This is a genomic window from Sinosporangium album, from assembly GCF_900100605.1.
GTDB classification, from domain to species: Bacteria; Actinomycetota; Actinomycetes; order Streptosporangiales; family Streptosporangiaceae; genus Sinosporangium; species Sinosporangium album.
In genome coordinates, this window is sequence record NZ_FNCN01000024.1 from 1 (window position 1) to 55659 (window position 55659).

The following is a 55659-nucleotide window of genomic DNA, read 5'->3' on the forward strand; positions in this document are numbered from 1 at the left end:
TCAGGCCCCGCGTACGGCATCAGGCCCCGCGTACGGCATCAGGCCCCGCGTACGGCATCAGGCCCCGCGTACGGCATCAGGCCCCGCGTACGGCACGCCCGCCCGGGAGCGCGTCACAAACCGGCGGTCTCCGCCGAGCCCGCGCTGAGCCGTACCAGCATGCGCTCACACTCCGCCACCTTGCCGTGGGCCTCCGCCCGGCCCGAACCTCCCATCCAGTCCCGCTCCTCCACCTTCTGAAGCAGGCGGCGGAGCCTGTCGAGGTCCTGCCGCAACTCCTCGGCCCGCTCAGCCGTACGGTCGCCCTCCCCGGCCTCCGCCCGCCCCTGGAGCAGCGCCTCACACTCCTCGACCACCTCCGCATACTCCTTCGCCGAGTTCTCGCGGAAAGCGCTCACCAGGAAGTGCCGCTCCCGATCCTCAACGTGATCGAGCACGAACAGCATGCTCTCGCCCCCCATATGATCGATGCGCTCGCGAACCCGGTCGAGCAACTCGCGCACCCCCTCACGCTCCGGCAGCACGCACACCGCCTGCTGGACGTAAACCGCGCCCAGCCGCTTCAGCTCACGCCACACCGCGACCCTGCTCCGCGACGGGTGAGAGGGCACGCGGTAGATGAGCTGCAGGAATCGGCGATCGTATGGGGGCTCGTGGCCTTCCGTAGCCATGGTGACCAAGGCTATCCACCACCCCCGCGCTCGCGTGGCGACAAGCCGATCCCGCGTCATCCGATCACACACCGTCACCGAGCGCGGAGGAGGGCCCGGCGCGGCAACGTGGGGTGCTGCAAGGACATCCATGTAGCCATGGGATGATCATTACGACGGTAAATCCATGGCCGGTCCGGGACGGGGGCGCGCATTCATCGCGAAAGCCGTACATGATGGTGAGTGCTCGTGATCAGCGGTCGGGCCACCACAGCCGACCGTGTTCCAAACAAACGGAACAAGCGTGCGAGCGCCGTCTGACATGTAACGTCCATCACACAGAAGGACGTGACTTGGCAGACATCACCTAGCGATCGAACCGGGCGATGCCCCGATCACTTGCTAGGCTGCTGAACAACCGTTGGAACCGGGCGTCGTCTCACCCCGGCAGGTGAGACCGTGAAGAAGTGGGGTCACACCGTGAAGAAACTGCTCGTTCTGGCGCTGGTCGCTATCGGGGGGCTGCTGATCTGGCGCAAGGTGCAGGCCGACCGCGCCGAGCTCGACCTGTGGACCGAAGCGACCGGCAACGAGAACTGAACGCCCCGGCATCAATGGTCCATGATCACACAGAAGGTGTGACCGTCCCGACGGTCGCACCTATTCGCCTTGTGTGCCTGGACCTGGCAGTCACCACCATCGGCGACATCGCGCTCATCGAGCGCGCTTTCGCCGAGGCAATCGCCACCCAGGGCATAGTCCCCGGGACGGGTGCATACGCACGGGCCATGGTCCACGTGCACCGGTCCCGGGGGCGTTCCACGATCGACGTCTTTCGAGGCATCTTCCCCGCCAACGAAGCCCAAGCCCAAGCCGCCAACCTGACCTTCGAGCGCTCCTGCGAAGGCACCATCGAACGCGCCGGCCTCGCCCCACCCCCCGGCACCACCGAAGTCCTCGACAAACTCCGCGGCTCCGGCATACGCATCTGCCTCATCACCGGGCTCAGCAGGACAACCCTCAGCCGCGTCCTCGGCACCCTCGGCTGGGTCGACAAAGTCGACCTCGCCGTCTGCCCCGAAGACGCCGGCCGCGGCCGGCCCTGGCCCGACATGATCCTCCACTCCGTGCTGCGCCTCGGCATCGACGACGTCCGCCACGTCGCCGTCGTCGGCGAAACCGAAAGCGACATGATCGCCGGCCGCCGCGCCGGCGCCGGCATCACCGCCGGCATCCTCACCGGCGCCCACAGCAAAGAACGCCTCATCAGCGGCGGCGCCAGCCACATCCTCCCCGCCATCACCACCCTCCCCGACCTCATCCTCACCACCGACGCCCAACCCGCCGTCGGCACCCACTGACCCCACCCCGGTTCCCCGTCCCACTCACGGATGGGCGACCGCACCGAAGAGCGTTATATGCTGTCCTCGCGATGTGCAGTGGGCAAGAGAAACGGCACCAAAGCCTTCCCGCAGCTCACACCACACACGCAACGGGGCCTTAGCTCAGTTGGCAGAGCGCCTGCCTTGCATGCAGGAGGTCAGGAGTTCGATTCTCCTAGGCTCCACTCGGGTCGGGGCGACGTGTGTCCGCGGAAAGCGCGGACCGGGTCGCCCCTCGTCGTGTAGTGCGCGGCTTCGCCGCGCCGGCGGGGGCTTCGCCACCCGCACCCCCATCGCACGTGGTTGCTCGTGGGGCGGGGTTGGGGTGGAAGCGTGAGTGGCCAACCGGGTGGCCACGGTTCCCGGGGATCGCATCCATGGTGGGGTGGATCTGCTTGCGGTAGGCCGTCTCGGTGACCGTGGTGTTTCGGTGGCCGACGAGGCGACGACACCGCCGAGCGGTTGAAGGCATGGGACCGCGCGTTGGACGACCTGACCGGGGAAGGTCTGTTCGATCTGCGGATCAGCACCGTCCGGAGCAGCCTCGAGGAGGTTGCGCGGGAGATCGCCCAGGCTTACGCGGTCATGTCGGGCCATGTGCTGGTTCCTGCCGTGCAGACAGGTCAGGGAGACGCCCTCTGACCTCGGCCGGGACCACGGCCAGGCCCCACCAGGGCAGTCCCGGGACGCCGCCCCATCGATGATCCGTACGGCGCAGCCCGACCCTGTCCACTCCACACGCGTGTGAGCGCATGAAGGCGGCTTGGCTTCCGTTCCAGCCGTGGGGTAGGGCGGGGTTTCACGGCAGAGCCTTGAGGCCGTCGAGCAGGCTTTCCAGTACGGCGATGCTCACCGTGCCAGCGCGGGGGCGGGCGGTGACGAACCGGTCTTGGAGGTACGGCGGGGCAGGCCGCTTGTCGTCTCGCCAGGGCTCTCGTCGGTGGGAACCGCCTGGTCGGCAGCGGGCGGCGGAGCGAGCCGCGCCCAGGCTTGGGCGCGTGTCGTGATCTGGGCGGTGGTGGGCGGTTCGTAGTCGTGGCCGGTGAGGCCGCGCAGGACGACGCCGGGGTGAGCGGTGCTCGCGAAGCCGCACCCCAGGACGGCAGGGGGATGGTGCGGAGGGTGCCGCACGGTGAACACCATGGCGATGCGGACGGATTTGCCGTCGCCGGACGGGTAGGGCGGGGTCATGCGACTGCCCCCAAGCGCCGAAGGTCACCTCTCGTGGGCATGGCAAGGCGTTCAGCGGCCCGGACATCCGGGGGACGGGTGGGCGGTGGCACGGGGATAGGGGTGGGCGTGCCACCGCCCGGACGCGTCTGCCCGGCCCTCGCCGATGCCGGGGGACGCGTCAGGGAGAAAGCGTGAGGGGACAGAGACGAGGCGGCGGCAAGCAACCGCTTCCCCGTATCGCGGTGAGTTCGCGGCTTGTCCGCGAGGCTGAGCCGGACCGGTGGTGCCGCGGTGTGGCGCGTCTCGGTGTCTTCGCAGGCTGGCCCGGTTCGAATTGGGGCCGGATCGACGATGTGGGGGTACGCGGCGACACGGCGGGCGGGAACGCTCTTGGCCGGATGCGAGGCGTTGCGGGGTGCGTCCCCCATGAGATGCGCAGGGGTGTATCGCCCGTAGAGTCCTGTCCGCGGTTTCCTCACAGCCAGCGCATAGCGCCCAGGTCGCCGGTACAGCGTGCGGCCAGGCGTGGGCATGGTCAACGGGGCGTCCATGCTGTCGGCGGCGTCGCCGTACAACTCGGGCGCAGCCGCCGCCGGCGTCTCGACCGCGGGACCGTTGTCCTGTTCCGGGGAGCGGCGCGGCGCGGGGACGAGGGCGGGCTTGGGCGTGCCGTCGACCGCTGGGAGCCGGTACGGGCCGCTCTCACGCCGACGCTCCAGCCGTTCGGTGGCCAGCTCGGCGGAGGGCTGCACGTATTCGTGCTCGCCCATGGCGGTGCATCCGTGGGCGTAGGGGGGATGGCCGCACGAGGCGCACCCTTGTGGCATCGGCAGGGCCGGGTGTCCGGCGCAGCCGTCTAGGTCGGGAGGGGCGTTAAGGTTGGGCACGGGTCAGGACCTGCTTCCTGATCAAGGGCTCACTGGCGGTGTCGCATACCTTCAGTGGGCCCGACTTGTCTCGGTCGGTCGACGGGGCGGGATGAGGGAGCGGACGGGCGAAGTTCGACCCATGCCAGATGGCCCGAATCCGAATGCCGGGCGCCGAACGTGCTCGCGACCGCCGATATCGCCGCCCACTCGTTCCCGTCTTGGACAGGTCCACCGAAGTGGTGGACCTCGATGTAGATGGCGCCGTCGTCGGTCGGGGCGGCTTTGACGCTGATCTTTCCGGCGGGGGATGCGCTGCGTACGGCCATGGCCACCAGTCCTTCGACGGTGGCAGCGGCTACAGCGGCGAGGTCGGGTTGCCAGAGCCGGGCCATGGGGAGCAGCGAGGCCCTGGCGCTTTCGGGGCTTTCTGCGGTGATCGGGAGGATCTGCTCATACATTCCGCATCCTTGATGACACAGCTTGAGCTTTAGGGTCATCAGCTTGCAGGCTGATGACACCACCTGTCAACCTGTCCTACGTGGATCAGGAGCCCCTGTACCGACAGATAGCCGACAAGCTGCGTCGGCAGATCACCAGCGGGGAGTACGCCCCAGGCGCGCAACTGCCCTCAAGGCCCGAGCTCATGCGCGCGCACGGAGTGTCCGACGCCGTGGCCAAGCAGGCCATCGGCGTGCTGGTCGCCGAAGGGCTCGCCGTCGCAAAACCGGGCAGCGGCACCTACGTTCGTGAACGCCCCCAGCTCACGCGCCTGGTCCGCGCCTGGTACAGCGGAGTCCGCAAAGGCTCACCCTTCGCCGCCCAGATGGAGGCCGAGGGCAAACGCGGAAGCTGGGACTACGAATCCAGCACCGCCCACGCGCCGGCCCCAATCCGGACACGGCTCGACCTCCCCGAACCGGCCGACGAGAAGAACGACGTACTGCGCACCCGGTACGTGTTCAAGGCGGACGGCGTCCCGGTCATGCTGTCGACGAGTTGGGAACCGCTCGACATCACCCGCGGCACCGCCATCGTGTTGCCCGAGGAAGGCCCGCATGCCGGGCGCGGGGTACAGGAACGCATGCTCGCCATCGGGCGTGCCGTAGACGCCTGGATCGAAACCGTCGGCGCCCGCCCCTCCACCGCCGACGAGGCCGCAGCCTTGCAGGTGCCGGCCGGATCAGTGGTCCTCACCATCGAACGGACCTTCCAATCCGGAGACCGCTTCGTCGAGACGGCCGATATCGTGTTGATCGCTGATCGCTTCCAACTCGTCTACTCCGGCCGAGCCGGCGAGCACACCAGCCCTATCGGCGAGTGACCGATCCTCACACGCGTACATCGCTCAGGGGCGTACTCGAAAGTAGCCTGGCGGTTGCCCTGTGCCGGATGAGAACTTTCTTTACATCTTTAAAGGCGGCCCGCTGCGCGGCCCGCCGCGCGTCGGGCGGTCACGGGCCGCGCTGCGGCTCTTCGGCCGGTCGCGACCCGCACCGCCCACGCGCTGAGAGCACTCAAAGGGAAATCCTGACCAAACTCGTCACTAATACAGTGAGCGCTGCTGGGTTGTAACCTACCCTGGCCAGACAGGAAAACCAGACGATTTGCGTAGCACTATGTGTAACGAGCTTGCAGCCGCTCGCCGAGGTTGTAAGTCCTGTGGCTCTGGAAGATTCGACGGCTAGGTTCCTTTGTTCGTGCTACCCGGTTAAGTAGGTCCGCTGCGAGAAGTAATCTTCCGCTGCGAACGAAATCCGAAATCTTGCTCGGGTCGACCACATATGTTGCCTCGTGTTTGAGCTTGTTGTATGTCTGCCAGAAGTCGCTAGCCCATTTTTCGGGATCACCAACCCATTGGGAAAACGATCTCCCTATATGAGCAGCAAGAGCCTTGGTGAAGTGGTTATTCGCCCATGCCGCTGGTCGATTACATTTAATCCAGTACTCGATGCCAGCGGCGATATCGAGTAAAGATGCTTCGGAAGTCGCAGGGCCGAAGCGGTAGCGATTTACTACAGGCCCAACTGCGCGCGGGTATGTGTCACAGAGTTTCACCCAACGTGCGAGCCCTGCAATTCCCCCGACTGTGGCAAGAGTGAACAGTGGTCTATGGTTCATGGATCTAGGGCCTGCGACGCCCGCTAGTGGAACCATGAGCGCGCCATTCCAAAGTTCTGGGCGATCGCTATTGTTGGTGGCATTTGGCTTTAAGTGAAGTTCGGCCGAACCTGAGCTTGCAGCCACGAATCCTTCCCAGGCCAAATTCATCATATTCTGAATATGAAGCAAGGGGCGAAGGAGGTCCCAGATGTCACGCGGACGAACACTGGCACATGAGATAGATATAGGGGCGCTGAGTTGGCGAAGGTCCTCCGCCCCTCCCACGTTCCATGTTGTTGAGAGTAGCAGATCTCGGCCCTTGGACGTCCTGTGACTCATTGGAGGAGGCGACTTCAGTTTCACTGTCCAAGATTCGAATCGTCCGTTCTGGTCGGTCTCGTGACTCTCTTCCGTGGCGGTCAATCCAGCCCAAGTGCCAATTCCATGGAAATTCGCTGTGATGCTGAGTAACTTTGCACTCTGGAGCTCATCGATTGGAATGCTGCCAATAGCGGTTCGGGCACGGTACCGCTTTGAAGAGATTCTATAACCGCTCCGTAGGGTAGATCCGGACGACTGAGTCTCAAGAAAAAGTATTGACCTCTTTGGGAGTATGGCGACCAGTCCAGATGGACTGATCTCGTTCTCATTCTTAAGTTGAGTCGGCCATGGCCTCTCATCGATTGTCTCGATCACCAGCCATCCAGCATCTTGGCGAACGTATCCGCTCTCGGGATTTCTCCTGAGGTTTGGTTTCGATGTCCGAAAGGGCCAAAAGTGTCCGAGTCCACCCTGTAGATCTTCTTTGATTGAGGAACGCATCATCAGACTCCGTCCTTGGTCGAGATTGCCGTCGAGCTTACCTCGGTAAGCGGGCTAGACTAGCCCATGAGGTATATTTTCAGGTAGGGATTGGTAAGCGCTGAAATCCTGAGCCGGACGGGTCCGCTTTGCGTACAATAGATCGGGACTATGGTTCATGCGGGTAAGTCTCCACATGCGATTTGAGATTCATTCCACTATGCGCGAGGTATCGGCCTACCGCCCTATTGTCATGGGGTGGTCTGGCGCCGTGCGGCGTCGGGGGGCGTTCGACAAGCTGCGGTTTGTTCCTCACCACGGCTTTGCGGGAGTGTTGGCGCTCGACGATGCCAAGAACGGTCGGTACATTCACGTTTAGTTGATATCTGATCTGATCACTGCGGTGACTAGCGTCAGTCGCGGCCCGTGCCGCCCACATGCCTAACCATCACAGCAATCAGCCAGACTTACAGAAGACTCCTGACCAAGAATGGTCAGAAGGAATACGTGCATCGCTATAGGCGGTAACCAAAGCATGCCTCAAGCGGGGACTCCGACCATGAGGTGATGGGCCCGCTGGCATATTACGAGGTAAGGTGGTAGACGAATGCTCCATCGGGTCAGGTACTGTACCAAGCCTAGGGGAATTTCGATTGCGACCTGCGGTCGAATTCCATGGGCTTACAGGGACCGCTTGCTTGTTTTCCGCGAGATAGTTGAGCACGCATCGGCGACATCCTTGAGGCGCGCACTTCTTCAAGGAGTAGGCATTGGTGAAGCCGATATCGAGGAGAGCAATAGACAGCGCCGCCCTCCGGTGGCATCTGGGTGGGAAGCAGTAAAGGAGGCACTCTACCCGTGGCTTGTCGCTATAGATTTTGCGGATGTACGAGAAGAGGACCGTGATCCTGATGCAGAAATAGTTTTCATGGAGCCCGTATCGCTTCGCTTGATGAAAAGCGGAAAATTCCAAGTTCAAGTACTGCTTGGTCAGGTATTTTTTTCTTCTAAGCCAACCAGTCGGTCATACTTGCCCATCTTGCGCGAATGGGTCATTCGCAGGAACGCCAGGCTAGTATTTTTGGGCTTCGATGAGGTGGATGGGTTGGTAGCCCAAATAGATATACCTTCGTGTAAAGGCATGTCGGTGGGGAGTCTGCGGAAGCTCGGTCTGGACTTTCTGTCTGCTGTCCGGCTTCTGGAGACAGGACATCCAGATGCCGAGCTTCTTTTAGCTGCCTTAGCTGCGGGCGAGATAGACTCGCTCCACCAATACGAAAATTTGTGGGTGGAAGTGAAGGAGCGAGACTATCCGCAAAGCGCGAAGGGGAAAATCGAGTTCGGGCAGGACGTGACGAGGTTCGCTAACGCGGAGCGCGGCGGGATACTAATCCTTGGCGTTGGGGAAAAGAAGGACGGCAGGGGTTCAAGGATCAAGAAGATTCACCCAATCTGGAAAAGTGTCTCTGAGGATAAGCGCAGAAAGATTCTCGACTCGGTTGTCTATCCTCCCATTGAAGGATTGCGTGTCCGTAATCTAGAAATTGAAGATCGACGTGGAACTGGGACGATCGTGGTCATTGAGGTGCCTCCGCAAAGGGAACAGTTGAAGCCATTCCTTGTACATGGGGTTATCCTGGGAGGTGAGATTGAAGGTTCGTTTATTGGGATAGTTCGACGTCGTGGTGAGGATAGTATCGTCGTCAATATAGCTGAGATTCATTCCATGATCACGAGGGGGCGCGCGAGATAACACTTCCTATCCGCCGGCGGCAGGTGCCTGGGACGCATCCGGCCGGAGGATGAAGCCGTAACGATCGCTCACTTCGCTACTCGCCAATCGTGGTTGGGGCGATCGACGCCGAGGCCCTCCTTCGTCGGGCCCCGGCACCGGTGGTCTTGGTGTTGGTCACGAGGAGGGAAGGTGCTGATCCGCTCGCATGCGCTGAGTGACAAACTGAGTGACAACGGCCCCGGACGCAGGCGGACAATTATGGATCCGCTCGGACGGTATACGCAGGTCAAGCCAAGTGCACCTCATGCTCCGGGCCTCCCACGCCCTGCCTTGCATGCAGGAGGTCAGGAGTTCGATTCTCCTAGGCTCCACTCGGGTCGGGGCGACGTGTGTCCGCGGAAAGCGCGGACCGGGTCGCCCCTCGTCGTGTAGTGCGCGGCTTCGCCGCGCCGGCGGGGGCTTCGCCACCCGCACCCCCATCGCACGTGGTTGCTCGTGGGGCGGGGTTGGGGTGGAAGCGTGAGTGGCCAACCGGGTGGCCACGGTTCCCGGGGATCGCATCCATGGTGGGGTGGATCTGCTTGCGGTAGGCCGTCTCGGTGACCGTGGTGTTTCGGTGGCCGACGAGGGGCGGGATCTACTCGGTCGGCATGCCGGAGTCCGACAGCAGGGATATGAAGCTGTGGCGCATCTCCTTGGGCGTCCACTCCGAAGCAGTCAAGGAGCTTGTGGAGGTCGCGCCGCACGTTGCCGGCGCTCGGAGCCGTGCCGTTCTTGGTGGTGAAGACCAGCCCTTCGCCCAGTTCGACACTCACGTCGGCCCGGTCGATCCGGTCATGCTTCCAGAGCCTCCGCAGAGTGTCTACGGCGCGTTGCGCCGACTTGAGATTGCGGCGGGACTGAACGGTCTTCGTGTGCGTGGCTGCCACGTGTGGTGGGGCCTGGCCGTGGTCCCGGTCGAAGTCAGGGGGCGTCTCCCCGACCAGTCCGTACGGCAGGAGCCGGCGCATGGCCCGACATGACCGTGTGGGCCTGAGCGATCTCCCGCGCGACGCTGTCGACGCTGCGCCGGTCGGTACTGATCCGCAGATCGAACAGCCCTTTGCCGGTCAGGTCGTCCAACGCGCGGTCCCATGTCTCCACCCGCTCGGCGGTGTCGTCGTCCCCGCGTGCGCGGGATCGGCGTTCGCATACCTCACGCGGCACCCACAGCAGCACCCGCAACCATGAACCACGGGCGGTGAGCCGGTGAAGGTCGGCGACGCCGCCGATATGCACGATGGGCACCTGTCCGGCGTTGGCCATGCGGTCGAGGTCGGCGGTGTCGACGGCGTAGATGTTGCCGTAGCGGTGGGTCTCCACCGCGAGCCGCCCGGCCTCGCGTAGTTCGTCGAGCCGCTTGGTGCTGACCTGCTCGTATTCGTCGGTGCGGCCGTTTCCGGCCTTCAGCTTGCGAAGCAAGGTATAGCGCGGGTCCAACCGGTGAAGTGTTTCGGTGACCGTGCTTTTCCCGCTGGTGGGCGGGCCGTACAGAACGATCCCGACCGTCACGCGAGAATCCGCTTGAGCGAATCGCCGGCGTCGGTAGGGCCGGATGCCCGGCACAGCCGCCGTGGGGCGTTGGGGCATCAAGAAGGGCTCATCGTCGGCGTCGCATCCGTTCAGTTGGCCCGACTTCTCGGCGACCGGGGGCTCAGCCGAACCCCGCCATGGCGCCCGAATCCAAATGCCGGGCACCGAACCTGCCAACGAGGCAGGCTCACCCACTTCCCGACATGCCATAGAGAGCAGAGTAGACAGGCCTGTACATGCCTGTCTATGCCATGGCATTCCATGGTCATCATGGGTGTGCCTGACCAGGGCTTTCTATGGTTGGATCGTGATCGACTTCCAGCCCGACCGCTACAGATGGCAGCAGATCGCCGATGTACTGCGCACACGGATCACTGACGGGACCTACCCGCCCAAGCATCTGATCTCTGAAGTTCAGCTCATGCAAGAGTTCGGGGTCGCCCGTGGAACCATCCGGAAGTCGATGAAGTGCCTCAGGGATGAAGGACTGATCTACACCGTGCCTAACCTCGGGTCGTTCGTCGCGCCACCCGAACACGAGAAAGATCCCGAGCCGGAGGCGACCCGCGACTAACGCAGCAGTGCCGTACATGGCGGCACGGACTTGTCGTCAGCCCACCTAACCCGAAGCTTTTGCACTCAACCCACGACCGAGCCCAGGCGGCGATTAGCGCTCAGGTCGGGACGCGGGTGGCCCGCCGGAACGGAACGCATGTCCCGGCTTCTCGACCTTCCAAGTGCTCGTGACCTTCAGTGAGAGGAAGCGGGCCGTGTCGTTCATCGTCATTCCCCGCCGCCTCTGTGCGGTCAGCGACGAAGGTCCCCTTACACGCCACTGTGTACACCCACTGCTCATGGCGGAGCAACGCCAACGCCGTTCGTACGGTGTCGCGGGCAACCCCGTGTTCGGCTGTCAGACATGACTCACTCGGTAGTCGGTCGCCCGGTCTGAGTCGACCGGTCCGGATCTGCTCGCGCAGACCGGCGGCGACCTGCTCGCTCCTGCGCCACGGGCGGTGCCGGGGAATGGTCCTGGGACCGACATAGGAGCCTTCAGCCCGAACCGTGTAGACGGTCTCTTCCGCGCGCAGCAGCGCCATGGCCCGGCGTACGGTCACCCGGCACACGCCGTACCGTCCGCATAGCTCGGCTTCGGAAGGGACGGGCTGGCCGGGGGCGAGCCTGCCGGCCTGGATGTCTGCTTTGATCTGGTTGGCGATCTGCCGGTATGGGGGCATGGAACTACTCCCGTCGTAGAGATATGTCTTGTGCGTGGGTCCTGACGTGCTGAGCGGCAACGCCGATGGCCGCCGCGCTATCGAGGGACCAGCCAAAAGAAGGGGCGGATGCCATCGGGCGAAGGACTCACCCCAAGGAGAAGGTCGGAGCCTGGCTGGCGTTCAGAAATCGGAATCCTGCGGGTCACTGGTCGGGAACTCCGCACTCATCGGATATGTCCGCTCACCGAACGGGGCATCCCAGTACCGGACTTCGTCGGCCACGCCATGGAGCACCCGTAGGGCGAGGTCGTTAGCCGTATCTTCCGGTCGGGCCATCACCGAGCTGTGGCGCTGTCGGTAGGTCGGGATCCCGCTGGGGCCGCAGTCGTACACCGTCACCCGCGAGCTTTCGCCGTGCCTGCCGTACTGCTGGACCTCCACGATGAACGACGCGAAGAACGGTCTGTCCCCGCCCCGTGCGATCGCCACATTGGCCAGCTCGGACACCGCCGCCACCGCGTCGTCGACCCGCGGGTGGTCGAGCATCGCGCAGCGCACGAACTCCCGCGCCCGCCGTACCTGGTCGGGTCGGCAGGGGAACAGCCGCCGCCACACCATCCCTCCAGGAAGCAGCGCGTACACCGCCGCCACCAGCCGGGGATCGTCCGCACCGGTCGGCGGGACGAACAGCCGCCCCCGGGCATCTTTGAACACCGGCGCCGGGATCTCGCCGGCCCCCGACTCAACCGCACTCATCGTGCACCGCCACCGGACAGCGGCCCTGGTCGTGCATGGCGAGTTCGAACCACACGCCGGTGCCGTGCTCATCCGCGTAGCAGCCCCACCGGTCGGACAACTCTTCCACCAGCAGCAGCCCCCGCCCGTGCTCATGCTCCACGCCCCTGCTACCGACCTCCACCGGTACCGCGGGGCCATCGTCGATCACGTCCAGTCGGACCCGACCTCGCGTGAAGTCCAGGTTCAGCAGCACCGTCACCTCCCCGTCCCGGGAGCAGGAGTGCGCCACGGCGTTGGCCACCAGCTCGCTGGCCAGGAGCACCACCACCTCGGCGGTCTCGGCCGCCACCTTGTCCAGTTTCAGGAACCCGTGAACCCACCGCCGCACCGTGGCGAGCTGAGCGGGAGAACCCGGCACGTCGATGCGACGCGTACACCAGGACGGACGTCGGACCTTCGCCGGCCAGGGGGCGTCACCCCACCCGACCCCGACCACCCTCACGACGCCACCGTCGTGGCCGTTCGGAGTACGTCGAGAGGAGCCCGCAGGTTCGGGCCCACATCGACGGGGGCGATGTGCTGGTCTTGCTGTTCGATTCTTCTACGATTCCTCATTGAATGACCGCCTTATCGTGGCGATTGGGTACCTCGACCGCATTGTCCGGATCGCAGCGGAAATATAGATCGGGTTGTGCAATCCGCAGGGTCGCGCCTGTCTCTTTGGCGCGATGACCTTCCACAGAATGCCTCTGTGCCGATAAATTGAGGAGAGGAACCGAAAGCACAGCCATCGGACATTTTTTGTGGTGATGGGTGTGCAACGCAAGGTGACTTTACTCAGGGACGATTGGACGGACAGGCTATGCCGGCCCCCATCGAGCTCGACCCCACCACCAGCCCGCTCGCCTTCTTCGGCGCTGAACTGCGCAAATGCCGCGTCAGGGCCGGGCTTTCGCAAGAGCAGCTCGCCGAACGCATCGCGTTCAGCCCGAGCCTGGTCGGCTTCATCGAACGTGCGCAGCGGATGCCGAGCGAAGACTTCGTGGCCCGATGCGATGAGGCGTTAGGGCTGTCCGGTGAACTCCACCGGCTTTGGCCGCTCATCAGCAGGGAATCAAGCCCTCCCTGGTTTCGTGAGTGGCTGGAGGTCGAGGAGAAGGCACACACGCTGCGCGCGTGGGAACCACTCGTGGTGCCAGGACTTCTACAGACCGAGGACTACGCGCGGGCGGTAATCCGCGGGGAACCGGGACTTCCCGAAGAACAGGTGGAAAAGGCGGTCACTGCCCGACTGGAACGTCAGAAGATCCTCAGCCGGACGGACCCGCCCATGCTCTGGGTCATCCTCGACGAAGGCGTACTGCACCGCCCCGTCGGAGGCCGTGCCGTCATGCGCCAAGCAGTAGAACACCTCCACCAGGTGGCCGAGTCCCCACGTGTGGCAATCCAAGTGGTGCCCTTGGCCATCGGCGCCACGACCGGGATTACCGGTGGCTTTGTCATCGCCCAGCTCCCGGAAAGCACTGACGTTGTCTACTTTGAATCCGCGGGCCAACCGCAGGTCTCGGAACGAGCCACCGATGTCAAAGCCGGACATGCCAGATACGATGCGATACGAGCAGAGGCCCATCCGGTGCACGTATCCATGTCAATGATCAGAGAGGCAGTGAAGGCGTGGAACTGAACGACGAGTTGAAGTCCGCACCCTGGCGCAAGGCCACCAAGAGCGCCTCCAACCAGGGAAACTGCCTCGAAGTCGCACCGCTCTCCGACGGCCGCGTAGCCATCCGAGACACCGAAAGCCCCGACCAGCCACCGTTCGTCGTCCGAGCCAGCGTCTGGGACGCCTTCGTCGACGGGGCGAAGAAGGGTGAGTTCGACTTCTAGGCTGCTTGCGGCACAGCCCTGGTCGTCCCAGCCTTGCTCCTGGACGGATGTAACTACTTAGTGTAGTCACCCCTGTAGCCCTCGGCCGCCGAGTATCGGAGACGTTGCGATGCTATGCCACGGCGTACGTCATGGGCCCATTGACATGACGGGTAGTGCGTCAGCCATGTCTACGCCGGATGAGACCCCGCGGATCGTGACTGAAGCCGACACCACCAAGCCTGAAGGCATCATCCGGCCAGGACACGACTTGATGGCCAGTGGCGGATGAGAACTTTCTTTACGTCTTTAAAGGCGGCCCGCTCCGCGGCCCGCCGCGCGTCGGACGGTCACGGGCCGCGCTGTGGCTCTCCGGCCGGTCGCGGCCCGCACCGCCCACGCGCTGGCGAAGTCGGCTTGCTCTTGCAAGTGGCTAGGTCCGGAATTTGTGGGAGCCAGCACCACGTCGCTGCTGCGTGGTAGCTACGGACAAGGGCCACTGCGACGAGCACCGAGGCGCTCGGCGAGCCAGGCGATAACAACCTGCCCGACAGCAGCAAGCGACAATGGGGAGCCCCCTGCCACTCGTATCCATCAACGACTAAGCCGCACGATCCGCAAATGGACAAGAGCATAGCTAGCGCGTAATGCTGGACGGCATGCCGCGCAAAAAACCAATCCCATCCCCTGTAGTGCTACTGATCGCCGCACTTGCACTATGTGTTGGTGGCCTCACAGTCTGGACTGTGGTCAAGGTTGCTCTCTATGTGGGCGGCTGGCCAGCGCTTGCCGCTCTTGTGGTCATCATCCTGGCTCTCGGACTGGGAACTTTCATCTTTATCCGCACCCGAAAGCGCCAGTGAGAGCCCTGTCTCGCCAGCCTGATCGGATGGCAAGACAGAGCTCACGCAAGTGTTATTTAGTGGAGCGAAAGAAGGCAATGCGGTTTTGTCGGCATGCTTCCATCAATGACGAGTGCTATGAGTATGTGCCGGAGTATCCGGTAAGGTTCACCAAGGGGCATTCTGCAGAACCGATAAGGCATAGGGCGTTTGCGTAGTCTCGCCGGTGCACGTCGGTTACTATACCGCCGTTGTAGATATAGATGTGATGGTTAGGCATCTGGCGATGATTCCCGGAAAAGATTGACCAGTTACCACCTTGGGTGACCTTCATTGAAATAGCACCGTCGATTGCCCCGATGGAGCAGAACGGGTTGGCTGCGTGGTTTACCAATGCTCTGGGCCTCGCAGGATCTGCCTTGCATGCAGGAGGTCAGGAGTTCGATTCTCCTAGGCTCCACTCGGGTCGGGGCTACGTGTGTCCGCGGAAAGCGCGGACCGGGTCGCCCCTCGTCGTGTAGTGCGCGGCTTTGCCGCGCTGGCAGGGGTCGGCTTGTTCGGCGTAGCTCAGCAGGTGGGACTTGCCAGTGCCGGAGTCCCCGATCAGGTACAGGGGAAGGCCCTTTTTAACCCAGTCGCAGGTGGCGAGGGTGTCAAGGAGGCGACCGCCGATGGGACGGGCAGGCTGGTCGGGCTGCTCATCTGAAAGACGTGTGGCGGCTCGGACGTGGTGGTTGTGTGAGGGCGGAACTCGGGGTGCGCGCCCGGGGGGCTACGTCGAGGTCGTGGCTGGCCTGGAGGGTGTGGCGATGTCAGATGCCATGAGGCCGCGTAGCGCGAATTCCACGTGCCGGGTGACAGTGCTTCTGGTGTCGGGGAGGAGTTGCGCGACGCGGGTCAGACCCAGCAGTTGGTAGGCGATGTCGCTGGCGGTGACATGGGCGGCGAGGGTGTGATCGTGGCGTGCGCGGTCGACGGCGTCCTGGCCGATTCGGGTGAGGTGGGTGATGCACCGCTGCAGGTCCTCGTCGGCCGGTGAGCCGCTGGTGAGGACATCGATCATCGCCTTGTTGTCGGCGAGCTGCGCGATGGTGACGGTGAAGAACTCACGTAGAGCGTCAGCCGCGGTTCCGTCCCCGGGGAGGCCGGCATCAGCAAGGGCGGCAAGGTCAGTGCCGGTCACGGCGTGCACGAGATCATCTCGGGTGGGGAAGTGTCGGTAGAGGGTGCCGATTCCGACGCCGGATGCGGCTGCGATCCGGCGCATGTCCGCGCCCATGCCTTCCTCGCGCAAGACCTGTGCGGCGGCTGCGACGATCCGGGCGCGGTTGGCGACCGCGTCGCGTCGCTGTCTGCGCTCTCCTGCCATGAGGCCATGATACCAAGACGGAACCCGTGTTCCTCTTAGAGGTTAGAGTGAAACGGAACGTAGGTTCCGCAAATAGGGGTGGTCATGAGGACGATCGTCATCACTGGAGGCACGGACGGGATGGGAGCGGCGCTGGCGCGCCACTTCCTGTCAGCAGGTGACCGCGTGGCCGTCATCGGCCGCAGTCGCGCGAAGTTCGACGCGCTGCTCGCCGCAGTCGGCGACCCATCCGCGGTCGAGCGGGCCGAGTTCGTCGCTGCGGACCTGTCGCTCATGGCCGACAGTCGCCGCGTTGTCGCGCAGCTGACCGCTCGTTTCGAGCAGGTCAATGCTCTGGTGCTGGCCGCCTCGTATATTCGGCGGCACCGTCACGTCACCGCCGAGGGACACGAGGCGTCCTGGGCGCTGTTCTTCCTGTCCAAGCATCTCCTGGTCACCGGACTGGCTGAGCCGCTGCGAGCGTCCGGCCGCCCGGTTATCGCCAACACATCCGTGCCTGGGGCCAAGGCGGAGGCGCTCGACTTTGATGATCCCGAACTGACGCAGGGGTTCACCTTCGGAAAGTCCAACGCGCAGCAGCGACGCGCTAACGAGTTGCTCGGCATCCTTGCCACACGAGACATCCCCGACCTCAGCTACGTGACCTGGGGGCCGGCTGGGCTGGTGCGCTCGAGCTTCGCGGGGGAAGTCGGCGCTGGTATGAAGATCGCCGCCACGATCCTGGGTCCGCTGATCGGCCAACAGCCCGACGACGCTGTGCGCCCCCTCATCGACCTCATCGACAACCCCACACCTGGCCGAGCCGCCTACCGCGGACATAAGCCAGTTCCGCTTGTCGTCGGCCTCCACGATGAGCAGGACGCCACGCGCCTTGGTGAGGTCGCGGAGGCGGCCGAGGACGAAACGTAGGCGACGGGTGAGATGGCGGGGGTGCACGATCCGTGCTGGGTGTACGGCAGCGCCCAGGACTTGACCACCGCGGCGGTGGAGGCCGGCTTCAAGTTGGCGGGCATCAGGCCCTCGACGGTTTCCGGGTCGGCTGGGATCCAGCCGAAGCAGATCATGCGGCTGTTGGCGGGGAGCGGAGGGCCGCCAGTTCGGGCACACGTGCTTCCCGCTTATAACGGCTTACAGCCGGAACGTGTGTTGAGTCCTCTCAAAAAACAGTCACAACCAAAGGCTTCGCATTCACTCGCGAATACGCCAGTCGGCATGTTTGCCTCACAGTAGGCCATAAAGGGGATCTTTTAGGAGTTAAGTCTGCGAGTCTGATCCTGTTTATATGGGATATATGCGGGTATTAGCGATTAGCTTCTGGAACGTAGCAATGAGCACAGCACCTCCAATGTCGTGTCATCCGGCGATGCATTGCAAGGTAATTCCGGCCCGACCGAAATGCTTACTTCCGTCGTTGGTCCGGCCTCAGGGGTCGGATCTAACCCGCTGAGCCGCCATACCCGAAAGGTGATCCGCCGTGCCCCTTCTTGCCCCGATCGCCACTCTTGACCTGACGAGAGAAGAAGGCTACGAGCAGGACTATCGCAATTTCATCCGAGCGATCCGCATCGGCGTGACGAATAATGGCGCTCTTCGTTATGCGGACTACGGGGAGGGTGCGGCCCGCCGCATAGTCTATCGCATGGAAGAAAATATCAATCTCGCCGAAAGAGACGCCTATTTCAGTGTTCGGATGACAGTGGGCGGCGGCAGCATAGACCTCTATGTTCGACGGGACAATCTCTACAACGTTGGTTTCGCCCAAGTAGACGCCCAGGGTAACGCCCGCCGCTTCTATTATTTGGGAGACGACCGCGATAGGCAGAGGATGCAGGCATTGGACTGGGTTCCCGCAGGGAACCTGGCGGAGATCGGCGTCGGGGAGAACTATCAGGATCTGGAGCGCGCCGCCCACGTGGCAACGGATCGAACAGAGATCACAATGTCCCGGGAAAGCCTGGTGGGGCGGGTAAATAATTTACTCGAGACCTCTCCGTCCACCCAGGATATGGCTGGCGGCATGCTCCTGCTGACGGAGATGGTCTGTGAAGCGGCGCGCTTCTATTACATCTCCCAGGCGATCAGCACGGCGTGGAGTGAATACAGGGCTGTGGATCCGGACACCCGACGTCAGATGTATGAGCTGGAGAGAAGATGGCATGTCATCGGCCTCCATCTCCAAGCGCGCATGGAGAACCTGTTGCCTGTGGGCGATGGTCGGGCCCTTCCTCCGCTCAGGGTCGGCTCGATGACCTTTTCCAGTGTTCTTGAGGTCGCAGCGGCCCTCGCGATCATCTATCTGAAGGCCGTCTCCGGCACGAGCGCCTCGAGTGGCCGGAGTGCCCGGAGCGCCGATGCCGTCCTGGCCGCGACCGGCGACGGCCACATCCGTTACCCGTTGATCGATGCGGCGGTCAACACCCTTGAAGGCAGCCAAATCGCGATTTTCTTCCAGGCCAACGAGACCCTGGCCTATGACCTGGCGGCCGACGCATTCCTCGACGGCCCCTGGCCGATATCGGCTTCCTGGCCGGGGCTCAGCGGGACCGAGTTCGCCAATGGAGTGAGCGCGGCCACGGTCGTTCCCGACTCCCAGGACATCATCTGGTTGTTCCGCGGGTCGCAGTACGTCAGATACAGCGCCGCCCAAGACAGGATCCTGGTGGGCCCGAAAGAAATCTATGACGGCTGGCCGGGGCTGAAGGACACCTCATTCGTCGACTACATCGACGCCGCCGTCAAGGACCCGAGCGGCGCCAATGCCCTCTACCTCTTCCGCGGGCCCGAGGTCGTGCACTACAACCTCGACGACGACACGATCAGCGGCCCGAATCTGATCAAGAGCGCGCTGCCGGGACTGGAGGACACCGATTTCATCCACGGTGTCAGCGCCGCATTGGCCTGCCCCGGCTCGCCGAACGAGATGTGGCTTTTCCGTGACGACGAATATCTCCGCTATAACACTTACGAGTGCCGGATGGGGGTCCAGCCTAAGCCGATCGCCGAAGGCTGGTCAGGGTTCGGGAACAAGCTTTTTATCGACCGAATCGACGCGGCCCTCGCCCACCCGACTTCAGTCGGCGAGATCTGGTTCTTCCACGACGGCTACTATGTTCGTTTCAACACCCCGAACAACGTCATCAGCCACGTGACGACCCCGATAGCGGACGGGTGGCGGGGCCTCAAGCAGTACAAGGACTTTTCCCGACGCATCGATGCCGCGCTGAACAAGCCAGGGACGTCCCAAGCGTGGTTGTTCCACGGGCATTCGTATCTCACCTACGATATCGAGAACGACAGTGTCTATAGCGGCCCATACCTGATTGAGAATGGCTGGCCCGGACTCAAATCCGCGGGGTTCGACCACGTTGACGCCGCAGTGCTCGTGCCGGGTGAATCCGACCGAGCCTGGCTCTTCAAGGACGACCAATACCTCCGCTACAACCTCACCAGCAATCAGGTGATCCTGGGCCCGAAACCCATCGCGGACGGCTGGGCCGGACTCCGAGGCACCGGCTTCGACCTGCGGATCGACGCCGCCGTACGCTTCACCGGCCCTGAGAACCACCTCTGGCTCTTCTCCGGCAACTCCTACGTCCGCTACGACGTCGACAACGACAGCATCGTCGTCGGTCCAAAGGCAATCATCGACGGCTGGAATTTCGGCTTCCCGTTCGGCGATCCCCCATCGTGACCAACGACCGGTCGGGGGGCGGCGCCTGGTCCGGGGTCTAGTCCATCGCCGGGGCCGGAGGGAGCACGCGTGTCAGCGTGTTCCCTCCGCTCGCTTACGGAGCAGCACGGCGTTATCAGGCGCTTGAGATGTGCGCGAAGGACTTCCACCCGTTTGTGAACGTCAGGCTTCCCCAGTGCCAAGGCCACCTCCCGAACCCGCATGGGGAGCCCATCTGTCGTGAGATGCCCACGAATGGGCCGCCCGGCTACGTGACAAGCCTGAGAGGTCCACCTACCACCCTGACGAAAGTAAGGGGGCGAATCGGCCTTTCGGGAGCGTCGGGCATGAAGGCGTCCTTCTTACAGTGCTTCTCATGTTCAGAACCTCCCGCAATGCCACGGTCGGCCTCCTCGCCCTCACACTGGTCCTGCCCGCGTCGGCGGCGACGGCGGCCTCCATGTCAACCCCCGCTTCCGCGGCCTCCTCTGCGAGCACCTCCGACGTGCGCTTCGCGATCCCTCGCCCCACGGGGCAGTACGAGGTCGGACGCGACACCCTGCATCTCGTCGACGGTAAGCGCCGCGATCTGTGGATGCCCGCAGCGGGGCCACGTGAGCTGATGGTGTCGATGTATTACCCGGCTCGCGCCGGTGGGAAGGCCGCGCCGTACATGGGCGTAGAGGAGGCTCTTCTCCTGCTCAAAGCGCAGAAGCTTGACACCGTCTTCAAGGCCGAACAGCTCGCCGGCGTCCGCGTGAACGCACGCGTGGGCGCCCGCCCCGCGGGCGGCAAGCACCCCTTGGTGGTGCTCTCGCCAGGTTTCACGCTCAACCGCGCCACGCTGACCACGCTCGCTGAGGAATTGGCCTCGAAGGGTTACGTGGTTGCACTTGTGGATCACGCCTACGAGTCGTTCGGTACGGCTTTCGCCGGTGGCCGCACTCTGACCTGCGTCGCGTGCGAGACGGTGGAGAAAGCCCCCTCCGATGAGGAGGAGAAGAAGCTGTTGGGCAAGGCCGCCGCAAACAGAGCAGCCGATATCTCCTTCGTCATTGACCAGTTGACGCACTCCCCCAAGACCGCACCTGCCTGGAAGCGGTGGAAGATGATCGATCAACGCCGGATCGGTGCTGCCGGCCACTCGCTCGGCGGTAACGCCGCAGCGAGCGTGATGGCCACCGACCGCCGCGTTCGCGCCGGGGTGAACATGGACGGCACGTTCTTCGCCCCGGTCCCTACCTCCGGCCTCGGTAAACGGCCGTTCCTCATGCTCGGTACCAAAGCTCAGCACTCGCCCGGCTCGGCTGACGCCACCTGGCTACGAGACTGGCGGCGTCTGGACGGCTGGAAGCGCTGGCTGACTGTGGCCGACTCCGGTCACTTCACGTTTATCGACCTGCCCATCCTGGGCGAGCAGGCCGGGATCAAGGACCCGACCGCGCCGCTGTCGGGAAAGCGGTCGGGTGAGATCACCACGGGATATGTGGGTGCCTTCTTCGACCAGCATCTCCGCGGTGAGCACCGGCCGCTGCTGGACGGCCCGTCCCCCGACAATCCTGAAGTCGCCTTTCAGAACCCATAAGGGAGCTCCTGCCGTACGGCTCTGCGCTGGACGGACCGGCCGTCAGGACGTGTCACCGCGACCGTCCGTTCGGGGGTGGCGTCGGCGGCGTCATCGAGCCATCAGGACGATGCCACGCTATTCGGCCGGACCTCGATGTCGCCGTCTCCCTTGCGGTGAGATCGGCGGAGAGGCCGCCCCTGCCGGCGGGCCTGTCCCGGGCCACTGGGAATCGGGCTGGGGGCGGTCGGCGGTCATGTCACGGTGCGGCTTGGGGTGGAAGCCGCAGGAGGTCCGCCCGACCACGGGGGCGCGGGCCCGGTTTGTGGGGAAGAAGGGTGCCTGCGTAGCTGTGGACGTGGACGGGTGAGTATGTATTCTATATTCTACAGATGGTAGGAGCGGTTGGCGGAGACGTAAGGAGACCCGATGGAGATCGGCCTTTTCCACTCGATCCAGTGGCCTAAGGGGAGCGCGCAGCCTGATCGCTACAACCAGGCGTTGTATCAGGCGCAGTTCGTCGAGGAACTCGGATTTGATTCGGTGTGGTTCACCGAGCATCACTTCAGCAGGCATGGAATCGTCTCGAACAGCCTGGCTGTGCTGGCTAACCTGGCCGCGCGCACTGAGCGCATCAGGCTCGGCACGGCGGTGACGGTTCTGCCGCTCCACGATCCGGTACGGCTCGCGGAAACGGTGGCCACGGTCGACATTCTTAGCGGGGGACGGCTCGACCTGGGGATCGGCAGTGGTTACCAGGCCGGCGAATTCTCGGGATACGGACTCGATATCGCCGACAAGCACTCCCGCTTCGATGAGTCGCTTGAGGTGCTCAGGCGTATCTGGACCGAAGACCAGCCGTTCACGCACGAGGGCGAGCACTGGCGATACCTCGACTGCTACCCGCAGCCCCGGCCGATGCAGCAGCCGCATCCTCCGATCTGGCTGGCGACGGACGGCCCTCAGGGGATGGCCACGTGCGCGTCGAACGACTGGGGCGTGCTCCTGCCTCAGGGCGCGTCGTGGTCAAAGGTCGGTGAGAAGGTCGCGACCTACCAGGACGCGCTCACGCAGGCCGGGAAATCGGTTGACGACGGCAAGCTGTGGCTCGCTCGGGGTTTCTACACGGCCGCCACGACGGAGAAGGCACGCGCCGAAGCGACGGGTCCGTACATCGACTTCCTCACCCTGGCCGGCCAACTGGCAGGTCCGAAGGGGCTGCCCGGGGCCGGGGGCCGCACGTCCAGCCCGGACGAGCTCGACGCGAAGATCAACGACACGGCGATCTTTGGCAGTCCGGAGGACTGCATCGAGTCGTTCATCCGTGCCCGCGAGCTGGGCGTTCGGCGCATCATGCTCTTCGTCCACATGGGGCAGCTGCAGCATCAGCAGATCCTCGATTCGCTTGCCCTCTTCGGCAAGGAAGTGCTTCCCGTGGTGAAGGATCTCTGAGCCGCACCACATCAGTTCCGTCTCAGCACCCGACGATCAGGCGTCTCCCGTGGGCATCCCATGGGCGCCTGGTGGTCGGGTGCTTGGCGTTCGACCACAGTCGGGGCAAACGGTGGATGGAGAGGCGCTGTTCGGCGGTGGCGGTCCGAGCGGAAGCTCTCAAGCGCACTGCGCAGCGGATTTGAGCGTGGCCGACGGTGAAAGAAAGCGGCTCACCGGGCTGGTGTCGCCCGCGAGAAACGCCATGGCCCCGTGAGAAACGCCATGGCGGCGTCGGCGCCACGTGGATGTTCGGCCGCACCGGGCATGGGACAGGGCTCCGGATTATGATCCAGAAAACAGTCCGATGTGGCGGCCAGGCCGTGATCTCGATCCTGGTGTTCTCGGCGGGGTCCGCGGTCGGCCCGAGTGAATGCCGGGCCCGTCGAGGCCGAACCTGAGCTCTACGCGCCGGTCTCACGAAGAAATTGTCGCCCTCGACCGCCAGGGCCACCTTCAAGGTCGTCCCGCGATGCTCTCTGGCGAATCGGCCGATCGGCCGTGGACTCAATCGTCGACCGGGTCTCTGTCCGGTTCGAGGCCGGGCCGGATAGCGACGGGTTGTTGACCCGGCCGGTATCCATTTCGCGCCATCCGGCCCAGCGGCTTCGTACGGCCGGCCTCTTGTTACGGCCGGCGTCGTGTAGATCATGGGTACGACGGCAGCACGCATGTGAAGCGAGGTGACCGAAACGCAGCGGCCGCCGGAAGTGGGCCGATCGGCCTCGGAGTGCGCTGCCGTGCCGTCACGCGAGACCGATCACGCCAATCCATCGACCTGCACTGTAGCCCAGCGTTTCTGTCGCCGTCGTCGGCTGCAGTCCAGCGTCAACCGCGAAGGGAAGCAGACCCTGTCTTATTGCATCGTCTTATGCATCGCTGACGTGCCGACCCCGTCGCGAGCATCACCGACTATCGCACGGTGGGTCTCATCCGGTGGGTCTCATCGCGGTTCATCGTTTGTGAGTAGGTCCGGTCGCCGGCGGTCAGCGCACCTGGTCGGCCCTGAAGCCGCCGAAGCCGGAGTTGAAGTAGACCAGCGGTTCACGCCCGGGCAGGCAGTTCACGTCGATCGGCTCGGCGAGCACGATCCTGTGGTCGCCTCCTGGAAGTTCGGAGACGATCCGGCACTCCATCCACGCCACCGTTCCCTCAAGCACGGGGTGGCCCCCTGAGGGGGAGGGAGTGAATGCCACTCCCTCGAAACGGTTGGGGGCGCGCGACGCGAACCGCAGCCCGAGGGTGCTCTGATTTCTCGCCAGGACGTTGATGACCAGGTTTCCGGTGGCGCTCATGGCGGGCCATGAGGTCGACGTGTTGGCGATGGAGAACATGACCAGTAGCGGATCCAGTGACAGCGACACCAGCGACTGGATCGTCATGCCGACCGGCTCGTCGTTGGTGTTGGCCGTCAGGACGGCGACGCCGCTCGGAAACTGCCCGAGTGCCTTCTTGAACTCAACCTGCTCGACAGTCCGCGAAGCCATCTTCGCCTCCTTTCTATAGAATATATAGTACCGGATTTGAGGATGTAGTCCAGAGTTTGAACCGGCCCCCTTGGGCGTCTTTCAGAGAACGCGGTCGCCTGGATCCGCGGCGCCCGCCCCTGAGGTGTCGCTGGGCTCCCGAGACGACTCGTGCAGTACCGCAAGGCCTTCGAGCGCCAACCCGATGTCGAGGGCATCCTGCACCGCCTTCTTGAGCGGGCGTGTGAACAGATGCCTGGTGTAGCGCAATACCAGCGGGTTCTTCTCCCTGAACGAGGCAGCGAGCTCCTGAGCTCGTGGGAGCAGGTCCTCGCGAGGCATGAGTTCGTTGACCAGGCCGAGGTCCAGTGCCTGCTGTGCGGACAGCACCTCGCCCGTGAGCAGGAAATGCCTGGCCCGGTTGAGGCCCATGAGAAGCGGGAAGACGATGCTGACCGCGTCCCCCGGAACCATGTTGGAGTCGGGGAAGTGGAAGTCCCGGAACAGCCCTTCGGGAGAGCTGAGGACGATATCGGCGAGCAGCGGTATCTCCGGGTGGTGGTAAACCGGTCCGTTGATACAGGCGATGACCAGGGTGTCGATGCTGAGCAGGGCCTCCACGAGGGCAAGGCCGTTCCGCATGCGGAACGACCATTCCTCCGCCGATCTGCGGTAGAAGCCCTCGTCGCTGGGCGCCGGCCCGGAGAACAACTCACCGGTGCCACGGATGATCACGACACGGTTGTCCGGGTCGCCGGCGATCGCCCTGAACGCCTGAGGGAACTCGATGTTGCCGATGCGGCTCCAGATCAGGGAATCGCCTTCGGTGTGCAGAGTGACGTCGAGGACACCGTTCTCGCGCGTCATCTTCATCGTCTGGAACCGGTCGTGGTATTCGTCGAATCTCATGGCGTCTGCACCGGTCGGTTGAAGGGCGTGAGTTCAAGCATCGATGCGATGCGATCGAGAGCGAACCGCGAGTCGCGCACCTGCGGTGCCCGGACCTCCTTCACTCCGGGCACCTGCAGCAGGGTCTCTCGTACGGCCGACACGTAGGTCAGCGCTTGTGCGGGGCAGTGCTCACAGGCCGCGTGAAAAGTAACGTGGACCGTTCCATCCTGCACATCGGCGATCGTGACGTCTCCACCGTGCCCGCCCAGACGCCGACGAATCGACGACAATGCCTGCTCGGCCTCCTGCCACGTGCGATCATCGGTGGATTCGGTCACGCGCGCCTCCAGGTTCGCTTGTCGCCCTCGACGGAGAGCTCTACGCCCAGGGCCTCGGCGAAGTTGAGCCCGAGAATGCGGGCGCGGCCTTCGTCGGTCAGCTCCGGGTATCCGTACCCTTCCTGCAGATCCTCGGGAATCTGGATCGTCGACAGCACGTCGATGTAGAGCTGGACATTCGGGTGGACGAACGCGTCGGTGCCGTAGCAGAGGCGCTTGTCGCCGATGTAGTACAGCGCCTTTCCGAACATCTCGTAGACGCGGCGCGGCTGCTGGAAGTAGGTGTTGAACAGCGGCGACAGGATCGAGTAGACGTTCGGGAACCGCTCCGCCACGTCGATCATGTCGTCGAAGTGCACGCCGCCGAGGTGGTGCACACCGAACTTCAAGTCGGGGAAGTCGTAGGCGGCCAGCTGGAGGTCACCCGGGTGCAGGTCCTCGATCTGCGCGTGGGCGAGCGGGAAGCCCTTGTGGAACTGGACCAGTTTGATGCCCAGCTCCATCGCCTTTTCGTAGAGGGGGTAGGCGAGCTTGCGGTCGTCGGCACGCCACGCGTGTCCGGGGCGCTGGGCCTGGTAGAACTTGATGCTGACCGCGCCCATCTCCTCGACCTGGCGCGTCATCTCGTCCAGGGCCCCTCGCAGTCCCTGGTAGAGCGGGTCGACGCCTCCGCAGAAGAGGAACCTGTCCGGGTTCGACTGAGCGAGCTCGTGGTTCGTCCGGGCAGGTGACACACCGTCCCGCCACAGGGCGAACAGCGGAATCGTCTGCGCCATGGCGAAATCGGTGTCGGACTTGTCCCACAGGACCTCGTTGGCCCAGGCGATGTCCGGCGGCCCGTCAGTGAACGAATCGTTGATCGGGACGGCCTTCTTCGGGGACCGCGCGTGCATGCGCCTGAGCCGCTGAGTGAGGATCTTGCCGTCGTCGTGAACTCTGAATTCGGCCCGGTGGTCGGTCATGTGGACAACCGAATCGAAAACGATCATGCCGTTCTTCAACATTCACCTCTGTTGTCGAGAGAGACGTTTCCCTGAGAGTAGGTCTGGTCGTGCTGTTCGAACCCCGCGGGCAGGTGTTCCGGCCCGCGGGTGAGTGGCGGGATATCCGTCGGCTATGCGCCGGGCGGTGGTTACGTGGCGGTCGGTTTCGCGAACGGGTTCGCCGCCCGCGCCGATTTGCCCTCCACCAGCGCGAGCCGGTGGGCCTCCCGAATCACGGGAAGAACGCTCGCTGGGTTCGTCACGATGTTGCCGTGAGTAGGGGCCATCATCCGGATCGGATGGGTGGCCAAAATCTGTTCCAGCTCTTCGAAGTACGGTTCGCTCGACAGGAACCGCGTCCAGTACAGGGCCGTACGGGTGACGAACGTCGCCTGGTCCAGTGTGGGTTCGACGTCGAGCTCTGTTGAGGTCAGCAGACATTCCCCGGGTAGGTGGAACGTGTCGTCGTCCTCATCGTCGGGGTCATCCGGCGGGGGATGGTGGGTGTAGGCGATTCCATCGGCCGTGAAGAGCGTCTGCGTGCGCGCCTCATAACCCCACACCGTGTTGGGGATGTCCCTGATCACGGCCGGCATCACCTTAAAGGAGTAGCCGTCTCCAAGGTCGATCACATGGCCGATCGGAAGCTCATGGAAACGATCGGCGTACTCCGGCAGGTAGAGGTGGTAGTCGCGGACGTCGCCACCGACCCGGAGGTTCGGATAGCGCTCGAACAGCGCCTCAAGGTCGCCGGAGTGCGGCAGTTCCGGGTGGCTCGGGATGACCCAGTCCAGAGGACGGTCCCCAAGCGCCTGATCGAGGCCGGCGTGAAGGTCCGAGTTGAGACTCGGGAATCCGACGTCGTACAGCAGGGTGGCGTCCGACCCGACGATGAGGAACTGAGAGGCGTGAAGGTGGGCCCGGACCCCGTCGAACACGGGTCCGGTGGGAACACATTGGGGCAGCCACCAGAAGCCAGGCTCAAGTTCTCGGGGTGGGATGGCGCTGATCTGATCGGACATCACTGATGTGCACCTCTTGTGAGAGACCCTTCGTCCAACCGTGAGAGCGCGGACTGGATCGCCTCGTATGCCGCAGCAACGTGCTCCGCGCCCTCGATGACCCGTCCGTGAGTAGGGCAGATTCGGTTGACGGTGCGTTCGCCGAACAGCTTTTCGAGATCGGAACGGACAGGTGCCAGGGCGGCGCCTTCCAGCCACCAGAACTTCGCCAGGAGGTGGTCGTCGACCGCCGTCGGGTCCGACCAGATCTTGGACGGCTCCGAACAGGGCAGACGAGCTTCCTCGAACGTGTCGGCGAGGAGGTGGTCAAAGGAGTCCGACGTGAACAGCGAGCCGGTCTCGGCGTCATAGAACCAGAAGGTCGACAGAACACGAAGCATCGGTGCCAACACGATGAGTTCGCGGTCGTCGCCGATCGGGATCGCAGAGCCATTGGGCATGCGGGACATCTGGACGAACCCGCTGTGCCCCCCGGACTTCACAGAGGCCAGGGATTCGAAGCCGTCGAAGAGGTTCGGAATGCCGCCGGCGACAAGCCTTTCAATGGGAAAGGATCGGCCGACGGAATCGATGGCACCGATGACATCTCGCTCGGCACGGGTAAGGCAGATGTTGATCGAAGTGTCTGATGGAACGAGGTCCAGCAGCTGCGAGGCGACGAGTTCGCCTTGGTAGCGCGGACCAGGATCGATGAGTGTTGTTCTGTCAGGGGTGACGATTGCGTAGGCGTTGGTCGCCTGCCAACCGGTCGTGTGCTTCGGGAGCCACGAAACACGCCCGTCGGCCTGGAACGCCGAGCCCATGGCGTACAGCGACTCCGGGACGAGCGGCACGGGCGGCGTCGCGGGTTTCTCTTCGCGGGGCATGCCGGGAGCATACTCTATGAAGTATAGATTCGAAAGGGTATGAATCCGCGTGTCCCCCCGAGGCGCCTTCCGGCGCGGTCTTGGGGGACCGGCAAGGTTTCGGTCTGGCGGCCAAGGGTGAAAAAGCGCGTTCCAGGTGGCCCATTCCCTGAATGCCCTGTATCGACAGCGTAAACACCTTGTAACCCAGGTGGGACAGATCACCCTCTTTGCGCTGTCCGGGCCGCTGGCTCGGGGGTCGAGACCGGGACCGCCGTCCCCGGTCGCCTGGCGTCGGGCGCAGCGGCACCGAGGCGGTGCGCCGCTGGGCCATCACAGGCGATCATGCGCCCAAGTGCTGATAAGGCACTCAAGCGCGCAACAAGGCGCGCAAAGGCGCTACGTTCCTCTCCGTGTTAGCCTGCCAAAAACAGGCACTACTACGATAAAAAGCAAGCTGAGGGCAGGAAAGGCAACATTGCCCTCCTCGATCTGGCTCCCCGTCGGCCGACGTCATCCACGTCATGCGCCGCGACCGCAACCCCCACCAACACGCCGGTAAGCCGCTCCGCTGATGACCTTGGCCGCTTGATAAACCCACAGGGACACCCTCCCGAGAGCAGTGCATCCACACCCCCGGATCGCTGCGCCGGCTCCCTCCGCCGCTCATCCGTACGGCACCGCCACGTCGATCGCTTGCGCAGTCGGTTGCGCGGCGCCGGTCCAGACTGCCCGACGGCATGCCGCGTCACCAGCTCAAACAGTGCTTCCGCAGGCCGCTAGCCGAATCGACGCACTGGCGAAGCCGCCCACATGTGAAGTATGTGAAATCCAGCCTTGACGATGCTGGCGAGTCACAGCCATACTCCCCCTCTATAGTCCATATTGTACAGCGATGTACAGCGACGGTGAGGTGACTACGGCGTGCAAGAAGAGAAGGGGACCCCGCGGCTGTTCGCGTGGGCCGACCAAGTTGCGGGTCTGAGCTGGACCGGGCTCCACCGCGATGACGAGTGGGGGTGGCACCGAGGACGCACGCCGGCGGTTGAGGTCACCAACGCACGCACCGGGGTCGTAGTGCTGCCCTTGGGGCAGGCCAGTCCTCCGCATGTCAAAGACGCGGATGTAGTGATCATCGGCCTTGACGGCGTCATCGACTTCCTCGTCGACGGTGAGAAGTTCCGGGTGGGGGAGCGCGACTTCCTCACCGTGCCGGCGGGATGCGTCTACTCCTACAAGAACGCTGGGATGGGCAACGCGTCATTCGTCGGGATCATCATACGAACGGACGCGTGGCCATCGACCAACCAGTACCTCAATGAAGCAGGGGAGGTGGTCGCGTGAGCAGTGTTCTCGCGTCCGAATCCAAGAGCGACTCCGAGCAGAAGGCACCGCCCAGCCGCGGTCGTGCCCGCAAACGGGGGAAAGAACTCTCAGGCATTCGGCTCAGAGCCGGTCAGATCTTGGTCTTCGTCGTTTTCCTGGCCGCCTGGGAATTCGCCGTCAGCATGGGGCTGGTCGGTGAGGTTCTGGTCAGCCGACCGCTCAAGGTCTGGGACAAGCTCGTGGAGCTCGCCATGAGCGAGCGGCTCTACAGTGCGGCCTGGGTGACCACGAAGGAGATCCTGGTCGGCCTGGTCCTTGGAACCGTGCTGGGAGTGGCGTGCGGACTGGTGTTCGCGCTCAAGCCCAATATCTACAAGCTGTTCCAGCCCTTCGTGACCACGATCTACACCGTGCCGCGGACCGCCCTCGTGGGGTTGTTCGTGATCTGGTTCGGGCTGGGCGAGATGTCGAAGATCGTGCTGGTCGTTTCGCTGGTCTTCTTCTCGATGCTGTTCAACTCGTACTCCGGCATCGCGAACGTCGATCGCAACCTCGTCAACGCCGTCCGGCTCATGGGCGGTGGAAACGCGGACGTCGTACGCCACGTGTATCTGCCGTCGGCGGTGCCGTGGATTTTCGCGGGCCTGCGCATCAGCCTGATCTTCGCGCTCACCGGAGCGATCGTGGGCGAGATGCTGGCATCGCGGAACGGCCTCGGATTCCTCCTCCAGGGATACGCCGCACTCTTCGACTCAGCGGGCGTCTTCGCCGTCCTCGTGATCGTTGCGATCTTCGCGAACTGCCTCTCGGCGGTGCTCAACATATGTGAGCGACTGATGATCCGGTGGAAGGACGATGGACCCGCGTCCACGTGAGTCTCCATCGGTCGATCGAGCGGCAGCTCGGCCTGTCACGCCACCTCCAAGCGATCAGGATCTCTCCATGAATGCATCAGTACCCGCCGTTGAGACCCGACAGCGCGCCGACGTCCCTTCGAATGTGATCGAGCTTGAGCGACTCTCGCTCACTGTCGACAGAAAGTCGGGGGAACCACTGGAAATCCTCCGGGACGTAACCCTGGAGATCGGCCAAGGCGAGTTCGTCTGCGTCGTCGGGCCAAGCGGATGCGGCAAAAGCACTATCCTCAACGCGGTTGCCGGCATCAGCCTCGCCGGACGCTGGTCGGGTGGCGTCCGCGTGTATGGCGAGGAGAGTCGGACATTCGACTCCCGCATCGGCTACATGGTCCAGCACGACACCCTGCTTCCATGGCGCACCGCCCGTGAGAACGTGGCCCTCGGCGGGCAGCTCTCCGGCCGGTCGGGGGTCGACGCCGACAAGCTTCTCGCGCAGGTGGGCCTGGGCGGTTTCGAGAAGTCCTATCCGCACCAGCTCTCGGGGGGAATGCGCAAGCGAGCGCAGCTGGCCCGGATCCTGGCGCAGAACACCTCGACGATCCTGATGGACGAGCCATTTGGCGCTCTTGACTATCTCACGAAGATCGAGATGCAGCAACTGCTCCTTCAACAGGTCGGTGAGGAGAAGTCGGTTCTATTCGTGACGCATGACCTCACCGAGGCCATCACCCTCGCTGATCGCATCATTGTCATCGGACCGCGGCCCGGCACGGTCGTCGACGTTGTGCCGGTCAATCTCCCACGACCTCGCCGTCATGACGAAGTCATTGACGATCCGCAGTTCCGCATCCTCTATGACCGCCTGTGGTCGCAACTCAAGCACTGAATCCGGCGATGCAGCCGCGGATATCCGTCAGAACTCAGCGAAGGTAGTTGGAGAAAGCATATGAAGACCATGGCGTTAAAGGCTGCTCGGATCGCCGTCGTGATCGCGGCGGCGGCATCCCTTGCAGCCTGCGGTTCGAGCGATTCGACGGCCGACGACGGACTCGACACCGTCAAGATCGGGCAGTTTCCCGGCATCGTGACGAATTCGCAGGTCTGGCTGGGCGGAGATGAGTTCTACGGCACCTTCAAGAAGCACGGACTGAAGGTCGAGATCGTCCCTGGCAGCCCGCAGATCAGCACGGCTCAACTGGTTTCCGGTGAAGTCGACATCGTCGCCAGCAACGCGCTGTCGGTCTACTCCCTTCGTGACAAGGGCGAGAACGTCAAGTTGCTGAGCAAGCTGTCGACGAACCTCCAGATCATGCTTGCACGCTCCGATCAGAAGATCGAACCCGGCGATTTCGCGGCGCTGAAGGGCAAGCGCATCGGAGTGCTGGGCCTCAACAACCAGGCGACCGTGCAGGCCATGCTCGTCGGCCACGGTGTCGATCCATCGTCGATCACGTTCACCATCGTCCCCGATGACCCGACGGGCCGTTCGCTGCTGAAGGCGAAGGAATTCGACTTCTACGTCACGATCGAGCCGGGTGCCTCGGCAGCCGTCACCGAAGGTTTCGCCCGGGTGTGGATGGACTTCCGAACGCCTGCCGCGGGAGACCTTCAGAAGCAGCCCAACGTCATGCTCTTCGCGAAGAGCAGCTGGCTTGATCAGAACAAGGATGTGGCGAAGCGGGTCCAGCAGGCGGTCCAGGAGACCATCGACACCGCGAAGGCGGACCCCACGAAGGCGGTCGACCTGATCGTCAAGGGACTGCCTGACGGTGACACGGCCGCGATCCGCCGACTCGCCCCCGAAGAGATCAAGACATGGGCGGGGCCGGTGACCCAGGAGGACATCACGCTGCTCAACCAGATTTATGTGAAGGCAGCGAAGCTCGCCAAGAAGGACGAGAAGTTCGAAGAGATCGTCTGGCAGCCCTAAGGCCCCCGCACCAGCGGTATCCCTGTGGATGCCCGGGCCTCCGGGCGTCCACAGGGCCAATGACAGAACGGAAGCGTTCGTGAACCACGACCAGATGAACGACGACACCGGCGCTTACCTCAGCGAGAACCGCAACTGGGGCCGGTGGGGACCTGACGACGAACGCGGAACCATCAATCTGGTCACTCCAGAGCGGATCGTCGCCGCCGCGGGCATGGCGAGATCGGGTCGCAAGGTTTCTCTCAGCCGGCCGTTCCCGACCGATGCCGGCCCGCACAACCCCCAGCCGGCGCTGCAGTACTGGAACCGCACCGACATCCACCACGGCGGCGGGCACGCCGGCGACTGGATCGGCGTCTACGCCCATGGTGTCCAGGTCACCCACCTCGACGCGCTGTGCCATGTCTGGGACGCGGACGGTATCTACAACGGCCGAGGGCCGGACGTGCTCGGATTCCGGGGGACGACCTTCGGCGGGATCGAGGCGTGGCGAGACGGCATTTTCACCCGAGGCGTCATGCTCGACGTGCCGAGGCACCGCGGAGTTGAATTCGTCGAATACGACGAGCCGGTGCACGGCGCCGAGCTTGAAGAGATCCTGGAAAAGAGGGGGATCGAGCTCCAGCCGGGTGACGCGGTGTGCGTTTACAGCGGTCGCGAGAAGTGGCAGGCCGCCAATCCCGACAAGCCCTATGGCCGGTGGGTCGGGCCGAGCGGGCGCCATGAATACCCGGGGCTGCACGGCTCCTGCAACCGCTTCCTGCGTGAACACGATGTCAGTCTGCTGGTGTGGGACATGCTCGACCGGCAACCGGACGCCTATCAGTCGGGTATCCCGTTCACGGTTCATGGAGCGATCCACGCTTTCGGGCTGGCCGTTCTCGACAACGCGCTGCTTGAGCCGCTCGCCGACGCCTGCCTGGAGGAGGGCCGGGACGACTTCCTGCTGCTTGCTGTGCCGCTCTTCCTGCCAGGAGGAACGGGTTCGCCGGTCAATCCGATCGCAGTGTTCTGAGAGTCTGGTAGACGAGAAATGAAGGGTTTCCAGGCCGCGGCACGCGGTATCGCCGCCACGGGCGTCACCCACGTATTCGGTCTCCTGGGCGACGGAAATCTGACGATGATCACGCACCTGGCCGCGACGTCCGGGATCGAATTCGTCCGGGCCCGCCATGAGTCCGGAGCGGTCACGATGGCGTCGGGATTTCAGCGCGCGAGCGGCCGACGGGCGATCGCGAGCGTGACCCAGGGCCCCGGCCTGACCAACGCGCTCACCGCCCTCACCGCGGCGGTCCGCGACCGTGTGCCCCTGCTGCTCGTGGTCGGCGACGTCGCTCCGAACGATCTCTACCACCTACAGCGCAGCGATCATGCTGCGATAGCCGCTCTCGCCGGCGCCGGCTTCGTGGAATCTCGCGAACCATCTCAGATCGAGGCCGATATCGCGGCCACGATGGCGGTCGCCGAACGCGAGCAACGGCCGTATGTGCTCAACATTCCCGAAACGCTTTTGACCGCTGACGCCGACGGCACCGACGAGGGTACGGCACCGCCACAGCTCACGCGCGAACCCGATGTCGAGCCCGATGTCGAGCCCGATGTCGAGCCCGATGTCGAGCGTGTCCGCGTGCGGGAACCGGACGACATCGAGCGGGTCGCCGAGCTCCTGACGTCAGCAAGGCGTCCGGTGCTGCTCGCGGGCTTGGGCGCGGCGAAGGCCGCGGCCGGCCCAGCGCTTCGCGAGCTGGGACGAAGGACGGGCGCCCTGTTGGCGACCACCTTGATGGCGCATGGCCTGTTCGCCGATGATCCGTGGTCTGTGGGCGTGTCCGGGGGATTCTCGACGCCTCAGGCCATGGACCTGCTTGCCGACGCGGACCTGGTGGTGAGCTTCGGCGCGCGTTTGAACGCGCTGACCACAGCAGGTGGGCGTCTTTACCGGTCCGCCTCGATCGTCCAGGTGGACCTGGATGAGGCCGCTCTGGGGGAGCGCGTGAGTCCCACCGTGACCCTGGCGGGGGACGCCCGCCGTGTCGCGCAGGAGCTCGTCAGCGCGCTCGAAGCACGGGACACGCCGGTCCACGTCGGCTACCGCTCGGACAGGGTGCGACGGTTGCTGGACGACTGGGATCCGGAGCGATGGCCGACCGGCGACGCGGTCGGCGAGACGATCGACCCGAGGACCTTCTCCGCCGTGCTCAGCCGGACGCTACCTCGCGAACGCACGATCGTTGTGGACACCGGTCACTTCATGCAATTTCCAAGCACACACCTGCTCCCCCCGGATGAGCGTGGTTTCCTGCTCTCCGTTGGGTTCGGGAGCTTGGGCCTGTCTTTGGGCACTGCCATCGGCGCGGCCGTCGGCCGTCCTGACCGTGTCACGATCGCGACCATGGGGGACGGTGGCTTCCTGATGGCGCTCGCCGAACTTGAGACGGTCGCCAGGCTCGCACCGCGCCTGGTCATCGCCGTCTTCAACGATGCGGCTTACGGTGCGGAGGTCCATCACCTTCGGGCCAAGCAGATGCCCGATGAGATCGCGTTCTTTCCGTCTGTGGACATCGCGGCCGTTGCCGCTTCGATGGGCATCGCCAGCCGGGTGGTTCGTACGGCAGGCGACGTGGAGTCCTTGAACGCGAAGGACTTCGACCGTCCGTTGCTCCTCGACGCCAGGGTCGACCCGGGCGCCGTCGCGCCGTACTTCGCCCGCAAATACCCGACCGGGTAGTGCCGGGTAGTGCCGGGTAATGAGGGGGACCCGAACGGGTTCCCCTCATTCGGATTTCGTGGCGAGTTCTTGGGTCAGTTCAATCGTTTTCGCGAGATGCGCATCGTTCAGCTGCACCAGCAGATCGGCGTCGTTGGCGAGGGCCGCGTCGAGCATGCGCTTGTGCTCTTCGAGGAGCGCGTCGGAGGCTCCGCGGTAACGCAGGGTTCCCAGGCGGTAGCGAATCGAGTTGTCCATGAGCAGTTCGATCACATGCGTCAACCAGTGGGATCGCGCGCCACTGATAAGCGCGAGGTGGAACTCGCGGTGCGCCTGGTCGAAGCTGTCCAGCTTCTCGGCATTGGAGAACATGTCTTCGTGGAGATTCTCCGCGAGGGCGGTATAGGCGTCCTGCGCCCGTTGCTGCCAGCCCGGCGGTCCGGTCGCGATAGAGCGCCGAAGGGCATCGCCCTCAAGGCTGGCGCGTAGGGTGAAAAGATCTTTGCAGTCCTCGGGCGAAATGGCGGTGACGTGAGCGCCCTTTTGGTCCACGAGTTCGATGAGCCCTGTCGCGGCGAGGCGCTGGAATGCCTCGCGCATCGGCGTCTGGCTGATCCCCCATGCCTCTCCCAAGACGGCGGGAACAAGCCGCTGGCCGGGGCGTAGTTCGCCACTCAGAATCGAGGTCTTTAGTCGCTCTACGGCGAGATCGCTGCGCGATCGGATCGCCATCGCGCGCGGCTGAACGGTTGCCATCGGCCGGCTTCCCTCTCTCTGCTCGCTACTCTACTTACTATAGCCCATAGGATCCGGGGTCGCCGGTGCGAGAAGTTCTCCGTGTCATTAAATCTCGGCGACGGTCGCCCGGAGGCTGAGCTGCGATTACGGGTTCACGGTCACAGGGTTGGGTGTATCGGTGACGGTGAGTGCGCGGGGCCGGCGGTGTGCTCAGGGGCCGTGTCTCGTAGCCGCGCGATGATCCACGATGCGCGTGGCCGGAGTTCGCATACAAGATCACCTTCACGAGTTCGTGAAGGTCGCGTTGAATCTGCGTAATGCGCCCAACCCTACCGCTCCGACCATGGCCGCGTCGGAAAAGAGGTGAACAACGTCGAACAACGTCGAGGGGCCTTAAGTGGGCCGGTGCCATACGGCCGACAAGTGCAGTCCACAAGTACGATCGGCAACTTCGGCCTGCAACTTCGGCCGGTAAGTGCGGCCGGTAAGTGCGGCACTCAGTCCGGCTGGCAGGTACGGCCGACAAGTTCGGCCCGCCGGTACGGCCGGCCAAAATGGCCGGCGGAAGTGTGGCCGCTGTGCGCCGCCAAGCCCGGAGGCGCCATGCGTGGAATGTCGACTCTGATGCCGCTCACCCATGTGCAGGCTTATCCATAAAACGGATAAGTCGCTCATTCTCGGCGAAACATCACCACAAGTCCTCGGCTGTCTGCCGAGCCGGACGCGAGGGCATTGCCATGGCGTGTCTAAGCTCGACCGCCCCGAAGGGCGGTCGCCGTGAATCTCCCGTCTCCGCCACCGTCGGCGGCCTGCGGGAGAAGCGTCAACTCACCTCCATTGCACTCATTCCTCTGGAATGCATAACATTCAGCTCATTCACGCAAAAACCCCGACAAAACGCCAGTCGAGGACGTCTCGCGCCGAGCTCTCACCCACGGCAACGGCCTGGACTCTGCTGCGCAAGTGCGCCAGCCCCCCGCCGCCGGGCAATTCCTCAAGCCGCTGCACCTGCAGCGTGCTGTACAGCGTGTCGCCTTCGTGGACCGGGCCGGTGTGTTGGCATTCCTGCCAGCCTGCCACCGTCACCAGGTTGGGCAGTGCCCGGGTGGCCTGAGCCAGCGCGAGCCCGATGGTGTGGCCTCCATAGACGAGTCGGCCGGTCGGCCCGGCCGCCGCCGCGTCGTGGTGGACGGCCGCGATGTTCAGGGTCAGCCGTGCCAGTTCGGGTGCGCTGGAGACCACGTCACCGCCGGTGATCCGCCACTCCTGGCCTACGTGCAGGTCGCGGAAGTGCGGGCCGGGCGCGGCCTGGCGGAAGCGATCGAGATCGAAGCCCGCGACCGCCGCCGCGTATGCCGCGTCGGTGGCGTCGGCGCCGACCGTGTCGAGGTCATCGGTGCGGGCCGCGGCGGCCTGCGCCGTACGGGCCGGCAGCATCGCGCAGCGCACGAAGTCGAGCACGGCCCGGCCGTGCTGGTCGACGCAGTGCATCCGCAGCGCGGCCATGCCGCTGGGGGCGCGGCCGGGTTTGGGCCGGTTTCCCCGCAAGCCCACCACTTCGGTGACCGTACGCAAGGTGTCACCGATGGCCGGAGCCCGGTGCAGGACCAGGCCGCGGTAGAACAGGTTGGCGACCACCTGCCGGGTCACCACGGTGGACTGGCCGATCGCGGTGTTCCAGACCAACGCGGGTGAGGCCAGGGACGGCTGCCCGCAGACCTCAGCGGCGAGCGTGTCGTCCAGAGGCAGCCGCAGCCGCTCACCCAGAATCGCCTGATGGGCGGCGGCCAGGCCGCTGGTCAACGTCATGGCGGGCGCCGTACTGAACACGTCGCCGACGGACAGGTCATCGAAGAACGGACCGTCCACCACCGTCGGGGCCTGTGGGGTCTGTGCGGTCATGATGCGGCTCCAGCCTGTGCGAGCACCCGGCGGGCGGCGACGGCGACGGCCTCGTCGACCATGCGGCCGTCGAGGCTGACCGCGCCCTTCCCTGCGAGTTCAGCCTGTTCCAGCGCGTGCAGGATGCGGCCGGCCTCCTCGATCTCGTCGGCGGTAGGCGCGAACGCGGCGTTGACGGTGGCGATCTGCCGGGGGTGGATCACCCATTTCCCATCGAAACCCAGCTCGCGGGACTCTGCGACCACCGCGCGGAAGTCATCGTCGTCGGCCACGCCCAGGAACGGGCCGTCGATGGCCGCGAGCCCGTGGGTGCGGGCCGCGACCAGCAGCACATCGCGGGCATATCCCCACGCCTGCGCGCGGCGGCCCAGTGATGCGGCCAGGTCGGCGTAGCCCAGGATCAGCGCCCGCAGTCGCCGGCTGCTCCCGGCGATGTGGCTTACCCGCTCCAGTCCGGCCGCGGACTCGATCAGCGCCTGCACCCCCAGGGGTTCCCGGCGGTCGGCCGCGGCTTCCATCCCGTCCAGCAGGCGGTCGAGGAACGCGAGGTCACCCGCGTCTTCGACTTTGGGCACCACCACGGTGGACAGCACCGCGCCCGCGGCCACGCACATCTCCAGGTCGCGGTGGCACCACGGGCTGCGCGGCGGGTTGATCCGTACGGTGACCGCACCGCCTGTCCAGGTCGCCAGTGTGCGAGCGACAAGATCGCGGGCGCGGTCTTTGTCGGCGGCGGGCACCGCGTCCTCCAGGTCGATGACCACTTCGTCGGCACCCGCGTCAGCGGCCCGAGCCAGCTTGCGGATCTCGCCGCCTGGCACCGCCAGGCACGATCGTCGCCGGGTCGCGATGTTCTCAGGCTCCACGCCATACCTCCGACAGATTTGTACGGCCAAAGACCATGCCATGTTACATATGGGCTTCTTGGTGTCAATCACCCCTCTCGGCAACGTGAGTCGATGGCTGTTGACATGCGACATTTACCCAAACACAATGGCCGTACAAATGAGGAGGTTGTGGTGACAGATGGAGCAGGTGGCCTTCCGAAGGTGGTGTTCACCGGCGACGAGGCCGCGTCGAGCACTGGTGAAGCGGTTCAGATGCGGGATTCGTCCATCGGCGGGCTGCTCGCGGAGCCGGCGGGCATGACCGCCGCCACCGAAGGCACCGCCAACCGGCTCGCCGCCTGGGCGTTCAGACTCACCCCCAGCCCCGACGATCTCGCGCTGGCCGGACGAGCACTGGCCGACACCCTCGCGGTCACCCTCGCCGCCCGCACCGACCCCATCCGCGCCGTTCTCGCCGGCGAACCCGAGGCTCTGCAGTGGGCGGCGCTCGGACACGTCCTCGACTTCGACGACCTGCACATGCCCTCCACCACCCACATCAGCGTGGTCTGCGTGCCCACGGTGCTGGCCTGCGGCGGTGACGCCCGCGCCTACCTCGCCGGCGCCGGAGTGATGGCCAGGCTCGGCACCGCCCTGGGCTGGCCGCACTACACCGCGGGCTGGCACGCCACCTGCACCGCCGGCGCACAGGCGGCGGCGGTCGCGGCCGGCGTCGCGCTGCGCCTGTCCGAAACGGAGCTGGCCACGGCGATCGCGCTGGCATTGCCCGCGGCCGGGGGCGTGCAGCGCGCGTTCGGCGCCCACGCGAAGTCGCTACAGGTTGGTTTCGCCGCCCATGCCGGCATCCGTGCCGCGCGGCTCGCCGCCGCCGGCGCCACCGCGGACCCCCTCGCCGTCGACCAGTGGCTGCGTTTGGTCGGCGGCGATCCGGAGCGGCTCGACACCGGCGGCCCGGCCGTACCGGACGGTTTGGCCATCAAGATCTTCCCGTGCTGCTACGCGATGCAGCGCCCCATCGCCGCGATACAGGACCTCGTCGGCGACGGGCTGGCGGTGGAGCGGATCACCCGCATCCGGGTGTCCACCCCGAAGGCGACCATCGCCCCCCTTATCCACGACCGGCCGACCACCGGGCTGCAGGCGAAGTTCAGCCTGCCGTACGCGATCGCCGCGGCTCTGCTCGACGGGCATCCCGGTTTCGCGAGCTTCACCGACGCCGCGGTGCAGCGCCCGGCCGCACGCCGCCTGGTCGACATGGTCGAGGTCTCCGCCCTGCCCGGCGGCGACGGACTGCTCGCCGGTGAGGTGCACATCGAGGTCGACCTCGACGACGGCACCAGCCGTACGGTGACCCTGGACCAGCCGCCCGGCGCGCCGGCCCGGCCCCCCACGGCGGAGCAATTGGCCGCGAAGCTCGCCGACTGCGCGCCGGACGCACACCACCAGCTGACCGACCTGACCTGGGAGGCGGCGCGGGAGCTGCTGCGTACCGCGGTGCCCACCCACGCCTCGAACAGGATGGATTGACCCATGCGCCCCCTCGACGGGATCACCGTAGTCAGCCTCGAACAGGCTGTGGCCGCCCCCTTCGCCACCCGTCAGCTTGCCGACCTCGGCGCCCGCGTCATCAAGATCGAACGCCCGGGTAGCGGCGACTTCGCCCGCGCCTACGACAAGACCGTGCACGGCCAGGGCAGCTACTTCGTTTGGCTCAACCGCACCAAGGAGTCGGTCACCCTCGACCTGAAGACCGAAGCCGGCCAGCGCATCCTGCACGAGCTGCTCGCCGACGCGGACGTGTTCGTCCAGAACCTCGCCCCCGGCGCGACCCGCCGCCAGGGACTCGACGCCGAAACGCTGGCCGCCCGCTACCCCCAGCTGATCGTCTGCGACATCACGGGGTTCGGCTCCACCGGGCCATGGGCTGACCGCAAGGCATATGACCTGCTGGTGCAGTTTGAGACCGGATTGGTGTCGATCACCGGAACCCCGGACGAGGTGGCGAAAGTCGGCATCTCAGTGGCTGACATCTCCGCCGGGATGAACACCTACAGCGGCATCCTCACCGCCCTCTACACCCGTGCCACCACCGGCAAGGCACCCGCCATCGAAGTGTCGCTGTTCGAGTCCCTCGCCGAGTGGATGGGGCAGCCCGCGTACTACACCCAGTACGGCGGCAGCCAGCCGCTGCGCGCCGGCGCCGCACACGCCACCATCGCCCCTTACGGCCCTTACCCGATCGGCGACGGCGGCACCGTTCTGCTGTCCATCCAGCATGACCGTGAATGGCGGGCGTTCTGCGGCACCGTCCTTGGCGACCCCGAACTGGCCGACGACGACCGCTTCGCCAACAACGCCGTCCGGGTCATCAACCGGGACGCCCTCGACAAGGTCATCGTCGCGCGGCTGGCGGAGCTGGACACCGCCACCACACGCGCGTTGCTGGACTCCGCCGGCATCGCCAACGCGAAACTCAACACCGTCGCTGAGTTCCTCGCCCACCCGGTGCTGGCCGGCCGCGACCGCTGGCGCACCATCGCCCAGCCCCGCGGCGACATCCAGGCGCTGCTGCCGCCCGCCACTCTGGCTGGCGTCGACATCGCGATGGGGCCGGTTCCCGATCTCGGCGAGCACACCGACGCGGTGCTGGCCGGACTCGGATACGACGACCAGAACATCGCGGCCCTGCGCGCCGACGGTGTCATCTGAGCTGAATTTCAAAGGAGAACCGAGCGTGACCAACCTCAGCGAAGACGAGCAGGCCATTGTCGAAGTCGTGCGCGACTTTGTCGACCGCGACGTCAAGCCTGTTGTGCAGGACCTCGAACACGCCAATACGTATCCCGAGAAGCTCATTGAGCAGATGAAACAGCTCGGTATCTACGGCCTGGCCGTACCGCAGGAGTACGGCGGCTCGCCGGTCTCGATCCCGTGCTACGCCACGATCACCGCCGAACTTTCCCGCGGATGGATGAGCCTGGCGGGAGCGATGGGCGGCCACACGGTGGTGGCGAAGCTGCTGACGGCCTTCGGCACCGATGCTCAAAAGGAGCGCTACCTGCCGGGCATGGCGACCGGGGAGATCCGCGCCACCATGGCGTTGACCGAACCCGGTGGCGGCTCCGACCTTCAGGCCATGACCACGACCGCGCTGCGCGACGGCGACGGTTACCGCATCAACGGCACCAAGACGTGGATCAGCAATGCGCGCCGGTCGCAGCTCATCGCTCTGATGTGCAAGACCGATCCGGCCGCCAAACCGGCGCACCGCGGCGTGAGCATTCTGCTCGTCGAACACGGCCCCGGCCTGACCGTCTCACGTGACCTGCCCAAACTCGGTTACAAGGGTGTCGAGAGCTGCGAGTTGGCCTTCGACGACTACCGCGCCGGCGGTGATGCGGTGCTCGGCGCCACGGAAGGGCAGGGGTTCGCCCAGATGATGACCGGCCTGGAAACGGGCCGGATCCAGGTGGCCTCTCGCGCCATCGGCGTCGCTCAGGCCGCTTTCGACGACGCACTGCAATACGCCCAGGAACGCGAATCCTTCGGGCAGCCCATTTGGAAGCACCAGTCGATCGGCAATTACCTCGCCGACATGGCCACCAAACTCACCGCCGCCCGACAGCTCGTCCTCCTGGCCGCCGACCGCGCCGAAGCGGGGCTGCGCTGCGACATGGAAGCGGGAATGGCCAAACTGTTCGCCTCCGAGACCGCGATGCAGATCGCTCTTGACGCGATCCGCATCCACGGCGGCTATGGCTACTCCACCGAATTCGACGTCGAACGCTACTTCCGCGACGCCCCCCTCATGATCGTCGGGGAGGGGACCAACGAAATCCTACGCAACGTCATCGTTCGCCAGCTCATCAGCCGCGGCGGGATTGATGCATGATCTGACGATGACCAGAAGCCGCGACAGCGAAGCAGCCTACCTGACGGTCGCCCGCGAACTGCGTGCCGCGATATTGCGCGACGACTACGCCGACGGCACTCGCCTGCCCACCGAAGCGGAACTCGCCGAGCAATACCAAGTCAGCCGGCAGACCGTCCGCCGTGCCTTCCAAGACCTCGTCGCCGAAGGCATGGTCACCCGCGTGCCCGGCCGCGGCACCTTCGCCGCGGCCCGCGACGGCCAGTACCTCCGCCAGTTCGGCTCCATCGAAGACCTGATGGGGCTGTCGCTGGACACCACGCTGGAACTGATCAGACCACTGCAGCGCAAGATCGACCTTGACGCCGCCAGCCGTCTGCGCCTCAGCTCCGACCTCGTCTACACCGCGGTCTTCCGCCGTGTCCACGAGGCCACGCCGTTCTGCCTGACCACCGTCCACCTGCCACCCGCCATCGGCAAAACGTTGGAGGACGTCGCCGAGCTCACCGAGCCGGGCACCACCAGCACCGCCACCGTAATCGGACTGCTCGACACCCGGCTCGACAGTCCGGTCGCCGAGGCCGAGCAGAGCATCACCGCGACGACCGCGTCCCCCGCCATCGCCACCCACCTCGCCTGCTCGCCGGATGAGGCCGTGCTGCGCATCGACCGGCTCTACTACTCGACCACCGCACAACCCGTCGAACTCGCCACCAGCTACTTCCTACCCGAGCACTACTCCTACCGAGTACGGCTGCGCCGCAGCGTGCGCTGACCGGCGACGCCGGCGCCTGCCGTACCCGGTCATGCCGCAGCCGGTCGGGTTCCCCCGCCGGTCGGCTGAAAGGAACGTGGCATGTCGACCACGCACGAGGACGGCGGTGCCGTCATCGACTCCACCCGTCCTGATGTGGACGAGGCCTCGGCCCTGCGGGCGCTGCGCGCACGTGGACGGCTGCGCGGGGGCGTAGCGCTGCTCGGACCGGCGTTCGTCGCCGCCGTCGCCTACATCGACCCCGGGAACTTCGCGACCAACTTCACCGCCGGCGCGAGCTACGGCTATCTGCTGCTCTGGGTCATCGTCGTTGCGAACCTCATGGCGATGCTTGTGCAGTACCTCTCCGCCAAGGTCGGCGTCGCCACCGGCCGCGACCTGCCGGAGCTGTGCCGCGAGCACCTGCCGAAGCCGGTCTCCCGCGGCTTATGGGTCCAGGCCGAGATCGTCGCCATGGCCACCGACCTCGCTGAGATCGTCGGCGCGGCGGTCGGGCTCAACCTGTTGTTCAATGTGCCGTTGTTCCCCGCTGGCGTCATCGCGGTCGTCGTCGCGTTCGCGATCCTCGCCCTGGAGCAGCGCGGGTACCGCCGGTTCGAGCTGGCGATCGCCGGGCTGCTCGGCATCGTGTTCCTCGGCTTCCTCTACAACCTCGTCGCCGTCGGCGCCGACCCGGCGGGCGTCGCGGCAGGGTTGGTGCCCAGAATCGAGGGCAGCGACAGCCTGCTGCTCATCGCCGGCATCATCGGCGCCACGGTCATGCCCCACGTGGTCTACCTGCACTCGGCGCTCACCAAAAGGCGTGTCGCCTGCAGGGACGACGCCGAACGCCGTGAGGTGCTCCGGTTTCAGCGCTGGGACGTGGTGATCGGGCTCGGCGCGGCCGGAGTGATCAACCTGTCGATGCTCGTCATCGCAGCATCGCTGTTCAACCGTACGGGCCGGTCCGACGTCGACTCGATCGAATCCGCGCACGCCGGCCTGGGTGAGCTCGTCGGCGGCGGGGCGGCGCTGGCGTTCGCGGTGGCGCTGCTCGCGTCGGGCCTGTCATCGTCGAGCGTCGGCACCTACGCCGGCCAGGTCGTCATGCAGGGCTTCATCCGCCGCCAGATCCCGCTGTTCGTACGGCGCGGCCTGACGATGCTGCCCGCGCTGGTCGTGCTCGGGCTGGGCCTGCCCGTGACCGACAGTCTCGTCATCTCGCAGGTGGTGCTGTCGTTCGGCATCCCGTTCGCGCTCGTTCCGCTGATCATGCTGACGCGGCGGGCCGACATCATGGGCTCGTTCGTGAACCGCCCGATGACCACGGTCGTGGCCTCCGTGATCGCCGCACTGATCATCGCCCTCAACGTCTTCCTGGTCTACACCACAGTCGTGTAGCCCACCGGACGTGCGTCGGCCCGCCCACGGGGTGGGCGGGCCGAACGCCGAACGCGGGCCGACGCGGTCCCTCAGACAGCTTCGACGACCAGCGCGATTCCCTGGCCGCCGCCGATGCAGACCGTCGCCAGGCCATAGCGGCCGTCGCGGCGGCGGAGCTCCCGGGCGAGGGTCCCCAGCATGCGGACGCCCGTGGCGCCGACGGGGTGGCCCAGTGAGATTCCCGAGCCGTGGACGTTCGTCCGCTGGAGATCGCTCTGGCCGAAGTTCCACTCGCGGTAGATGGCGAGCACCTGGGCGGCGAACGCCTCATTCAGCTCGATCACATCCATGTCAGCGAGTTCGAGGTCAAGCCTCCTGAGCACCGCTGCGGTCGAAGGCACCGGTCCCAGGCCCATCAAGGCCGGTTCGACACCGGCGACGGCCCAGCCCTTCAGCCTCACCATGGGCTCGACGCCCAGCTCTTCCGCTCGCTGCCTCGTCGTCACCAGGCACATCGAGGCCGCGTCGTTCTGACCGCTCGCGTTGCCCGCGGTGACGGTCGCCTCCGCGTCATCCTGCGTCCTGATCGGGCGAAGGCGGGCGAGCGACTCGATCGACGTGTCGGACCTCGGGCGTTCGTCCCGGTCGACCGTGACGACGCCGGAACGGTTCTTCAGCTGAACAGGGATGATCTCGTCGTCGAAGATCCCGGACGTCTGCGCCGCGACGGCTCGGCGATGCGACTCGACCGCCAGCTCATCCTGCTCGCGCCGGGAGATGCCGTAGCGGCGGCGAAGGTTCTCCGCCGTCTCGATCATGCCGCCTTCGACCGGATGGCTCGTGCCCCCCGCCGTCGTCCGGCCCCGGACGAGCGCGTCGTGGACCCGGATCCCGCGGCGGGCGCCTCCCCACCGCATGTCCGTGGAATGGAAGACGACGTTGCTCATGCTCTCGACACCGCCCGCCACGATCACATCGTGGGCGCCTGTCGCCACCTGCATCACCGCGTTCACGACGGCCTGCAGGCCCGACCCGCACCGTCGATCGAGCTGCTGGCCAGGCACGGTGACGGGCAGGCCCGCATCCAGCGCCACCACCCGGCCGAGCGCGGGGGCCTCGGTGCTCGGATAGCAATGCCCCAGGATCACGTCATCGACCTGCGCCCCGGACACACCGGTCCGTTCGAGCAATCCGCGCAGCACATCGACTCCGAGCTGCACCGCGGTCCGGTCTCGCAGTGATCCGCCGTATTCGCCGATCGGACTGCGCACCGGTGCGCAGATCACAACGTCACGCATGGTTGGCCACACCTTTCCTCAGCCCGCGACCACCGCGGGTCCATGGTCGATACGAAGCCGAGCGCGAGTGCGCGGACCTTCGTCGCCGGGGCCGACGTCCGGCTCGCTACCGATTCGCCGGCAACGGCCTGTAGAGCACGACTCGATTGCCCGACGGGTCCGTGACGATCAACCGTTCTTCATGCCCGCCCGTGGACACGCGGTCCGAGCCGTCGTCACTCGTCCAGTCGCGGAAGTCCGCACCTTCCGCCAGCTTCACGGCGAGTTGCTGTGAAGGTACGTCGGGGTCGTCCGCGACCAGGGCGATGGACAGGTCGGGGGAGCGGAACTGAGCCCAGGTCCCGCCGTCGTTGACGTCGGCCGGCCGGCCCAGCAGCCGCTCCCAGAACGCGACGGTCTCGTTCCAGGACGTCGTGGGGATGAGGAGGGAGATCCTGGGAAATGTCACCACTTGCTCCAGAGTTCGTGCGGTCGTCGGGGTACGGCTGCGTGGCGCAAGCCGTACGACAGGTCTCGATCGCCGGAGCCCCGACCAGTCGGGGCGCCGGTCACGCGGTCACGCGGTCGCGCGGTCGCGCGGTCACACAGTCACACAGTCACACAGTCACGCGGTCACACAGTCACGGCGCGGCTTTGCGCATCCGCGATGACGTCACGTGCCAGCCCTGCGGCCCATGCCGGCGTCGACTCCTCAAGCCGAACCCCGGCGCTGTTGAGAATGCCCGCCGTCATGCGGTAGAAGCCCACCAGCGCGATGAGTTCGAGGACCTGTGCACGGTCGAACTCCTGCAAGAGCCGCGCGAACGTGTGATCGGCGACCGTGTCCTTCTCGTAGAGCTGGTCGACCATTTCCACGAGCAGCGCGGCCTTCGGATCATCGATCTCCGAGCCGTTCACGGCACGGCCGATGTTCTCGACGACGGCGGCATCCATCCCGGCACCGGTCGCAATGACGGCGTGCTTGGCGAACTCGTAGACCGACGACGTCCGCACCGCGATGCGAAGGACGGTCGTCTCCCGATCCTCCACCGTCAACGTCGAGCGCTGCCTGAAGGCACCCCCGAGCACGTTGTGCCGCTTCATGAGCGCCGGATGGTGGGCCAGTGTCAGGAAAAGGTTGTTGGGTCGCGCTCCCGGCGCGGTCGTCTTCGCGAGGTCCTCGCGGAGGGCACCCGCGTCGTCCTCGCTGATCGGCGCGATGCGCGGCTCATGGGAAGTCGAGTAGGTCATGAAGAGCGCCCTTCCTTTTCCCGGCTCATATCCGAGCCGAGTTCCCAGCCCAGCCATGCGCGAAGGCCGGCACCCATGACCTGCCGCCGGTCATGGACGCTGAGCCCCAGATGCTCGGTGAACATCGTGACCGCCTCGCGATAGCCGCCTCGCAGCCTGGAGACATCCGATCCCCAGAAAACTCTCTCGGCGCCGAACGCGCCCAGTACGGCAAGGACCTCCGCGTGCAGGTCCCGATACGGATATGGATCCGTCGAGTAGCACGGCGCCGCGGAAGCCTTCACCGCCACATTCGGCAGGTCGCTCAGGCGGAGAAGGCAGTCGATCTCCGCCTGGCGCTGCTCGCGAGTTCCACCCCCGCTCAAACCGAGATGATCGATCGCGATTCTCACATCGGGATACTGCGAGGCGACGTCACGAAGGTGCTCGACCTGGCCCGGTGCGTAGACCATCACCGGCATTCCCAGGCCGCTCGCACTGTGCCACAGCTTCTCCGCCGTCCCGTCTGTCAAAGCGTCGCGAGTCTCGCGGTGAAAAAGCACCCGCACACCGGCGACCTCGGCGACCGACGCGAGCCGGGTGAGCTCCGCATCGATCGCGGGCGCGGCCGGATCGATGCGCGCCATGACGCGATAGCGTGACGGCGCCGCTGCGGCGGCGCTGATCACATAGGAGTTGTCGTATCCCTGGAACCAGGGCGGGACCAATACCGCGGCGCTCACACCCGCGGCGTCCATGAGGTCCCCGAGTTCGGCGGCTTGAAGTGGCCGCGACGGCTCATCGGGCCCCGAGAGCCAGCCGCGATGCGTGGACGACGCCCACGCGGCCCCTCCCGGAGGCCATGGCCGATCGGCGGACTCCGGTTCCCAGATATGGACCTGGGAGTCGACGACCTCTATATCGCTGGACGGCGGCACCACGCTTCACCGCCCGCCCACGACACCCGCGGATTGCAGCGCGGTTATCCGGTCGGCCTCCATGCCCAGCACGCGGGTGAGGATTTCGCGGGTGTCCTCGCCGAGAGACCGGATGCGCGGAGTCTCCTGCCGTTCGACACCGGCGAGTTTGATGGGATTGCCGATCTGGCGGAACGCGCCGACATGCGTGTCCTCGACGGTGACGAGCATGTCGCGGCTCTGCGCCTCGGGGGAGTTGAACACGTCACCCGCGTGATTCACCGGAGCGCAGGGCACATTGGCCTGCGCGAGCAAGGCGACGGCTTCGTGCTTGGAACGGGTCTTGGCCCATGCGTGAATGGCGGGTTCGATGACCTCGTCGTGCAATTTGGACCGGTCGGTTCCGCTCTGGAGGTCGGCCCGGTCGGCGAGATCGGCTCGCCCGATGACCGAGCACACGCCGCGCCACTGGGCGGGCGTCATCACCGCGATCGCGAAATGCCCGTCGGCGGCGGGGTAGAAGCCCCAGGGCGACTGCAATGAATACTTGCGGCCGGGCGGCTCGACCTGCTCGGTGAGGGAGTATCGGAGCATCGCCTGGTCGTTCATGAACAGGCTGCTGTCATGCATGGCGATGTCGACACGCAGTGGGTGGTCAGCGGATTGGTCGCGTTGACGCAGGGCGAGCAACGTCCCCGTGAACGCGAGCACCCCGGACAAGATGTCGGCCATCGCGAAACCCAGCCACACCGGTTGGTCATCGCCGTCAGCCGCGAGATAGGTGATGCCGGCCATCGCCTCGGCGATGATCGCATACACCGGGAGCTCGGATCCCACCGACTTCATCAGGTCGCCGTGCCCGAATCCGCTCACCGTGGAATAGACCAGGCGGGGGTTCCGCTCGCGCAGGCGTGCGGCCGAGAAGCCAAGCGATTCGAACGTTCCAGCCTTGAAGTTCTCGACCAGGACGTCGCTCTGGTCGATGAGCGACCACAGGACCTCGCGGCCTTCTTCCGTCTTCAGGTCGATGACCACGCTGTGCTTGCCTCGTGACCAGCGCAGGAAGTTGAAGTTCGTCTCGCCCTTCTCACCGCGGATAGGCGTTCCGAATTTGCGATAGGGCTCACCACCGGGCGGCTCAACCTTGATCACGGTTGCACCGAAGTCGGCCATCAGCATGGTCGAGACCGCTCCGCTGACAACCTGAGTCAGGTCGAGCACGGTCACGCCTTCCAAGGGCAGGGTCACGCTCTCTCCTTTCTACATTCTATAAACTATTCGAGCGTAGTCGGGCTTGGCAAGCCTGCTGCTGGAGGGGGCCGCTATCGGCGCGGTGCCGGTGAAGGCGGAGTGAGTGAGGGGGAGTCGCTCGGCTGTCGCACCCAGGTCAGGGCCTCGGGCGGTGCGGATGTGGATCGCCGCGACGCCGCTTTCGCGGGCCGGCCCGGGGGTGTCGTCGGCACTGCGACAGCCGTGTCACGACGTTGACGGGGTTGGTTCGGGTCTGGCGGTGTTACGGAGTGGCGCGGCCGTCGACCGTCGGATGGGTCGCGAGCGCCTCGACGTCGATGGTCATGTAGGTCCACAGGGGAAGCGACATCAGCGCGTGGTGGAGGTCGGTCGTCGAAGGAGCGGACCAGATGCCCACATTCGCCATCTGGCCGGGGAGGCGCCAGAGGCGGTCGATCACGCCGAGTTCGCTCAGCTCATCCACGCGGGCGCGCTGCTGTGCGTAGTTGCGCGTCCGCTCTTCCGCCGGCATGTCCGGGGGAAGAGCGACGCGCAGGCGAACGAGATACTCCTGTCTCGGCTGCTCACGTGCTGCCTGATCTGCCTGGCCTGCCTGGTCTGCCTGGTCGAATGTCGTCACAGTGTCGTGCCTTTCAAGTGCGGGTTCGAGTGGGAGGTTGCTCCGTCGGGGGCCAGGGGGTCGCACTTCGGTGGTCGGCGTTGTCGTGGACGGCCCGTCGGGTCCACCGGGTCCAACCGGCCCGTCGGGGCCATCAGGGCCGTCGGGTTCGTCGCCTGTGCTTCCCCGCTCTCGGCCACCGCATGCGGCGATCAGGGCCGCGGCAACCCGAGGAGTGTGCATGGTAACGCGAGGGGCATCGCTCCCCGACCGGCGCCCCGGTGTGATGTGCCGCCGCGCTCCCGCATGAGCGTCTGTGACATGCACCTGGAATTCCAACTTTGCGCGCCCGCCCATGCGCGCTTTTGTGAGCCATCCATACGGCACAGCCGAAAACCAGCCACCTCAGCCGCATTCCGGAAACCGCCGGATCAAATGCTCGGCCGGTTCGGTTGATTCGTCGTTGTTCGCGTAGTTCGGGGCCAGTCGACCGGCGCAGAAAGGTAACTAAGGGTAGCGTCACGATTGCAGAACGGCAGCGCTTTACTGGCGCTAAGACCTTTCGTAAAACACATTGTTACTGCCACACTACCCTGGGTAGCAATCGGGAACTGTTCGTTACTGATCAAGGAGGTTGCATGCGTCACCCCCTTCGCCTGCTGGTCGCCGCCGCGTTCACCGTGGGCGGCCTGCTGGCCGCCACGTCCACCGCCCACGCGGTGATCGACCCCCTCACCACGGTGACGTGCCTGACGGAGAGCGCCAACGCCGTCACCGGGCTCACGAGCAGCCTGGGAGTCCCCGCCGAGGTGCCGGGGCTCAACTGCCTCCAGCAGAAGCCCTGAACGGGCCGCGTGTGTCACGGCGGCGCGACGGATGGCGTCGCGTCGTCGACCAGTCATTCACCGTTAGGAAGGAGATCCCTTGACTCCCCGTATCCTCATGGCCGGAGTGGCACTGGCGTTGGCCGCGGTGGTCATGCCGTCCGGCGACGACGTCGACGACATCGTCTACCAGGCGGGCAGCAGCGACCCGGCGACGGTCAACGTGCAAGCGATCGTTGACCGGCTCAACCTGTACCTCCTCACGTCCTAGCGATGCCGAGGCTACTGCCCGTTCCCCGCGCGTCGCCCGGGCTGCAGGGCCCGCTGAAGCGTCTCGGCTACATCATGTTCCTCAGCCGCTGGATACAGGCACCGCTCTACCTGGGGCTCATCGTGGCCCAGGTCGTGTATGTATGGCGGTTCATGGCCGAGCTGAAGCATCTGGTCACGCTCGGTTTCGGCGGCGCCCCAGCGGAGACCACGATCATGCTGATCGTGCTCGGTCTGGTGGATGTAGTGATGATCTCCAACCTGCTGATCATGGTAATCGTCGGTGGATACGAGACATTCGTTTCGCGCCTGAGAATCGAGGGTCACCCCGACCAGCCGCAATGGCTGTCCCACGTCAATGCCAATGTGCTCAAGGTCAAGCTGGCCATGGCGATCATCGGTATCTCCTCCATCCACCTCCTCCAGATCTTCATCAACGCGGCCCGGCCGGCCGTCACCGATAGGGAGCTTCTATGGAAGACACTGATCCATCTCACCTTCATCGCATCCGCGATCGCACTTGCCTGGATCGACCGGATCATGGAGGGCGGACGTCCCAAGTCCGTCTCGAACGAGGACAAGGGCGTCGACTCAGGCAACCGACCGCAGGAGCGGAAGATCGCGTTGAGGTGATGGAACGGCGCGTATCCCGCCGTCTGCCGCTGAGGATCGTCGCGGTGGCCGGTGCGATGGTGGCGGGGCTGTTCTTCTCCGCTCCCGCCCACGCCAACGTGCCTCCCGCAGAGGCCCGGAACACCTCTGTTCCGCCCGCCGAACCGGCGAAACCCGCTGAACCGGCGAAACCCGCTCAACCCGCTCAACCCGCCGCGCCTGCGGAACCAGCCGAAGCCGCCGAGCCCGCCGCGCCTGCGGAGCCTGCCGAAGCCGCCGAGCCCGCCGCGCCTGCCGCTACGGGGCCCCGGCCACTCATCGGCGACGTGATCGTGTTCAACGACGAGATCGTCGAGCCCGTTTCGCTGCCCGTGAGCAGCTGCGGTGGCGTGGTGCCGCTGTTCAGCAGCTCCTCTTCTCCATGTCCAGGCGCATCCCGAGTGTCGGATGACGACGCCTGAACCCACGTTCGACGTGCCCGCCCCGCATGTCCTGGGCGGGCACGTGCCGTACGGCTGCCGCCGCACCAGACCTGTACGGCTCGCGCCCGATCACCGGGCGCGAGCCGTACGTCATGCGTTCTGTGCCAAGCGGGGGTGACCCGCCGCCGAGTCGTGCCGCTCAGGACATTTTCCTGGAGGCCTCATCCGCTTTCCGGCTCGCTTCGCCGCCGATTTCCTGAGCCTTGTGCTTGGCCTTCTCCGCTTTTTCGCTCATCCATTGCGACGCGTCTTCGGCGGTGTCCTTCATGGTTTCCGCCCACTGCTGCGCGTTCCTGCGGTAAAGAGCGAACCCGGCGGCACTGAGAGCCAGGCCCAAAGCGATGGCCATGACGGGCCAGCGCCGAGTCGGCCTGACGGGTGTGGGGCTGATCCTCTCAGCCGCCTGGGTCAATATGGAGCTGACCCTCGGCGCGAGCCGGTCTTCGAACGTCTGCGCGGCGTCGTGAAGCCGTGGTGCGGCCCACCCCCGCGCCACCACGATGCTGTCCGACGTGATGGGGCGGACCTGCCTTGCGGCATGTCTGACCTGCATCTTCATTCGTTCAGGCCACGTTTCGGGAATGATTACCTCGACGCGGCGTTTCCTCATTGTCAGGGACACGACAACCTCCCCCGTCGTTGGGGCCCCTGCGCCACCCCTTCCCGTTCGAAAGCGGCTCAACCCTGACGGACCGTGGGAGGATGCTGCCTGGTCACCTGCGACCAACGCATTTTCACGACCCGGCTATATCGAGGGGGCGGCCATCCGTGGCTGAGAACCTTACGGCAACACTGCAGACCAACTACGGCACGATCAAGGTGCGGCTCTTCCCCGACCACGCGCCCAAGACCGTGCGCAACTTCGTGGAACTCGCCGAGGGCACCCGCGAATGGGTGCACCCGGAGACGGGGGCCAAGCAGACCGGCACCAAGCTCTACGATGGCACGATCTTCCACCGCGTCATCAGCGGTTTCATGGTCCAGGGCGGCGACCCGCTGGGCCAGGGCATCGGCGGCCCCGGCTACAAGTTCGACGACGAGATCCACCCGGACCTCTACTTCAACCGGCCCTACCTCCTCGCCATGGCCAACGCCGGCATTCAGATGGGACGCGGCACCAACGGCTCGCAGTTCTTCATCACGGTCGTCCCCACGCCGCACCTCAACGGGCGCCACACCATTTTCGGTGAGGTGATCGAGGGCGTCGAGGTCGTCGACACCATCGCCAAGGTCGACACCGACAGCAGGGACAGGCCCGCCAAGGACGTCGTCCTTGAGCACGTGACGATCGAGCGCGGCTGAGCGGGGGCGTGTTCCGGCGGCTTCTGCCGTACCCTTGCGACTCGCACGGGTACGGCGGGGCCCGCACGCCGTTTGCCGAATAGGCTGGAGGCCCGTGGAGAGGACACGATGAGCGCTCAGCCACCCATGCCACCGGTCCAGCCCGGCCAGCCCGGTGCGGAGACTGTCCCGACGTGTTACCGCCACCCCGGCCGCGAGACCTATGTCCGCTGCCAGCGGTGTGATCGGCCGATCTGCCCCGACTGCATGCGTGAGGCGGCGGTGGGTCACCAGTGTGTGGAGTGCGTGCAGCAGGGCAGCCATGCCGTGCGGCAGGCGCGCACGGTGTTCGGCGGGTCGATCGTCGCCAAACCCTATGTCACCTGGATCGTGCTCGGCCTCAACCTGCTGGTCTTCGCGGCCGAGATGCTGACGGGCCGCGGGCTGTCCGGGGAATACGGCATGAGCGTGCCGGCGGTCGCCCTGTTCGACCAGTACTACCGCATGATCACCGCGGCGTTCCTGCACGCGGGCATGCTGCACATCGCCCTGAATATGTGGGCGTTGTTCATGCTGGGGCCCTACCTGGAGCAGGCGTTCGGCCATCTCCGGTTCGCCGGGCTCTATCTGCTGAGCGCCCTCGGCGGTTCGGTGATGGGCTACTGGTTCGACGCGCCCAACGTGCTGAGCATCGGCGCCTCGGGAGCGATCTTCGGCCTGTTCGGGGCGATCTTCGTGGTGGGGCGGCGGCTCAACCTCGATATCAGACCCATGATCGCCCTGCTGGTGCTGAACCTGGTGATCACTTTCTGGCCCGGTGCGGGCATCAGCTGGACGGCGCACATCGGCGGCCTCATCACGGGCGTGCTGGTGGCCGGGGCCATCGCCTACGCACCCAAGAACAGCCGGACGATGGTCCAGACGCTGGCGCTCGCGGGCATGCTCGGAGTGCTGCTCGTCCTCGTGGTGGTGCGCACGGCGGTGCTCACCGGCACGATGATCTGACGCCTTGGCCGACGCGTTGTGGCCGTGGGAACACGCACCGGAAAGACCCTGTGTGCTGTATCCCCAGGTTGTGGAAAAAACTGTGGAAACCGGTGAGTCGTCCGTCGGCTTGTGCTAAATCGGCGGCGGACGGGGGTCTCGCCGCAGCCGATTCAACGGCAAGTCGGCTCAGCGCCAGCGTGTGGACAGGATCACGCCGAAGATGATGAACACGAAGCCGACCAGCAGGTTCCAGTTGGCGAGGTCGCTGATGAAGGGCATGTCCGGGGCGATGTAATAGACGGCGATCCACAGGATGCCGATGATCCACGCCACGACCATCGTCGGCGCCAGCCAGCGGGGGCTGACCTTGGTCTCCTGGGCCTTCTGCGGCGGGGTGTAGACCGCCTTCTTGCGGGTCTTGGGCTGGGGCACTGGACACTCCTGATGGGGGCCTGTGCCATCCGGATTGCGCACAGGCACTGTCAGTTAGCCTAATCGCCTATAGGCGAAGACCGAAGCAAGGATAGTCGTCACCGTCGGCCATGGCGATCCACCTTCGATCACAACCTCGACCGCCGGCCACCGCAGAGTCAAGGTCACGTAAAAGCAGGCCGGGCCGTACGTCGCGTCCGAGCGGGGAGTGATCGCGCCATTACGCTGGCGTGGTGAGGGCGATCCTGCGGGGGTTCGGAGAGCTGTGCCTCACCGCCGGCCTGGTCTTCATGCTGTTCTGTGCTTATCTGCTCTGGGGCACCGGATCCTACACGCTGCGCCAGCAGCGGCAGTTGCAGGTGCAGCTCCTGGAGAAGCCCGACGAGGGCAAGATCGACAGGATCCGCCTGGGCGACGCGCTGGCGCTGCTGCGCATACCGAGGCTCGGGGAGGACTACCGCTATGCCGTGGTCGAGGGCGTCGGGTTCGAGCACCTGAAGAAGGGCCCCGGGCACTACCCGGGATCCGCGCTGCCGGGCCAGATCGGAAACTTCGTCCTGTCGGGGCATCGCACCACCTATGCGGCCCCCTTCAA

At 65.2% G+C, this 55659-nt stretch carries 59 protein-coding genes and 3 tRNA genes (1 of these 62 only partly in view); 35 read left to right on the plus strand and 27 right to left on the minus strand.

The features are described from left to right. Positions 1-113: 113 nt before the first annotated feature. Positions 114-671 (minus strand): Chromate resistance protein ChrB, encoded by a 558-nt coding sequence (locus BLQ73_RS22025; RefSeq protein ID WP_093173027.1) that lies wholly within the window; start codon positions 669-671, stop codon positions 114-116. A gap of 438 nt (positions 672-1109) precedes the next feature. Between BLQ73_RS22025 and BLQ73_RS32620 the strand changes: the two genes are divergently transcribed. From BLQ73_RS32620 to BLQ73_RS32625, 4 genes are all read left to right on the plus strand, one after another. Continuing rightward, positions 1110-1250, plus strand: coding sequence for a DLW-39 family protein (locus BLQ73_RS32620; RefSeq protein ID WP_176955593.1), 141 nt, complete (start codon positions 1110-1112; stop codon positions 1248-1250). 38 nt (positions 1251-1288) lie between these two features. Continuing rightward, entirely contained in the window at positions 1289-2011 is a 723-nt protein-coding gene (locus BLQ73_RS22030) for an HAD family hydrolase (protein WP_245691270.1), read from the plus strand. Positions 2012-2144: 133 nt separating this feature from the next. After that, positions 2145-2217, plus strand: a tRNA-Ala gene (locus BLQ73_RS22035). A 298-nt stretch (positions 2218-2515) separates the two neighbouring features. After that, entirely contained in the window at positions 2516-2674 is a 159-nt protein-coding gene (locus BLQ73_RS32625) for a hypothetical protein (RefSeq protein ID WP_176955594.1), read from the plus strand. Between the two features lie 207 nt (positions 2675-2881). Here the strand turns inward: BLQ73_RS32625 and BLQ73_RS22045 are convergent, their stop codons facing one another. Next, positions 2882-3223 carry a hypothetical protein gene (locus BLQ73_RS22045; RefSeq protein WP_093172891.1) on the minus strand — a complete coding sequence of 114 codons (342 nt, stop codon included), beginning with the start codon at positions 3221-3223 and terminating at the stop codon, positions 2882-2884. Between the two features lie 898 nt (positions 3224-4121). Continuing rightward, positions 4122-4532: a hypothetical protein gene (locus BLQ73_RS22050; protein ID WP_093172893.1), complete on the minus strand. Its 411-nt coding sequence runs from the start codon at positions 4530-4532 to the stop codon at positions 4122-4124. 53 nt (positions 4533-4585) lie between these two features. Here BLQ73_RS22050 and BLQ73_RS22055 point away from each other — a divergent pair, with 53 nt between their 5' ends. After that, on the plus strand, positions 4586-5395 hold the full coding sequence (locus BLQ73_RS22055; protein WP_093172895.1) for a GntR family transcriptional regulator: 810 nt from the start codon (positions 4586-4588) through the stop codon (positions 5393-5395). 293 nt (positions 5396-5688) lie between these two features. Here the strand turns inward: BLQ73_RS22055 and BLQ73_RS35075 are convergent, their stop codons facing one another. Then, the gene (locus BLQ73_RS35075) at positions 5689-6999 is read right to left on the minus strand and encodes an ApeA N-terminal domain 1-containing protein (RefSeq protein ID WP_420820030.1); all 1311 of its coding nucleotides are present in this window, start codon (positions 6997-6999) and stop codon (positions 5689-5691) included. A 670-nt stretch (positions 7000-7669) separates the two neighbouring features. Here BLQ73_RS35075 and BLQ73_RS31570 point away from each other — a divergent pair. Together BLQ73_RS31570 and BLQ73_RS32630 are read left to right on the plus strand one after the other, a co-directional pair. After that, positions 7670-8728, plus strand: coding sequence for an AlbA family DNA-binding domain-containing protein (locus BLQ73_RS31570; protein ID WP_176955595.1), 1059 nt, complete (start codon positions 7670-7672; stop codon positions 8726-8728). A 271-nt stretch (positions 8729-8999) separates the two neighbouring features. Continuing rightward, positions 9000-9081 (plus strand) — tRNA-Ala (locus BLQ73_RS32630). 592 nt (positions 9082-9673) lie between these two features. Here the strand turns inward: BLQ73_RS32630 and BLQ73_RS22060 are convergent. After that, positions 9674-10261, minus strand: a complete 588-nt coding sequence (locus tag BLQ73_RS22060; RefSeq protein WP_093172897.1) for an ATP-binding protein — start codon at positions 10259-10261, stop codon at positions 9674-9676. A gap of 328 nt (positions 10262-10589) precedes the next feature. Here BLQ73_RS22060 and BLQ73_RS34220 point away from each other — a divergent pair, with 328 nt between their 5' ends. Next, entirely contained in the window at positions 10590-10856 is a 267-nt protein-coding gene (locus BLQ73_RS34220; protein ID WP_093172899.1) for a GntR family transcriptional regulator, read from the plus strand. Positions 10857-10956: 100 nt separating this feature from the next. On the opposite strand, the gene BLQ73_RS22070 is transcribed toward BLQ73_RS34220, so the two are convergent. From BLQ73_RS22070 to BLQ73_RS22080, 3 genes are all read right to left on the minus strand, one after another. Next, positions 10957-11520 carry a GntR family transcriptional regulator gene (locus BLQ73_RS22070; RefSeq protein ID WP_093172901.1) on the minus strand — a complete coding sequence of 188 codons (564 nt, stop codon included), beginning with the start codon at positions 11518-11520 and terminating at the stop codon, positions 10957-10959. 162 nt (positions 11521-11682) lie between these two features. Next, a complete protein-coding gene (locus BLQ73_RS22075; protein ID WP_093172903.1) occupies positions 11683-12258 on the minus strand; it encodes an ATP-binding protein in 576 nt (191 codons plus the stop codon). Next, on the minus strand, positions 12245-12742 hold the full coding sequence (locus BLQ73_RS22080; protein WP_093172905.1) for an ATP-binding protein: 498 nt from the start codon (positions 12740-12742) through the stop codon (positions 12245-12247). Before BLQ73_RS22080 ends, BLQ73_RS22075 begins: the two co-directional genes overlap by 14 nt. Positions 12743-13102: 360 nt before the next feature. Between BLQ73_RS22080 and BLQ73_RS22085 the strand changes: the two genes are divergently transcribed. From BLQ73_RS22085 to BLQ73_RS32635, 4 genes are all read left to right on the plus strand, one after another. Then, on the plus strand, positions 13103-13924 hold the full coding sequence (locus tag BLQ73_RS22085; protein WP_093172907.1) for a helix-turn-helix domain-containing protein: 822 nt from the start codon (positions 13103-13105) through the stop codon (positions 13922-13924). After that, on the plus strand, positions 13915-14127 hold the full coding sequence (locus tag BLQ73_RS22090; protein ID WP_093172909.1) for a DUF397 domain-containing protein: 213 nt from the start codon (positions 13915-13917) through the stop codon (positions 14125-14127). The genes BLQ73_RS22085 and BLQ73_RS22090 overlap by 10 nt, the downstream gene beginning before the upstream one ends. Positions 14128-14753: 626 nt before the next feature. Beyond that, a complete protein-coding gene (locus tag BLQ73_RS31575) occupies positions 14754-14969 on the plus strand; it encodes a hypothetical protein (protein ID WP_143020375.1) in 216 nt (71 codons plus the stop codon). Positions 14970-15335: 366 nt separating this feature from the next. After that, a tRNA-Ala gene (locus BLQ73_RS32635) sits at positions 15336-15408 on the plus strand. A gap of 12 nt (positions 15409-15420) precedes the next feature. Here BLQ73_RS32635 and BLQ73_RS33520 read toward each other — a convergent pair. Next, on the minus strand, positions 15421-15621 hold the full coding sequence (locus tag BLQ73_RS33520) for an ATP-binding protein (RefSeq protein WP_218125965.1): 201 nt from the start codon (positions 15619-15621) through the stop codon (positions 15421-15423). A 99-nt stretch (positions 15622-15720) separates the two neighbouring features. After that, the gene (locus BLQ73_RS33525) at positions 15721-16317 is read right to left on the minus strand and encodes a TetR/AcrR family transcriptional regulator (RefSeq protein WP_093172911.1); all 597 of its coding nucleotides are present in this window, start codon (positions 16315-16317) and stop codon (positions 15721-15723) included. 84 nt (positions 16318-16401) lie between these two features. Here BLQ73_RS33525 and BLQ73_RS22105 point away from each other — a divergent pair, with 84 nt between their 5' ends. The 4 genes from BLQ73_RS22105 (at position 16402) to BLQ73_RS22120 (ending at position 23003) form a co-directional block, all read left to right on the plus strand. Then, on the plus strand, positions 16402-17226 hold the full coding sequence (locus BLQ73_RS22105) for an SDR family NAD(P)-dependent oxidoreductase (protein WP_143020376.1): 825 nt from the start codon (positions 16402-16404) through the stop codon (positions 17224-17226). 565 nt (positions 17227-17791) lie between these two features. Continuing rightward, positions 17792-20008: a hemopexin repeat-containing protein gene (locus BLQ73_RS22110; protein WP_093172915.1), complete on the plus strand. Its 2217-nt coding sequence runs from the start codon at positions 17792-17794 to the stop codon at positions 20006-20008. A 355-nt stretch (positions 20009-20363) separates the two neighbouring features. Next, a complete protein-coding gene (locus tag BLQ73_RS22115; RefSeq protein WP_093172917.1) occupies positions 20364-21572 on the plus strand; it encodes an alpha/beta hydrolase family protein in 1209 nt (402 codons plus the stop codon). Positions 21573-21980: 408 nt separating this feature from the next. Continuing rightward, on the plus strand, positions 21981-23003 hold the full coding sequence (locus BLQ73_RS22120) for an LLM class flavin-dependent oxidoreductase (protein ID WP_093172919.1): 1023 nt from the start codon (positions 21981-21983) through the stop codon (positions 23001-23003). Positions 23004-24028: 1025 nt separating this feature from the next. Here BLQ73_RS22120 and BLQ73_RS22125 read toward each other — a convergent pair. From BLQ73_RS22125 to BLQ73_RS22150, 6 genes are all read right to left on the minus strand, one after another. After that, on the minus strand, positions 24029-24529 hold the full coding sequence (locus BLQ73_RS22125) for a flavin reductase family protein (protein WP_093172921.1): 501 nt from the start codon (positions 24527-24529) through the stop codon (positions 24029-24031). An 81-nt stretch (positions 24530-24610) separates the two neighbouring features. Then, positions 24611-25417: an enoyl-CoA hydratase/isomerase family protein gene (locus BLQ73_RS22130; protein ID WP_093172923.1), complete on the minus strand. Its 807-nt coding sequence runs from the start codon at positions 25415-25417 to the stop codon at positions 24611-24613. After that, positions 25414-25737 (minus strand): NifU family protein, encoded by a 324-nt coding sequence (locus BLQ73_RS22135; RefSeq protein ID WP_176955596.1) that lies wholly within the window; start codon positions 25735-25737, stop codon positions 25414-25416. The genes BLQ73_RS22130 and BLQ73_RS22135 overlap by 4 nt, the downstream gene beginning before the upstream one ends. Next, a complete protein-coding gene (locus tag BLQ73_RS22140) occupies positions 25734-26726 on the minus strand; it encodes an amidohydrolase family protein (protein WP_218125960.1) in 993 nt (330 codons plus the stop codon). The genes BLQ73_RS22135 and BLQ73_RS22140 overlap by 4 nt, the downstream gene beginning before the upstream one ends. Before the next feature lie 143 nt (positions 26727-26869). After that, complete coding sequence (locus BLQ73_RS22145; protein ID WP_093172927.1) at positions 26870-27742, minus strand: MBL fold metallo-hydrolase; 873 nt, start codon at positions 27740-27742, stop codon at positions 26870-26872. Beyond that, the gene (locus BLQ73_RS22150; protein ID WP_093172929.1) at positions 27742-28608 is read right to left on the minus strand and encodes an oxygen-binding di-iron domain-containing protein; all 867 of its coding nucleotides are present in this window, start codon (positions 28606-28608) and stop codon (positions 27742-27744) included. Before BLQ73_RS22150 ends, BLQ73_RS22145 begins: the two co-directional genes overlap by 1 nt. Positions 28609-29511: 903 nt before the next feature. On the opposite strand from BLQ73_RS22150, the gene BLQ73_RS22155 reads away from it, so the two are divergent. From BLQ73_RS22155 to BLQ73_RS22180, 6 genes are all read left to right on the plus strand, one after another. Then, positions 29512-29931, plus strand: coding sequence for a cupin domain-containing protein (locus BLQ73_RS22155; RefSeq protein ID WP_093172931.1), 420 nt, complete (start codon positions 29512-29514; stop codon positions 29929-29931). Then, positions 29928-30788, plus strand: coding sequence for an ABC transporter permease (locus tag BLQ73_RS22160; RefSeq protein ID WP_093172933.1), 861 nt, complete (start codon positions 29928-29930; stop codon positions 30786-30788). The genes BLQ73_RS22155 and BLQ73_RS22160 overlap by 4 nt, the downstream gene beginning before the upstream one ends. 124 nt (positions 30789-30912) lie before the next feature. Next, entirely contained in the window at positions 30913-31656 is a 744-nt protein-coding gene (locus BLQ73_RS22165; protein ID WP_218125961.1) for an ABC transporter ATP-binding protein, read from the plus strand. 60 nt (positions 31657-31716) lie between these two features. Then, on the plus strand, positions 31717-32700 hold the full coding sequence (locus BLQ73_RS22170; RefSeq protein ID WP_093172937.1) for an ABC transporter substrate-binding protein: 984 nt from the start codon (positions 31717-31719) through the stop codon (positions 32698-32700). 79 nt (positions 32701-32779) lie between these two features. Beyond that, positions 32780-33715, plus strand: a complete 936-nt coding sequence (locus BLQ73_RS22175) for a cyclase family protein (RefSeq protein WP_176955597.1) — start codon at positions 32780-32782, stop codon at positions 33713-33715. Positions 33716-33733: 18 nt separating this feature from the next. Then, complete coding sequence (locus tag BLQ73_RS22180; protein ID WP_093172940.1) at positions 33734-35428, plus strand: thiamine pyrophosphate-binding protein; 1695 nt, start codon at positions 33734-33736, stop codon at positions 35426-35428. Between the two features lie 45 nt (positions 35429-35473). Here BLQ73_RS22180 and BLQ73_RS22185 read toward each other — a convergent pair whose 3' ends face one another. The 3 genes from BLQ73_RS22185 to BLQ73_RS22195 form a co-directional block, all read right to left on the minus strand. Further along, entirely contained in the window at positions 35474-36163 is a 690-nt protein-coding gene (locus tag BLQ73_RS22185; RefSeq protein WP_093172942.1) for a GntR family transcriptional regulator, read from the minus strand. A gap of 858 nt (positions 36164-37021) precedes the next feature. Beyond that, on the minus strand, positions 37022-38047 hold the full coding sequence (locus BLQ73_RS22190; RefSeq protein WP_093172944.1) for a MaoC family dehydratase: 1026 nt from the start codon (positions 38045-38047) through the stop codon (positions 37022-37024). Beyond that, the gene (locus BLQ73_RS22195) at positions 38044-38913 is read right to left on the minus strand and encodes an HpcH/HpaI aldolase/citrate lyase family protein (protein WP_245691272.1); all 870 of its coding nucleotides are present in this window, start codon (positions 38911-38913) and stop codon (positions 38044-38046) included. The genes BLQ73_RS22190 and BLQ73_RS22195 overlap by 4 nt, the downstream gene beginning before the upstream one ends. Positions 38914-39066: 153 nt before the next feature. Between BLQ73_RS22195 and BLQ73_RS22200 the strand changes: the two genes are divergently transcribed. From BLQ73_RS22200 to BLQ73_RS22220, 5 genes are all read left to right on the plus strand, one after another. Next, positions 39067-40422, plus strand: a complete 1356-nt coding sequence (locus tag BLQ73_RS22200) for an MmgE/PrpD family protein (RefSeq protein WP_245691274.1) — start codon at positions 39067-39069, stop codon at positions 40420-40422. Between the two features lie 3 nt (positions 40423-40425). After that, positions 40426-41604, plus strand: coding sequence for a CaiB/BaiF CoA transferase family protein (locus BLQ73_RS22205; RefSeq protein ID WP_093172947.1), 1179 nt, complete (start codon positions 40426-40428; stop codon positions 41602-41604). Positions 41605-41629: 25 nt separating this feature from the next. Then, complete coding sequence (locus tag BLQ73_RS22210; protein WP_093172949.1) at positions 41630-42787, plus strand: acyl-CoA dehydrogenase family protein; 1158 nt, start codon at positions 41630-41632, stop codon at positions 42785-42787. A gap of 7 nt (positions 42788-42794) precedes the next feature. Then, positions 42795-43541, plus strand: coding sequence for a GntR family transcriptional regulator (locus tag BLQ73_RS22215; protein WP_093172951.1), 747 nt, complete (start codon positions 42795-42797; stop codon positions 43539-43541). An 81-nt stretch (positions 43542-43622) separates the two neighbouring features. Next, positions 43623-44921, plus strand: a complete 1299-nt coding sequence (locus BLQ73_RS22220) for an Nramp family divalent metal transporter (RefSeq protein WP_093172953.1) — start codon at positions 43623-43625, stop codon at positions 44919-44921. Positions 44922-44992: 71 nt separating this feature from the next. On the opposite strand, the gene BLQ73_RS22225 is transcribed toward BLQ73_RS22220, so the two are convergent. The 6 genes from BLQ73_RS22225 to BLQ73_RS33530 form a co-directional block, all read right to left on the minus strand. After that, on the minus strand, positions 44993-46201 hold the full coding sequence (locus BLQ73_RS22225; protein ID WP_093172955.1) for an acetyl-CoA C-acetyltransferase: 1209 nt from the start codon (positions 46199-46201) through the stop codon (positions 44993-44995). A 106-nt stretch (positions 46202-46307) separates the two neighbouring features. Next, positions 46308-46649 carry a VOC family protein gene (locus tag BLQ73_RS22230; protein ID WP_093172957.1) on the minus strand — a complete coding sequence of 114 codons (342 nt, stop codon included), beginning with the start codon at positions 46647-46649 and terminating at the stop codon, positions 46308-46310. A 164-nt stretch (positions 46650-46813) separates the two neighbouring features. Then, a complete protein-coding gene (locus BLQ73_RS22235) occupies positions 46814-47431 on the minus strand; it encodes a carboxymuconolactone decarboxylase family protein (RefSeq protein ID WP_093172959.1) in 618 nt (205 codons plus the stop codon). Beyond that, positions 47428-48351, minus strand: a complete 924-nt coding sequence (locus BLQ73_RS22240; protein ID WP_093172961.1) for an amidohydrolase family protein — start codon at positions 48349-48351, stop codon at positions 47428-47430. Before BLQ73_RS22240 ends, BLQ73_RS22235 begins: the two co-directional genes overlap by 4 nt. A 3-nt stretch (positions 48352-48354) precedes the next feature. Continuing rightward, positions 48355-49554 (minus strand): CaiB/BaiF CoA transferase family protein, encoded by a 1200-nt coding sequence (locus BLQ73_RS22245; RefSeq protein WP_176955599.1) that lies wholly within the window; start codon positions 49552-49554, stop codon positions 48355-48357. A gap of 286 nt (positions 49555-49840) precedes the next feature. Continuing rightward, the gene (locus BLQ73_RS33530) at positions 49841-50197 is read right to left on the minus strand and encodes a muconolactone Delta-isomerase family protein (RefSeq protein WP_218125962.1); all 357 of its coding nucleotides are present in this window, start codon (positions 50195-50197) and stop codon (positions 49841-49843) included. A gap of 617 nt (positions 50198-50814) precedes the next feature. Here BLQ73_RS33530 and BLQ73_RS22255 point away from each other — a divergent pair. From BLQ73_RS22255 to BLQ73_RS32645, 5 genes are all read left to right on the plus strand, one after another. After that, entirely contained in the window at positions 50815-51021 is a 207-nt protein-coding gene (locus tag BLQ73_RS22255; RefSeq protein WP_093172967.1) for a hypothetical protein, read from the plus strand. Positions 51022-51100: 79 nt separating this feature from the next. Further along, a complete protein-coding gene (locus BLQ73_RS32640; RefSeq protein ID WP_176955600.1) occupies positions 51101-51271 on the plus strand; it encodes a hypothetical protein in 171 nt (56 codons plus the stop codon). A gap of 2 nt (positions 51272-51273) precedes the next feature. Next, positions 51274-51903 (plus strand): TIGR00645 family protein, encoded by a 630-nt coding sequence (locus BLQ73_RS22260; RefSeq protein WP_093172969.1) that lies wholly within the window; start codon positions 51274-51276, stop codon positions 51901-51903. Then, positions 51903-52343 (plus strand): hypothetical protein, encoded by a 441-nt coding sequence (locus tag BLQ73_RS22265; protein WP_093172971.1) that lies wholly within the window; start codon positions 51903-51905, stop codon positions 52341-52343. Before BLQ73_RS22260 ends, BLQ73_RS22265 begins: the two co-directional genes overlap by 1 nt. Next, positions 52330-52482 carry a hypothetical protein gene (locus BLQ73_RS32645; protein ID WP_176955601.1) on the plus strand — a complete coding sequence of 51 codons (153 nt, stop codon included), beginning with the start codon at positions 52330-52332 and terminating at the stop codon, positions 52480-52482. The genes BLQ73_RS22265 and BLQ73_RS32645 overlap by 14 nt, the downstream gene beginning before the upstream one ends. Before the next feature lie 21 nt (positions 52483-52503). On the opposite strand, the gene BLQ73_RS22270 is transcribed toward BLQ73_RS32645, so the two are convergent. After that, positions 52504-52923 carry a hypothetical protein gene (locus BLQ73_RS22270; protein ID WP_093172973.1) on the minus strand — a complete coding sequence of 140 codons (420 nt, stop codon included), beginning with the start codon at positions 52921-52923 and terminating at the stop codon, positions 52504-52506. 209 nt (positions 52924-53132) lie between these two features. On the opposite strand from BLQ73_RS22270, the gene BLQ73_RS22275 reads away from it, so the two are divergent. Then, on the plus strand, positions 53133-53666 hold the full coding sequence (locus BLQ73_RS22275; protein WP_093172975.1) for a peptidylprolyl isomerase: 534 nt from the start codon (positions 53133-53135) through the stop codon (positions 53664-53666). A gap of 108 nt (positions 53667-53774) precedes the next feature. Then, positions 53775-54650 (plus strand): rhomboid family intramembrane serine protease, encoded by an 876-nt coding sequence (locus BLQ73_RS22280; RefSeq protein WP_245691276.1) that lies wholly within the window; start codon positions 53775-53777, stop codon positions 54648-54650. 168 nt (positions 54651-54818) lie between these two features. Here BLQ73_RS22280 and BLQ73_RS22285 read toward each other — a convergent pair whose 3' ends face one another. Next, positions 54819-55064 carry a cell division protein CrgA gene (locus BLQ73_RS22285; protein ID WP_093172979.1) on the minus strand — a complete coding sequence of 82 codons (246 nt, stop codon included), beginning with the start codon at positions 55062-55064 and terminating at the stop codon, positions 54819-54821. Positions 55065-55297: 233 nt separating this feature from the next. On the opposite strand from BLQ73_RS22285, the gene BLQ73_RS22290 reads away from it, so the two are divergent. After that, positions 55298-55659, plus strand: the 5' portion of a protein-coding gene (locus tag BLQ73_RS22290; RefSeq protein WP_093173033.1) for a class E sortase. It continues 253 nt past the right edge of the window; only the first 362 of its 615 coding nucleotides appear in the window; the start codon lies at positions 55298-55300; its stop codon lies off the right edge, out of view.

Bases quoted from the DNA above. Each gene is read 5' to 3' on its own strand.
- BLQ73_RS22145 (WP_093172927.1), bottom strand. From the start codon at position 27,742: ATGTCCGATCAGATCAGCGCCATCCCACCCCGAGAACTTGAGCCTGGC.
- BLQ73_RS22265 (WP_093172971.1), top strand. From the start codon at position 51,903: ATGGAACGGCGCGTATCCCGCCGTCTGCCGCTGAGGATCGTCGCGGTG.
- BLQ73_RS22085 (WP_093172907.1), top strand. From the start codon at position 13,103: ATGCCGGCCCCCATCGAGCTCGACCCCACCACCAGCCCGCTCGCCTTC.
- BLQ73_RS22220 (WP_093172953.1), top strand. From the start codon at position 43,623: ATGTCGACCACGCACGAGGACGGCGGTGCCGTCATCGACTCCACCCGT.
- BLQ73_RS22130 (WP_093172923.1), bottom strand. From the start codon at position 25,417: ATGAGATTCGACGAATACCACGACCGGTTCCAGACGATGAAGATGACG.
- BLQ73_RS22070 (WP_093172901.1), bottom strand. From the start codon at position 11,520: ATGCCCCCATACCGGCAGATCGCCAACCAGATCAAAGCAGACATCCAG.
- BLQ73_RS22170 (WP_093172937.1), top strand. From the start codon at position 31,717: ATGAAGACCATGGCGTTAAAGGCTGCTCGGATCGCCGTCGTGATCGCG.
- BLQ73_RS22105 (WP_143020376.1), top strand. From the start codon at position 16,402: ATGAGGACGATCGTCATCACTGGAGGCACGGACGGGATGGGAGCGGCG.
- BLQ73_RS33525 (WP_093172911.1), bottom strand. From the start codon at position 16,317: ATGGCAGGAGAGCGCAGACAGCGACGCGACGCGGTCGCCAACCGCGCC.
- BLQ73_RS22045 (WP_093172891.1), bottom strand. From the start codon at position 3,223: ATGACCCCGCCCTACCCGTCCGGCGACGGCAAATCCGTCCGCATCGCC.
- BLQ73_RS22225 (WP_093172955.1), bottom strand. From the start codon at position 46,201: ATGCGTGACGTTGTGATCTGCGCACCGGTGCGCAGTCCGATCGGCGAA.
- BLQ73_RS22205 (WP_093172947.1), top strand. From the start codon at position 40,426: ATGCGCCCCCTCGACGGGATCACCGTAGTCAGCCTCGAACAGGCTGTG.
- BLQ73_RS22140 (WP_218125960.1), bottom strand. From the start codon at position 26,726: ATGATCGTTTTCGATTCGGTTGTCCACATGACCGACCACCGGGCCGAA.
- BLQ73_RS22190 (WP_093172944.1), bottom strand. From the start codon at position 38,047: ATGACCGCACAGACCCCACAGGCCCCGACGGTGGTGGACGGTCCGTTC.
- BLQ73_RS22120 (WP_093172919.1), top strand. From the start codon at position 21,981: ATGGAGATCGGCCTTTTCCACTCGATCCAGTGGCCTAAGGGGAGCGCG.
- BLQ73_RS22270 (WP_093172973.1), bottom strand. From the start codon at position 52,923: ATGAAGATGCAGGTCAGACATGCCGCAAGGCAGGTCCGCCCCATCACG.
- BLQ73_RS22075 (WP_093172903.1), bottom strand. From the start codon at position 12,258: ATGAGTGCGGTTGAGTCGGGGGCCGGCGAGATCCCGGCGCCGGTGTTC.
- BLQ73_RS22055 (WP_093172895.1), top strand. From the start codon at position 4,586: ATGACACCACCTGTCAACCTGTCCTACGTGGATCAGGAGCCCCTGTAC.
- BLQ73_RS22235 (WP_093172959.1), bottom strand. From the start codon at position 47,431: ATGACCTACTCGACTTCCCATGAGCCGCGCATCGCGCCGATCAGCGAG.
- BLQ73_RS31575 (WP_143020375.1), top strand. From the start codon at position 14,754: ATGCTGGACGGCATGCCGCGCAAAAAACCAATCCCATCCCCTGTAGTG.
- BLQ73_RS22255 (WP_093172967.1), top strand. From the start codon at position 50,815: ATGCGTCACCCCCTTCGCCTGCTGGTCGCCGCCGCGTTCACCGTGGGC.
- BLQ73_RS35075 (WP_420820030.1), bottom strand. From the start codon at position 6,999: ATGATGCGTTCCTCAATCAAAGAAGATCTACAGGGTGGACTCGGACAC.
- BLQ73_RS22115 (WP_093172917.1), top strand. From the start codon at position 20,364: ATGTTCAGAACCTCCCGCAATGCCACGGTCGGCCTCCTCGCCCTCACA.
- BLQ73_RS22185 (WP_093172942.1), bottom strand. From the start codon at position 36,163: ATGGCAACCGTTCAGCCGCGCGCGATGGCGATCCGATCGCGCAGCGAT.
- BLQ73_RS22050 (WP_093172893.1), bottom strand. From the start codon at position 4,532: ATGTATGAGCAGATCCTCCCGATCACCGCAGAAAGCCCCGAAAGCGCC.
- BLQ73_RS22150 (WP_093172929.1), bottom strand. From the start codon at position 28,608: ATGCCCCGCGAAGAGAAACCCGCGACGCCGCCCGTGCCGCTCGTCCCG.
- BLQ73_RS22125 (WP_093172921.1), bottom strand. From the start codon at position 24,529: ATGGCTTCGCGGACTGTCGAGCAGGTTGAGTTCAAGAAGGCACTCGGG.
- BLQ73_RS22180 (WP_093172940.1), top strand. From the start codon at position 33,734: ATGAAGGGTTTCCAGGCCGCGGCACGCGGTATCGCCGCCACGGGCGTC.
- BLQ73_RS22215 (WP_093172951.1), top strand. From the start codon at position 42,795: ATGACCAGAAGCCGCGACAGCGAAGCAGCCTACCTGACGGTCGCCCGC.
- BLQ73_RS32645 (WP_176955601.1), top strand. From the start codon at position 52,330: ATGACGACGCCTGAACCCACGTTCGACGTGCCCGCCCCGCATGTCCTG.
- BLQ73_RS22280 (WP_245691276.1), top strand. From the start codon at position 53,775: ATGAGCGCTCAGCCACCCATGCCACCGGTCCAGCCCGGCCAGCCCGGT.
- BLQ73_RS22260 (WP_093172969.1), top strand. From the start codon at position 51,274: ATGCCGAGGCTACTGCCCGTTCCCCGCGCGTCGCCCGGGCTGCAGGGC.
- BLQ73_RS22025 (WP_093173027.1), bottom strand. From the start codon at position 671: ATGGCTACGGAAGGCCACGAGCCCCCATACGATCGCCGATTCCTGCAG.